The organism is Clostridium sp. BSD2780061688st1 H5 (assembly GCF_005845155.1).
GTDB lineage: Bacteria > Bacillota > Clostridia > Lachnospirales > Lachnospiraceae > Claveliimonas > Claveliimonas intestinigallinarum.
The window spans coordinates 1-57671 of record NZ_SPGT01000009.1; the positions used below are offsets into that span (position 1 = coordinate 1).

Annotated in this window: 52 protein-coding genes (1 of these 52 running past the window's edge); 16 read left to right on the forward strand and 36 right to left on the reverse strand. The window is 49.5% G+C overall.

Going from position 1 to position 57671, the window contains the following annotated elements; translation table 11 throughout:
* Nucleotides 1-85 precede the first annotated feature (85 nt).
* The 24 genes from FGQ86_RS07245 to FGQ86_RS07355 form a co-directional block, all read right to left on the reverse strand.
* Nucleotides 86-1291, reverse strand: a complete 1206-nt coding sequence (locus FGQ86_RS07245; protein ID WP_138303326.1) for a glycosyltransferase — start codon at nucleotides 1289-1291, stop codon at nucleotides 86-88.
* A 12-nt stretch (nucleotides 1292-1303) separates the two neighbouring features.
* Nucleotides 1304-2584: a glycosyltransferase gene (locus tag FGQ86_RS07250; RefSeq protein ID WP_138303327.1), complete on the reverse strand. Its 1281-nt coding sequence runs from the start codon at nucleotides 2582-2584 to the stop codon at nucleotides 1304-1306.
* 13 nt (nucleotides 2585-2597) lie between these two features.
* Nucleotides 2598-3827, reverse strand: coding sequence for a glycosyltransferase (locus FGQ86_RS07255; RefSeq protein WP_138303328.1), 1230 nt, complete (start codon nucleotides 3825-3827; stop codon nucleotides 2598-2600).
* Nucleotides 3814-4437, reverse strand: a complete 624-nt coding sequence (locus FGQ86_RS07260) for a DUF1919 domain-containing protein (RefSeq protein WP_138303329.1) — start codon at nucleotides 4435-4437, stop codon at nucleotides 3814-3816. The genes FGQ86_RS07255 and FGQ86_RS07260 overlap by 14 nt, the downstream gene beginning before the upstream one ends.
* Before the next feature lie 629 nt (nucleotides 4438-5066).
* Nucleotides 5067-5432: an acyltransferase family protein gene (locus FGQ86_RS07265; RefSeq protein WP_138303330.1), complete on the reverse strand. Its 366-nt coding sequence runs from the start codon at nucleotides 5430-5432 to the stop codon at nucleotides 5067-5069.
* Nucleotides 5433-6332 carry an NAD(P)-dependent oxidoreductase gene (locus FGQ86_RS07270; protein ID WP_138303331.1) on the reverse strand — a complete coding sequence of 300 codons (900 nt, stop codon included), beginning with the start codon at nucleotides 6330-6332 and terminating at the stop codon, nucleotides 5433-5435.
* Nucleotides 6329-7162 carry an aldolase/citrate lyase family protein gene (locus FGQ86_RS07275; RefSeq protein WP_138303332.1) on the reverse strand — a complete coding sequence of 278 codons (834 nt, stop codon included), beginning with the start codon at nucleotides 7160-7162 and terminating at the stop codon, nucleotides 6329-6331. Before FGQ86_RS07275 ends, FGQ86_RS07270 begins: the two co-directional genes overlap by 4 nt.
* 21 nt (nucleotides 7163-7183) lie before the next feature.
* On the reverse strand, nucleotides 7184-7798 hold the full coding sequence (locus FGQ86_RS07280) for a sugar transferase (protein ID WP_243127188.1): 615 nt from the start codon (nucleotides 7796-7798) through the stop codon (nucleotides 7184-7186).
* Between the two features lie 101 nt (nucleotides 7799-7899).
* A complete protein-coding gene (gene loaP, locus FGQ86_RS07285; protein ID WP_138303333.1) occupies nucleotides 7900-8406 on the reverse strand; it encodes an antiterminator LoaP in 507 nt (168 codons plus the stop codon).
* 201 nt (nucleotides 8407-8607) lie between these two features.
* Entirely contained in the window at nucleotides 8608-10521 is a 1914-nt protein-coding gene (locus FGQ86_RS07290; RefSeq protein WP_138303334.1) for a nucleoside-diphosphate sugar epimerase/dehydratase, read from the reverse strand.
* 88 nt (nucleotides 10522-10609) lie between these two features.
* Nucleotides 10610-10804, reverse strand: a complete 195-nt coding sequence (locus FGQ86_RS07295; protein ID WP_033126238.1) for a hypothetical protein — start codon at nucleotides 10802-10804, stop codon at nucleotides 10610-10612.
* 267 nt (nucleotides 10805-11071) lie between these two features.
* Nucleotides 11072-11209: a tyrosine-type recombinase/integrase gene (locus FGQ86_RS16675; RefSeq protein ID WP_347562489.1), complete on the reverse strand. Its 138-nt coding sequence runs from the start codon at nucleotides 11207-11209 to the stop codon at nucleotides 11072-11074.
* A gap of 137 nt (nucleotides 11210-11346) precedes the next feature.
* Nucleotides 11347-11598 carry a site-specific integrase gene (locus tag FGQ86_RS16680; RefSeq protein WP_347562490.1) on the reverse strand — a complete coding sequence of 84 codons (252 nt, stop codon included), beginning with the start codon at nucleotides 11596-11598 and terminating at the stop codon, nucleotides 11347-11349.
* A gap of 552 nt (nucleotides 11599-12150) precedes the next feature.
* Complete coding sequence (locus FGQ86_RS16220) at nucleotides 12151-12981, reverse strand: hypothetical protein (protein WP_171031523.1); 831 nt, start codon at nucleotides 12979-12981, stop codon at nucleotides 12151-12153.
* A gap of 464 nt (nucleotides 12982-13445) precedes the next feature.
* Nucleotides 13446-14294, reverse strand: a complete 849-nt coding sequence (locus tag FGQ86_RS07310; protein ID WP_138303335.1) for a KilA-N domain-containing protein — start codon at nucleotides 14292-14294, stop codon at nucleotides 13446-13448.
* Between the two features lie 68 nt (nucleotides 14295-14362).
* Nucleotides 14363-14674 (reverse strand): hypothetical protein, encoded by a 312-nt coding sequence (locus tag FGQ86_RS07315; RefSeq protein ID WP_242842848.1) that lies wholly within the window; start codon nucleotides 14672-14674, stop codon nucleotides 14363-14365.
* Nucleotides 14675-14814: 140 nt separating this feature from the next.
* Nucleotides 14815-15834 carry a virulence RhuM family protein gene (locus tag FGQ86_RS07320; RefSeq protein WP_138303336.1) on the reverse strand — a complete coding sequence of 340 codons (1020 nt, stop codon included), beginning with the start codon at nucleotides 15832-15834 and terminating at the stop codon, nucleotides 14815-14817.
* 277 nt (nucleotides 15835-16111) lie between these two features.
* Nucleotides 16112-17833, reverse strand: a complete 1722-nt coding sequence (locus FGQ86_RS07325; protein ID WP_138303337.1) for a recombinase family protein — start codon at nucleotides 17831-17833, stop codon at nucleotides 16112-16114.
* A complete protein-coding gene (locus FGQ86_RS07330; protein ID WP_347562491.1) occupies nucleotides 17820-18170 on the reverse strand; it encodes an XRE family transcriptional regulator in 351 nt (116 codons plus the stop codon). The genes FGQ86_RS07325 and FGQ86_RS07330 overlap by 14 nt, the downstream gene beginning before the upstream one ends.
* Nucleotides 18154-18351, reverse strand: coding sequence for a hypothetical protein (locus tag FGQ86_RS07335; protein ID WP_138303338.1), 198 nt, complete (start codon nucleotides 18349-18351; stop codon nucleotides 18154-18156). Before FGQ86_RS07335 ends, FGQ86_RS07330 begins: the two co-directional genes overlap by 17 nt.
* Nucleotides 18335-19321: a MobV family relaxase gene (gene mobV / locus FGQ86_RS07340; protein ID WP_087151979.1), complete on the reverse strand. Its 987-nt coding sequence runs from the start codon at nucleotides 19319-19321 to the stop codon at nucleotides 18335-18337. Before mobV ends, FGQ86_RS07335 begins: the two co-directional genes overlap by 17 nt.
* Nucleotides 19322-19323: 2 nt before the next feature.
* Entirely contained in the window at nucleotides 19324-19542 is a 219-nt protein-coding gene (locus FGQ86_RS07345) for a hypothetical protein (RefSeq protein ID WP_015534241.1), read from the reverse strand.
* A gap of 587 nt (nucleotides 19543-20129) precedes the next feature.
* Nucleotides 20130-21503, reverse strand: coding sequence for a phage/plasmid primase, P4 family (locus FGQ86_RS07350; RefSeq protein ID WP_138303339.1), 1374 nt, complete (start codon nucleotides 21501-21503; stop codon nucleotides 20130-20132).
* Nucleotides 21478-22098 carry a CHC2 zinc finger domain-containing protein gene (locus tag FGQ86_RS07355; protein ID WP_138303340.1) on the reverse strand — a complete coding sequence of 207 codons (621 nt, stop codon included), beginning with the start codon at nucleotides 22096-22098 and terminating at the stop codon, nucleotides 21478-21480. Before FGQ86_RS07355 ends, FGQ86_RS07350 begins: the two co-directional genes overlap by 26 nt.
* A 233-nt stretch (nucleotides 22099-22331) precedes the next feature.
* Here FGQ86_RS07355 and FGQ86_RS07360 point away from each other — a divergent pair, with 233 nt between their 5' ends.
* The 7 genes from FGQ86_RS07360 (at nucleotide 22332) to FGQ86_RS07390 (ending at nucleotide 31658) form a co-directional block, all read left to right on the forward strand.
* Nucleotides 22332-23171, forward strand: coding sequence for a helix-turn-helix transcriptional regulator (locus FGQ86_RS07360; protein ID WP_015534243.1), 840 nt, complete (start codon nucleotides 22332-22334; stop codon nucleotides 23169-23171).
* Nucleotides 23152-23814, forward strand: coding sequence for a sigma-70 family RNA polymerase sigma factor (locus tag FGQ86_RS07365; protein ID WP_138303341.1), 663 nt, complete (start codon nucleotides 23152-23154; stop codon nucleotides 23812-23814). Before FGQ86_RS07360 ends, FGQ86_RS07365 begins: the two co-directional genes overlap by 20 nt.
* A 577-nt stretch (nucleotides 23815-24391) precedes the next feature.
* Nucleotides 24392-24601 carry a helix-turn-helix transcriptional regulator gene (locus FGQ86_RS07370; RefSeq protein ID WP_138303342.1) on the forward strand — a complete coding sequence of 70 codons (210 nt, stop codon included), beginning with the start codon at nucleotides 24392-24394 and terminating at the stop codon, nucleotides 24599-24601.
* A 24-nt stretch (nucleotides 24602-24625) separates the two neighbouring features.
* Nucleotides 24626-25174: a DUF6680 family protein gene (locus FGQ86_RS07375; protein ID WP_138303343.1), complete on the forward strand. Its 549-nt coding sequence runs from the start codon at nucleotides 24626-24628 to the stop codon at nucleotides 25172-25174.
* Complete coding sequence (locus tag FGQ86_RS07380; RefSeq protein ID WP_138303344.1) at nucleotides 25161-26918, forward strand: site-specific DNA-methyltransferase; 1758 nt, start codon at nucleotides 25161-25163, stop codon at nucleotides 26916-26918. Before FGQ86_RS07375 ends, FGQ86_RS07380 begins: the two co-directional genes overlap by 14 nt.
* Nucleotides 26919-26932: 14 nt before the next feature.
* On the forward strand, nucleotides 26933-29557 hold the full coding sequence (locus FGQ86_RS07385) for a DEAD/DEAH box helicase family protein (RefSeq protein WP_138303345.1): 2625 nt from the start codon (nucleotides 26933-26935) through the stop codon (nucleotides 29555-29557).
* Nucleotides 29558-29588: 31 nt separating this feature from the next.
* Nucleotides 29589-31658: an AAA-like domain-containing protein gene (locus tag FGQ86_RS07390; RefSeq protein ID WP_138303346.1), complete on the forward strand. Its 2070-nt coding sequence runs from the start codon at nucleotides 29589-29591 to the stop codon at nucleotides 31656-31658.
* A gap of 73 nt (nucleotides 31659-31731) precedes the next feature.
* Here the strand turns inward: FGQ86_RS07390 and rlmD are convergent, their stop codons facing one another.
* From rlmD to FGQ86_RS07405, 3 genes are all read right to left on the reverse strand, one after another.
* The gene (rlmD, locus tag FGQ86_RS07395) at nucleotides 31732-33384 is read right to left on the reverse strand and encodes a 23S rRNA (uracil(1939)-C(5))-methyltransferase RlmD (RefSeq protein WP_138303347.1); all 1653 of its coding nucleotides are present in this window, start codon (nucleotides 33382-33384) and stop codon (nucleotides 31732-31734) included.
* 98 nt (nucleotides 33385-33482) lie between these two features.
* A complete protein-coding gene (locus FGQ86_RS07400; RefSeq protein ID WP_138303348.1) occupies nucleotides 33483-34427 on the reverse strand; it encodes an HD domain-containing protein in 945 nt (314 codons plus the stop codon).
* A 70-nt stretch (nucleotides 34428-34497) separates the two neighbouring features.
* Nucleotides 34498-35784, reverse strand: a complete 1287-nt coding sequence (locus FGQ86_RS07405; RefSeq protein ID WP_171031526.1) for a S1C family serine protease — start codon at nucleotides 35782-35784, stop codon at nucleotides 34498-34500.
* A 224-nt stretch (nucleotides 35785-36008) separates the two neighbouring features.
* Here FGQ86_RS07405 and FGQ86_RS07410 point away from each other — a divergent pair, with 224 nt between their 5' ends.
* From FGQ86_RS07410 to FGQ86_RS07420, 3 genes are read left to right on the forward strand one after another with little or no spacing between them, the layout of a single operon-like run.
* Nucleotides 36009-38387 carry an endonuclease MutS2 gene (locus FGQ86_RS07410; RefSeq protein WP_033126232.1) on the forward strand — a complete coding sequence of 793 codons (2379 nt, stop codon included), beginning with the start codon at nucleotides 36009-36011 and terminating at the stop codon, nucleotides 38385-38387.
* Between the two features lie 32 nt (nucleotides 38388-38419).
* Nucleotides 38420-39121 (forward strand): response regulator transcription factor, encoded by a 702-nt coding sequence (locus FGQ86_RS07415; protein ID WP_033126231.1) that lies wholly within the window; start codon nucleotides 38420-38422, stop codon nucleotides 39119-39121.
* Nucleotides 39122-39137: 16 nt separating this feature from the next.
* Complete coding sequence (locus FGQ86_RS07420) at nucleotides 39138-40592, forward strand: HAMP domain-containing sensor histidine kinase (RefSeq protein WP_347562492.1); 1455 nt, start codon at nucleotides 39138-39140, stop codon at nucleotides 40590-40592.
* Between the two features lie 80 nt (nucleotides 40593-40672).
* On the opposite strand, the gene FGQ86_RS07425 is transcribed toward FGQ86_RS07420, so the two are convergent.
* Nucleotides 40673-41878 (reverse strand): substrate-binding domain-containing protein, encoded by a 1206-nt coding sequence (locus FGQ86_RS07425; RefSeq protein WP_138303350.1) that lies wholly within the window; start codon nucleotides 41876-41878, stop codon nucleotides 40673-40675.
* Nucleotides 41879-42140: 262 nt separating this feature from the next.
* On the opposite strand from FGQ86_RS07425, the gene pflB reads away from it, so the two are divergent.
* The 5 genes from pflB (at nucleotide 42141) to FGQ86_RS07450 (ending at nucleotide 46107) form a co-directional block, all read left to right on the forward strand.
* Nucleotides 42141-44243: a formate C-acetyltransferase gene (gene pflB / locus FGQ86_RS07430; RefSeq protein WP_347562493.1), complete on the forward strand. Its 2103-nt coding sequence runs from the start codon at nucleotides 42141-42143 to the stop codon at nucleotides 44241-44243.
* A 56-nt stretch (nucleotides 44244-44299) separates the two neighbouring features.
* Nucleotides 44300-44542: an autonomous glycyl radical cofactor GrcA3 gene (gene grcA3 / locus FGQ86_RS07435; protein WP_033126228.1), complete on the forward strand. Its 243-nt coding sequence runs from the start codon at nucleotides 44300-44302 to the stop codon at nucleotides 44540-44542.
* A complete protein-coding gene (pflA, locus tag FGQ86_RS07440) occupies nucleotides 44508-45284 on the forward strand; it encodes a pyruvate formate-lyase-activating protein (protein ID WP_033126227.1) in 777 nt (258 codons plus the stop codon). The genes grcA3 and pflA overlap by 35 nt, the downstream gene beginning before the upstream one ends.
* A 115-nt stretch (nucleotides 45285-45399) precedes the next feature.
* Nucleotides 45400-45570, forward strand: a complete 171-nt coding sequence (locus tag FGQ86_RS07445) for a 4Fe-4S binding protein (RefSeq protein ID WP_081958046.1) — start codon at nucleotides 45400-45402, stop codon at nucleotides 45568-45570.
* A 177-nt stretch (nucleotides 45571-45747) separates the two neighbouring features.
* Nucleotides 45748-46107, forward strand: a complete 360-nt coding sequence (locus tag FGQ86_RS07450) for a hypothetical protein (RefSeq protein ID WP_033126226.1) — start codon at nucleotides 45748-45750, stop codon at nucleotides 46105-46107.
* Here the strand turns inward: FGQ86_RS07450 and dnaB are convergent.
* The 5 genes from dnaB to FGQ86_RS07475 all read right to left on the reverse strand — a co-directional run bounded on the left by dnaB (nucleotide 46090) and on the right by FGQ86_RS07475 (nucleotide 52173).
* Nucleotides 46090-47430 (reverse strand): replicative DNA helicase, encoded by a 1341-nt coding sequence (gene dnaB / locus FGQ86_RS07455; protein WP_033126264.1) that lies wholly within the window; start codon nucleotides 47428-47430, stop codon nucleotides 46090-46092. The two genes, FGQ86_RS07450 and dnaB, sit on opposite strands and share 18 nt — an antisense overlap.
* A gap of 13 nt (nucleotides 47431-47443) precedes the next feature.
* On the reverse strand, nucleotides 47444-47893 hold the full coding sequence (gene rplI, locus FGQ86_RS07460) for a 50S ribosomal protein L9 (protein WP_033126225.1): 450 nt from the start codon (nucleotides 47891-47893) through the stop codon (nucleotides 47444-47446).
* Complete coding sequence (locus FGQ86_RS07465; protein ID WP_033126224.1) at nucleotides 47894-49954, reverse strand: DHH family phosphoesterase; 2061 nt, start codon at nucleotides 49952-49954, stop codon at nucleotides 47894-47896.
* Between the two features lie 150 nt (nucleotides 49955-50104).
* A complete protein-coding gene (galE, locus tag FGQ86_RS07470) occupies nucleotides 50105-51121 on the reverse strand; it encodes a UDP-glucose 4-epimerase GalE (protein WP_033126223.1) in 1017 nt (338 codons plus the stop codon).
* Nucleotides 51122-51246: 125 nt separating this feature from the next.
* A complete protein-coding gene (locus tag FGQ86_RS07475) occupies nucleotides 51247-52173 on the reverse strand; it encodes a sugar phosphate nucleotidyltransferase (RefSeq protein ID WP_138303351.1) in 927 nt (308 codons plus the stop codon).
* 187 nt (nucleotides 52174-52360) lie between these two features.
* Here FGQ86_RS07475 and FGQ86_RS07480 point away from each other — a divergent pair, with 187 nt between their 5' ends.
* A complete protein-coding gene (locus FGQ86_RS07480) occupies nucleotides 52361-53281 on the forward strand; it encodes a helix-turn-helix domain-containing protein (RefSeq protein ID WP_033126263.1) in 921 nt (306 codons plus the stop codon).
* A gap of 35 nt (nucleotides 53282-53316) precedes the next feature.
* On the opposite strand, the gene murD is transcribed toward FGQ86_RS07480, so the two are convergent.
* From murD to FGQ86_RS07495, 3 genes are all read right to left on the reverse strand, one after another.
* Complete coding sequence (gene murD / locus FGQ86_RS07485; RefSeq protein ID WP_138303352.1) at nucleotides 53317-54741, reverse strand: UDP-N-acetylmuramoyl-L-alanine--D-glutamate ligase; 1425 nt, start codon at nucleotides 54739-54741, stop codon at nucleotides 53317-53319.
* A 16-nt stretch (nucleotides 54742-54757) separates the two neighbouring features.
* On the reverse strand, nucleotides 54758-56128 hold the full coding sequence (locus FGQ86_RS07490) for a hypothetical protein (RefSeq protein ID WP_138303353.1): 1371 nt from the start codon (nucleotides 56126-56128) through the stop codon (nucleotides 54758-54760).
* A gap of 106 nt (nucleotides 56129-56234) precedes the next feature.
* On the reverse strand, nucleotides 56235-57671 hold the 3' portion of the coding sequence (locus FGQ86_RS07495) for a sulfatase-like hydrolase/transferase (protein ID WP_076780247.1). It continues 42 nt past the right edge of the window; the window shows 1437 of its 1479 coding nt (coding positions 43-1479); its start codon lies beyond the right edge, outside the window; its stop codon occupies nucleotides 56235-56237.

A 57671-nucleotide genomic window follows, 5' to 3' on the forward strand; every position in this document is an offset into this window, starting at 1 on the left:
CCTATTTGTTGTACCCTTTTTTATCTGTTTTCATTGAAATCTTTTTTTATCACCTCTTGACATATCACCAAATTGCTAATTCCAACTATTGTAGACAATATAAATCAAAATACTTTTTACACATAACATTTTTATCATATTTATTTGCTGCGATTTGAGAAATATCATCTGAAATATCTGTTTCTAGCCACTTAAGCAATGTATTTTTCAACATCTTCACATCTCCATATTCCACAAATTCTGTATACTGTGATATAGCAATCTGTTCTGGTGCTCCTGCCTTAAATCCAATTACTGGCGTTCCACAACATAAACTTTCTGCTGTAACCATTGAAAAGGTTTCCCTTTTACTGGTTAAAAGTGTGACATCCGCCATAGAATACATCCGTGCAAGTTTACTCTGGTCTTTAATTTCTCCAAGAAATATTATATTATCTTCTGCTCGAAGTTCTTTCTCATATTTGCCTATAACAACAAATTTAATAGGATACTTTCTTAAGTCTTCTGCTAACTTCAGTACATAACTCCCGCCTTTAATATGTTCTTTATCATTTGAAAAAAAAGAAGTCACATGTAAGACTATTTTTTCTCTTCTCAAACCATATTTTCTCTTTAATATATCAGCATCATAATGTTTAAATATATTCCGAGTATCTAGTCCATTTAATATAACATAATGCCTTTTATCAGAAAGCATCGGCGATTGTTTTGCACGCTTCTCAAGCCACGGAGAAACAGACACTATCGCCAATTGCTCAAATCCCTCATACGCTTCTTTTAAATTTGTCCATGATTCATGTGTTCTATCTAAAAATATACTTTTAGTTGCCTGTCTTAAACGCTCACAATTTCCACATCCAGTTTTCCATTTGTCACACCCTAATGCATATCCGCAATTGGCAGTGTACATAAATTCCGCATGTAGAGTAATAACCGTTGGTATTTTGCTTATATTTAACCAATGCATAATCTTGTATATATTAATAAAATTTCCGTTTATGCACTGTATATGAACTATGTCTGGTTTTTCATTCTCAATTATTTGTATTGCTCTCTCTGTTGAAAGGTGACACCCTCCATACATATACCCAGAAATTCTTGAAAAAACAGCATTAACTTTTCCATATAAATTATTGCATATCCTTATAGCATTTTCATTTCCTTGAGATATCCCGCGCCCAAATAAGACTTTAGATTTCTCGCCATGTTCTATTAAGTACGTATGAATATCTGCTGCGATTTTTCCTGTACTACCTTCATTATAAACACTATTTATTTGAATTACTTTCATCACATATACTCCCTACGTAGTTCTCTGAATAGCTTCTTCCAAATACTGACGCAAAATTTGTCTATTTTTTTCAGCGTTATGATTCTTAGCAGCCACTTCTCTTGCATTTTCTATAATTTGTTGCTGCAATAAGTCATTCCGAATAATATATGATAATTTTTCAGCCAACCTTCCTCTTTCTGTAATGACATAGGCTGCCTTATTTTTTTTCAAATAAGAAATGGATGCGACACTGTCGGGGCCATATGCAATTAAACAAGGACCATATGTCAATATCTCAGAAATTTTAGTCGAAATGGAATATCTGACTCGATCACAAAATTTACGATCAAATGACTCTGTATGAATAGTTAAAATACTGCGTTCATATACAGTCAGCACTGCCTTCGCAGATAGCCCACCATGAAACCGTATTCCATTTTCTTTTATCATTAACTTTGTAATTTCCGGTCTGTTTTCATTAGAGTAAACATCTATATAATGCGGGATACCATCTTCTTTATTTGCCAAAAGGGCTCTGCCTATCTCACATAATTGTTCAGCTCTCCCTAACGCTATATTACCCACATAAGTTATCTGATCTTTCTCTTTTGTATAATTCATTTTTTTATCACTGGTCGAAGAATATAGTGTAAAACACGGAATTTGAAACAATTCGCCATAGCTTTCGCTCATACTTTCACATATTGTCTGAATAAAAGCAACTCTTTTCATTGTTTGAAATACCATTTTCATAAAATGCTTTTTCCATAGTTGCCCCATTATATTTCCCCCAAAGGCTTCCTGTACAAAAAAGTCATCCATACACGATACAACTATAGGAATATCCATCTCTTTAGATATTTTATAAGCCACATCATACAAAAAACCATAATCCCCAGGAACAAGGTAAATTACATCAGGATCTGTATCTTGTAACCATGAAATTAATTTCTTGTTATGCCAATGAGCTAGTTTCCAAACACATTCTCTGATAATATATGTATAAAGCCTTCTTTTCCGTGCGTACGTATACACATTAGAAAGTACATAAGATTCTTTTGCTTCTTGTACTTCGCCAATTTGTTCTTGTTGGTAGACAGTGCCATATTGCTTAAACAATAAAATAGACCTCAAGGCATCAACATCTGAGAATGAATAATAACTTGTGCATATCTTAAATTGTGGTACTCCAGAATGAATATATAATTGAAATAGTTCATCAGATTTCCAATCTGAAAACTGCCCTAACAATGTTCTCCCCATATTAGTGTTAACATTGATTACCGAATGACTTATAATTAAAATTTTCACAAAAAATCCCCTCTTATCTTGTACACAATCGGTCTAATGCATCTACAATAATAGGATACGTGGACTGTCTATTAAACTTCTCATTTGCTAGTATCTGTTCACCCTTTTTCATTTTATCCCTTAAGTGAGCATTCTCATATAATTTTTCAATTGCCTCGGAAACTTCATTAATATTCCCTGCCCTACAATTAATACCTGCATTATATCGATCCAGTAACATTTTATATTCTTCACATTTTTGTGTATTAATGACTGGTATTTGTGCCACAGCATAGTCTGATACTTTGTTAATAATGGATGCAACTGACTTTCCCACAATAGGATTTATGGCAATATCTGATTTTGAAAGCATCGCCATCATCAACCCATACTCTACTTGTCCATGAAAAATCGCATTTATATCCAAATCCGCTGCCTTTTTTTTAAATTTCTCCATCAAAACCCCGGTTCCCATAATGTGAAATACTATATTCTTAATCCCTCTTTCTTTAAGCCGCGCAATTGCCTTGATAATTAAATTAATATCATAGCTGTGTCCTAGAGCCCCAACATAGGTAATCCAGAATTCTTTCTGTGGCTTTTCTATCTTATATTCTCCCATTTTCCGCTTTGCAAACTCAATATCTGTTCCTATGTAAACTCCTATTCCCTGTTGACACTTCGAGTTAACTGACATAGCTCTTTTTACATATGTATCAGAAACAGCAATAATTTGGTCTGCTCTACAATATATTCTATTTGCTTGTTTCTTCATTGGATAAAACAAAATATTAGATATAACCGGAATGTCAATAGCCATTTTAAACGCCTCCGGCCATAAATCTTGAATATCTATTGCCAATGGAATGCTGGACGATACAGCAAACCTGGACACGTAATCAGCAACATCCAACGAAGGAACTACCTGATATATTAAATCTGGCTGTCTCCTTTTTTTTAAATATTCAACAACATTCTTAGCAAAAATTTTCGCACTATATAACCTCTTAAGCGAAATATTTTTTTTGTAATCCGGTTCTTCTATAAGAGTAACTTTGAACGGTTCTTCACATATGCAGTCCTCTTTCTCTCTTTGTTGCTTAGTACGATGATAAAATGATGACGTAACTAACTCAAGAGAAAATCGTTGATCGTTTGCAATCATTTCTGCCAATGTACGATATCTACTGCTTTCTTTTTCACTAGGAAAATGATAGTAATGTGTTATTAAGACAATATCTTTCTTCTTATTATTTTTTTTCATTGTTTAGCCATCCCACACAATCAAAATATTTTTCAAACATTCTTGTTCCCCAGATATTTTTATATCTTAAAATATCTCCAACTTCTGTTTCACCTTCAAAATCTGGTATATACACAAATTCTTCATATGGGATATCAGATTTACTTGTAAAACATACTTTACGAAACGGTAACTGATGAAATTTGTCAATATCTTTCATCTTTACTTGCGCATCAGTTGCCATCAATACAATTTCTTCAGTGCTTGAAAAAAAGCGACGACATCGGCGCTCCCATTGTTCTTTCAATTCTCCAAAGTTTTTATAATGCATGCCATGTATAATATAATCGTCAATCTTTGCTATAGGATATTCATTTTTACTGTCATAACATAAAAATTCTATGGGTTTTAATAATGTCTCCTCTAATTCCTCACAAAAATCCACAAACTTTGGAATTATCATATTAATGGTAGGTGATAAAAATTGTAGGCCTAAATCGTGATATAAAATACCCCCAACACACATTGACGAAATAATTCTCGCATTTTTAATCCGTAATTTTTTTCTCATGGAATATGTAAATGGTTTTCGCCATATTTCTTTAACTAACTCTTTCCCTCTTTTTGTCATTGTAAAACCTTCCTGTTTAAAATTATAAATTTGGCAATGTACCAATACTTATTGTTTTATAGTCTTTTCTTCAGGCATATAAATTTACATATATAATGTAGGCTATATCCAACTAGTAAAATCGCCGCAGTCAATAACAACCAATTCACAGGGAAGAATCCAAACGGTCTAATCATATCAATCAAAACATATTGAACTAAATATATTTCCAAAGTAACTAAAGATAAAAAATTAATAATTTTCTTTATACATACTGGCATTCTCTCCAACTTCTCATCAATTCCTGCAAAAAACCTGAATATAAATAACAGAAGTATATATATAGTAATCTGATTGAGTATCTGGAAAGGTGCCATACCAGGAATACGGGAAAATATCAATTTAGTAGCAAAATATACTATAAATGAAATGACCATTCCACTTATATAGCGTATTCTAAAAACATTTCTTATTTTTAAATCATTTTGTCTAAACCATGCCCTCAACAGCATACTCTCCATAAACAGAAATCTGATCATCGGTTCACGCACTATATCAATATGGTAATAAGAATAATCATATACTGTTAGATATATAATCATATAAACAACTGCAATTCCAAACATTATGTTGATAAGATTATTTTTCAGCTATTTAACCTTCATGCAAAAATAAAATGGAATATAAAGCATAATAATAGATGCAGCAAAATGATAATATGTGGAATATACAAACCACCATATAATTGAATGGTCTGATAAACTGTAAGCACCAATCAACCTATAAATTGCAGTTATTATGATCACTGCTGGATATATACGGGTCAATCGCCTTATATACCACTGAGGAAAAGTTGTTTTCACATTATATAGATAGTATCCAGAAACAGCAAAAAACAAAACGTCACCTATTAGCCCTCCGTTTGCGATTAGTTCTATTGGATAAATACCTGTATAATGAGCATTTGTAATTAAGCATGCAACTAATGCTCTTAAAACCGCAATAAAGGAAATCATTTACTCACCTAAATTTTTTAAAATTACTCTTTGCATTCTCTCTCTGTTATTTTCTCCGACAAAGCTGTTATGAGGTGTAATAAGTACATTCTCCATACTCCATAGCGGACTTCCTTGATCAAGCGGTTCCTCTTCAAATACATCCAGTACCGCACCTCCCAACTTTGGCATAGCATCAACAAGAGCACCCGTATCAACAAGAGCACCTCTTGCGATATTTACTAAAATCGATCCAGGCTTCATCCTCGCCAATCTATCCTTATTAATCAAATACTTCGTATCTTTTGTTAGAGGCAACGTCAGCACTACAATATCACTTTTTTGCAAAGCAAAATCCACTTGCTCTAATCCTAATATTTGTTGATAATGTCTACTTTCCTCACTAAATTTATCAACACCTATAATATGGCATCCAAAGCCTTCAAAACGTTTTGCACACTCTGTCCCGACACTTCCGCAACCTATGATACACACAGTTTTTTCTAATAATTCCATAAGATCTCGATGTTTTTCCCATCTGTGATTTTTTTGATTTTCATAGAAGAATCTACTATGTTTATAGAAAAAAAGCACAGCCGAAATAGTAAATTCTGCCATTGGTATGCTGTAAACTCCCCGTGCATTATGTATTTCAATCTTTTGTTTTTTCACATATTCCATAGGTACTCTATCAAATCCGGCGCTTGTTAATTGGATGTACCTCAAATTTTTGAAATCGAAAATATCATTATATAAAAACAATCCATTACAGATTGTTCCCTCTATCATCTCTGGTAAAATATTCTGTTCGCGCAGAGGTACTCTTTCATCTTTCACATAAATCAAGTCATGTCCCATTTCCTGCAGTTCTCTTTTTTGTTTTTCATCCCAGGAAATCGCTCCCGTAATTAATAATCTCATAACGTGTCTCCCAAAATCGCTTGGACTCCTCGTTGTACTTGCATAGTATTTTTCTTAAAAAAATCACTGTGAATGGCCACAGCATTTTCGTATTCCCTAATTTCCCGTACACCTTTCAAAAAGGTTTCACTGATTTTCCCCATATGCTTAACCTTACTTGTATTGCAGAAGCTCCTGGATAAAATGACACTGGTAGAGCCAAGTCGATAATGCTCTGCTATGATATTTTCAGCAGGGAGCATTCCTTTTCCGAGCGCTGCTATTCCGCCAAACCCATATGGTATCCCTTTTTCTCTGAATTTATTGCATAGCTTTTCTACTGTTCCATCTGCCAGCAATTCAAACATAAATTTTTTTCCATATCCAAGGCTCAGATCATTTAATCCGATAAATATCTCATCTATATTTAGTTCTATAATTTTATCTATAACTTCTACCGCTTCCGGTGTCTCTACTAGAGGCATTGTTTTCACTCTTCCATTTACCAGCTCTACGAACTTTTTAACTTCATCTAATGTCTTAAAATACGGAAGCATTAGGATCTGAGCTCCATTTTCAATTGCTGCGTCGATCTCTTCTTCTGACGAAATATACTCATCTGTCGCTTCATGAATTGGATTTATACGTACCAGCAATTCTGCTGTTTCTATGGCTTCGGCAATAGTTTTCACATCCTCCAGTGTATGATGGGACTGCACAGTATCCATCCCGCCTTGCCTCTTACTTTTCCCTATATACTCCATATCCACGAAAATCCTGTCTACACCAGCCGTTTCCGCAATCTGTGCAATCTCAGGCTGATTTGTTATGTACATTAATTTTAAAGGCATATCTTTTTCTTCCTTTGCTTTTTATTTCTGTATGGTCTCTCCGACATTCTCATTGTCTGCATTTGTAAGTACCTTAAATATCGTCATAAAAAATATTTTCATATCCAACAGAAAAGAAATATGCTCCGCATACCAGACGTTTAGCTCAATCCTCTTATGCCACTCCACTGTTTTTCTCCCGTGTACCTGCGCCCAGCCAGTAATGCCAGGGCGGACATTAAACATTTTTTTCTGCTCTTCTGTGTACTCATCCCATGTCCATGGATGGTACGTCAAAGGGCTTCGGAAGCCGATAAGCGACATGTCTCCTTTTAAGATATTCACCAGCTGAGGAAGCTCATCAATACTTGTTGCCCGTATCAATTTTCCCACCTTGGTTACACGCGGGTCTTTATTATCCGAATATACGCCGCTTTTCTCAGCTCCCACACGCATACTGCGGAATTTATACATCTTGTAAACCTTCCCTTTATATCCGATTCTGTCCTGCTTAAAAATGACTGGCCCTTTTGACTCGATCTTGATAGCAATTGCAACCACTCCCATTGGAATCGCTGCAACGATCAATCCCAGTAAAGCAAGAGTAAAATCTATTCCTCTTTTAACTACATTTGAGTAAAACATCTTTTTCCCCACAAAAATAAGAGCCCTTAAAGGCTCTCATTTCTCTTTCCTTTTCCTGTTTCTTTTATATCTAGTTATCTTCCTTTTACACTCGCCGGCATTTCGGCTCTGCCCTACGTCTTCGCCACAATCTCCAGCCCCACCTGCACCTTCTGCAGCCTGCCGAACATCTCAATCTCCAGCCAGGCCTTGCGCTTGTGCCGGTCGATCCTCCGGATGTAGCCCTCCTTGCCCTTGAGGGGGCCGGAGTAGACGTGCACCTTGGAATTCTCTATGATCCCCTCGGACATGGCGACCATCTGCTCCTCGCCGCCGAACTCCAGGAGGAAGTGCTTCTCCTGGTCTGTCAGGGGAACAATCTCCCGGCCGGTGCCGATCAGCTTTGTGAGGCCGATGACAGTTCGCAAAGACTCATAGAGCTGATCCAGTTTGTCTGTAACCACAAAAACATACCCGGGAAACAGGACCTTCTTCTGTGTGATCCATGTACCCCGGATATGTTTTCTCTCTTCATAGTAAGGGACGAAGCATCTCTCCAGCACGCCGGCGGGTATATTGCTCTGGCACTGGATGCGGATACTCTCTTCGGTGCCTGTGCGCACCTGCATGACGTACCACATAGTCTGGTATTTCTCCTTGTTTAATTATCCCTTGCCTTATGATCATTTATGATATTTCCTGTTCAACAGGTAAAAAAGAGTAGGCTCCGCCATTTCTGCCCCGAAAAAAGGCAGAAGCTGCGGAGACACTATATCATCCAACGAAGCCAGACGCGGCAAGGCGACGATCTGACTTCCTTTGGAATCCTGAAAATATCTAAACTATGAAGCCTGCTGTGGTTCCTGTTCTCCCAGGTCGGAGGGCTTTGGGTGATAGGTTGGCACGATCTCTGCCACCAGCTCTTTGATATGGCCGTTTTCTATCTTGCTCTCCCGGTCCAGCCTCTTGAGCTGTACCTCAAACCACTCATCATCCATCTCTATGGGCTTTCCAATGTGGATCAGCTCATTTTCTGTATCCTGCAGCCCTTCCTCGTCCATGAGCAGCTCCTCAAAGAGCTTCTCACCGGGACGCAGGCCGGTGTACTCGATCATGATGTCCACATCCGGCTCGTAGCCTGACAGGCGGATCAGATTTCGCGCCATGTCGTCAATCCGGACAGGAGCCCCCATGTCCAGTACAAATATCTCACCGCCCTTTGCGTAGTAGGACGCCTGGAGCACCAGTGAGACCGCCTCAGGAATGGTCATAAAGTAGCGGATGATATTTTTATCAGTAACGGTAACCGGTCCGCCCGCCGCGATCTGTTTCTTAAAGAGCGGGATGACGCTTCCGTTGCTTCCCAGTACGTTTCCGAACCGGACTGCCACGAAATCTGTGCCCGGGCATTTCCGATTCATCATCTGCACCACCATCTCACAGAGGCGCTTGGACGCTCCCATGATGTTGGTGGGGTTGACAGCCTTGTCAGTAGAGATGAGGACAAATTTTCTTACCCCCGCCCTGGCTGCTGCCTTTGCTGTCTTATAGGTGCCAAGGACATTGTTCTTGATGGCCTCGTTGGGGCTGTCCTCCATCAACGGTACATGCTTGTGTGCCGCCGCGTGGAACACCACATCGGGTTTATATTTATCCATCACCCAGCCGATCCGGTTGGTATTTCTGACAGAGCCGATGAGCACTACCAGATCCAGCTTGTCCCCGTATTTCCGGATCAGCTCCTGCTGTATCTCATAGGCATTATTTTCATATATATCAAAGATGATCAGCCTCCTGGGCTGTGCCTGCGCAATCTGCCGGCAAAGTTCTGACCCAATAGAGCCTCCACCACCTGTTACTAGTACGTTCAAACCTTTAATAGCGGCAAAGATCTCTTCGTTATTGACCCGAACCTGGGCGCGGCCCAGCAGATCTGTGATCTCTACATTGCGCAGCGTGCTGACGCTGACCTCGCCGTTGATCAGCTGATAGACGCCAGGCACTGTCTGCATCCGGCATTTTGTCTCCTTGCAGATGTTCAGGATATCCTTGCGGTTTTTGCCTGTTGTTGCGGGAATGGCGTAGATAATGCGGTTGATGTTATATTTTTCCGCCATCTCCACAATATCGTACCGGTTTCCCACGATGGGAATCCCCTCCAGCGACCGGCCCAGCTTGTTGGGGTTATCGTCAATGACACAGCACACCTGCACATGGGTCTTCTCAGAGCTCAGCAGCTCCTTGATCAGAACCTGACCTGCGCTTCCGGCTCCGATGATCATAACCCGGTCATGAATCTTGTCCGCGTTTGCCGCATTGTCCTCCCGGATCGCGTACATCCGCAGAATCCGGTAGGAGAAGCGCACCCCTGTCGTCAGACAGAAGCTGATGATATATCCCATGAAATAGTAGGATCTGGGCATGCGAAGCCCCATAAAGATCATGCCCGCCACATAGACCACCAGCAATATGACATAGGCTGCCAGTATCCTTCTGAACTCTGCCACACTGGCCAGGCTCCAGATACTGTGGTACAGTCGGCAGCCGTAAAACACGACCAGCGTTGCGGCGACCCAGAAGGGCATGGACCACAGATAGCCCTGGATATACTCCGGCGGGATGCTGGAGAGCACAAAATCAAACCGCAGCAAAAGCGCTCCCAGATAGGACGCCAGTATGATCGCCACATCCGCGGCGGCCAGGATCAGCGCTTTATGTATCCATTTTAATTGTTTTCCCTGTTTTTCTTCACTCATTTCCCTGTTCCTTTTATTCTGTATCAGACACGCCGTGCTACGTGAAAAAAACTGATCTGTCTCATCCTGCAGCCAGTCAGTTCTCATTCTAGTTCACAATGTGTCGTTTGAAAAAAATAATCAATCCGGCTGCCAGAGCAATCACCGCGGCGATCACCGCCCGGAGCGGATCTACTGTCTCTGTCACAACAGTCCCTGCCCCAATATACATGACAATGCCTGCGCTGCACAGCACTAAACAGCAGAGCACCAGCATTTTCAAAGCAGTTCCAGCATGTTTCATAATCGTCTTCTCCTTTTTTACCCTTTAGAGACTGTTTCTATTATAATGGGTTACCTCATTTTTTTCAATCCCCCGCCAAAACATCCCATTTTTTTGTACAATTTCATTGTTTTTCCAACTGTAGGAGACGATTTTTTTATGCGATTGTGCAGGCGGCATTATGTTATTGATATTTTTTATCTGTTTCCAAATGATGAGACTTCACCTGAGTTTTACGGTTATTTTACCGTACTGCCAGTGTCTCCACTTATCAGAGATAAACCGTACTCAGCGGATACTCATTTTATTTCTCGGATGCCTCTCCTTCAAAAGCTCCGCCTGCTTTTTGGACGCCACGTGAATATAGATCTGCGTCGTCTTAATGGAGCTGTGTCCCAGCAGCTTTTGGATATAGGCAATATCCACATTCTCCTCCAGCAGATAGGTAGCCACTGAATGTCAGAACATGTGCGGCATGATATTTCCCGGCAAATGGGCCTTTTCCTGATAGCTGTGAAGCATATTTCTTATAGACTGCTCGGACATGGCCCTGCCCCTCCGGTTCACAAAGAAATGGCTGCTGCTGGCAATCGCACTTTGATCTTCTCAAAGGGATTTCTTTCAATCCGCTCTTCCTCTTCAAGGTAACTGAAGAAGGCCTTCATACTGGCTATTTTCCGCTTAACGGTCTTTTTCCCGAACTGCTTGTGAAGGTGCGTTACGTATTTCTCCAGGTTCTGCCGGGTACATTCACGCCCGTCCAGATACTCTGCCATCTGCCGCAGGTCGATCCGGTACGCTTTCAGCGTCTTCACATCCAACTCCTTCCGGTATCTGCAAAATTCAAGGTAATCTCTGAGTGCCGTCGTAAGATTCAGCTCTTTTCCTCCTTGTTGTTTGGTATAAGGGTAGTGTAACACAAGGAGGGGGAGAGGGGCGGGATGGGAGGATAATATATCATTTAATCCCACACCACAATCTTACATTTTTGTGGATGTGAAACCAAGAAAGCACATTCTGTATAAAGTATTTTTGTATATTTTATTCGTAATGTACCTTCTCTTACAAACTATCCATAAGCTAAATTTTTACCAACACTCAATCAGCTCACCATCAATTTTTCTTCCACGTAAACTATTTTCAAAATAAAAAGCAAGGAAAAAACTGCCAGAAATATAATGCTTTATATATACTAGCACACATCCCAAGCAGTTTCCATAAACATTTTGTCATTGATTGAATTTTGTTCTCCGGGAACCGGCGGTCTTTGTGGTCCTCATCTCTTCCTCACCTCATACTGCTGCCTCACCCTCTTATCCACAATGTGAAAGAGAAACAGGCCCAAATTATATTCGCCGAGAGCTCGCTTAACTTCTTTTGCGATAGATTTCCTCTATTTTTATCCTCTTCCTCCTCCAAAACTCGTCTGCCAGGTTCATGTACCTTATGACATCTCTACATCCTGCTATTGGCAGGGCTCCTTGCCTTATTATTTCATCAACAAATTCTTTACTGTCAATAAAATATATTTTTTCGCAATAGTCATATATATCGCGAAAACCATGCAAATACTTTTCTAAGAATTCCCGGTTTCTGCCCGCCGAGCAAACTACCTCATCTGGACTCCCCTCAAAATACTGGTTCAGCTTATGAATAAACACATCAGGCCGATCAAAAGGGGCTTTGCCCTTGACCTTCTGCATATTTCCCAATGCCTGCATCAGCGAAAAATTAATGAGGGTATGATGCTTTGCCCTGCACTTTTCTAGTCTGTCCAGTGCATACGCGTCACCGCCTATGATTTCTTTAAACAGTTTATACTTCTTTTCATTAAAATTGAAGTCACATTCTCCCCCGTATCTATAGGCCGGCTCTATGTAGGTCACACCTTCTTTTTCAATCCTTACTGTGTCATCTTTTAAAGCAAACAAACGATTGTAATCCCTGCTGTCAGGCGATGGCAGATCAATATAATTAAGCCAAATGTTTCTTTCGCCACAAAAGCATCTATTTAAATCACCGAATTCACTGTATCTGATATAAAAGGACAGATGGCTAAAATCATATCCTTCGATTCTGCCTTCATAAATTGTGCGATAATGTGTCCACACCAATGGAGAACTGTCCGGATCAAACCTTATGATTTCGTTCCTCCAAACGCACATTTCTCCTACTGTAATATTTTTGAAACAACTCATGTTTGACGTCCTCCGATTTTTCCCTTTGTCCGTTTTCGAAAACAGGTCAAAGACCAGCGTTCGTAAATACTTAATGAAGAACACCGCTGTCGTTCTGGTGTTGCCCTCGCCAAACACATGGATCTGCCACAGTCTGGATACGAATCCAGCAAGATGGCGGATGATTTCATCCTCTGTAGGTGCCGTTTTCTCCTTGTCCGTCTCTTTTATATTCGTCGCTTTTATTCCGGCTCTCAATAACAGGACTGCATACTGGGTTATGTAGATCAATCACCGCGCAAGGAATAGATTTATTCTCTCCGAAATCCACGAACTCTTCAGTTTCCGGATCATAGTACCAATTGGTCGGATTCTGCCAGCTTTATGATCATAAGCTACTCTTTATACTTTTCTGGGAGTACAATCTCATGACCTTTCACCTCTCCACTATCTTTACTAATACACAAATAGCCAAAACTTTCTTCTTACATTTCAACTTCCAAATTCGGTAAATTATTCAAGCTCATCGTTTCCAACGTCTGTAACTGCTGTACTGCCAACTGCCGCAACAATTCCATCCACTCTTTCTGGTTCTTTTCTTGACTAATTAAAACCGCATTATAGCTTTCCAGATTTGAAAGTACCAGTAATTGATTCAGCGTTGCTACATCCCGCATATTCCCCTTAACATTCGGATTTTCTTCTTTCCATTGCTTTGCGGTCTTTCCAAACAAAACAACATTCAACAGATCCGCTTCATTAGCATAGGTATACGCTACCTGTGCGGGTGTTAATTCTGGCGGTAGCAAATTATCCTTAATCGCGTCAGTATGTATCTTGTAATTCAACTTAGAAATCTCTCTGTTCAAATTCCAATTCAGAGATAGCCGACTATTCTCATCAGTCTTTAATCTCCTGTAATCTTTCATGATATATAACTGGAATTCAGGCGAAATCCAGGTTGCAAAAGACATAGCAATATCGCTATGGGCATATGTTCCGCCATAACGTCCTGCTTTTGAGACAATACCGATAGCATTCATCTGCGTAATCCACTTTGTCGGTGTCATAACAAAACGGTTTAATCCAGCCTCATTTTTAACCGCCTCGAATTGCACACGGTTAAAATCTGGATTATGCAATTCTTCCCAAACGCCTAAAAACTCAATCGTATTTCTATTTCGCATCCAGTTTTGAATCACAAATCGCGGGTCGTCCTCATTTCGATATTTTGCAATATCCGTTAATGAAATAAATTCATTTTCAAAATTTGTAGTATAGATTCCTATGTCAATACCTTTTGCATGGATAGTCTCCTTAACAATTTTCGCCATAAGCATCCTCCTCTCCCCAGCATAAACTGAGGCAACATATCTTTTAGAACATACATCCTCCGCCTAATTCATAAATCGTTTTCCAATTCACCTTCATCTTCCCACATTTCCCAATATGCTTCAATATAATCCCTAATACAACTGGGATATACATCCAAATACTTTCTACATACCCTTTTGTACAATCTCAACATTTTTTCATCACACGCAAAGTCCAGTAAATAATCTAACAAATGTGACAATTCATCTTCTGACACGGTTCTGCTGCACACATCTTCAACCAACGGCAAATAAACCTCATAGGCTTTCTGATGTAATGGGACTATCTGCTCTGTAATCGCATCTGACGATATCTTATCATCACCTTCTCCAAATTCCACCTTTACATTACACTGTCTGGGGATTTGCAGGATAAAAGCGACGCCGTCTCCACATGTTCTTCGTTGTCCAAACTAATATTTACACTATTTTCCCAAAAACCTCTTCAACTCTGCTATTTACATGGAAGTATCCTGTTCTATTAATTATTATCTTTTTTCTTCACTATGCTTTGAATATTTTTAATGCTTTCCAAATATTCCTCTTCAACTGGCGACAAATTCTGTGTCTGATATTTTCTATACTCTTCTGTCGCCTTCTCAATTGCCTGCGCATGGCTGATTGTACCTGCACCCTGCAGCACCTTTTCCCCTGTAGTCTTCAAAACATTATCAAGATGCTCCACATAATCTGACATATACATAGGATGATGACGCATAGCCTGTATTTCCGCAAAATCAAAATATCCTGATACAATATTATTCAATATTTTTAATTCTTCATCATTAAGGTAATTCTTTGCAATGCCTATATCCTTTAAAGCAGGAAAGTCACCAGGAAAACTCTTTAATCCCATGAAAGGCTGACTCGCATCCGCACGCTCGTATATAACCTCTGCTGCTGTATGTCCGTGTGCTGCATAATGCAATTTGTTCTGCACCATTTTAAAAAAGGCAATAGATTCACTGCTCTTGGGATCATAGTCAACACTCGTTGCATAAAGGTCAAGAACCTGCCGGTACATAACCTTTTCAGACGAACGTATATCCCGTATGCGGTCTAACAGCTCTTTCCAGTAGTTACCTCCGCCCAGATTTTTCAACCGCTCATCATCCATTGTAAAGCCTTTGATCATGTACTCTTTTAATCGTTCGGTAGCCCACCGGCGGAAATTTGTAGCAATCTTGGATCTCACTCTATATCCAAGAGAAATAATCATATCAAGATTATAATGTGTTGTATTATATTTTTTCCCATCAGTAGCAGTTGTTCGGAGTTTCCGAACAACTGAATTTTCTTCCAGTTCTCCCTCTTCAAAAATGTGTTTGATATGCTCGCTGATATTGGATTTACTGGTTTTGTATAGTTCGCATAATTGTGCCTGTGTAAGCCAAACGGTCTCATCTTCAAACTTAACGTCAATTTTTGTGTGTCCATCTTCCGTCTGATATATGATAATTTCGCTCTCAACGTTTTTAGAAATATCTCTTTTATTCTCCACCTTTCACCTCTCCTAGTATCTTCTCTTTTATATACAATCAGCCCCCTATAAATCATAATATCGTTCTTCAATTTTTCACCAATATTAACTTCCGATTTATCGCTTCCTTCAAACATATCCCACGAATGATTGAATGCTATACTTACACCTTACCCTGCTTATCCAAACCTATTTCCGTATCATGTTCAATAGTAAAATGTTAGAATTCAATGAACTTTAGGTGCTGACCCAGCTAATAATTTGTTTTTCTTAACACCTATCTATGGTTAAGTATAGACTATATCATTAATTCATCCATCTCTAATTTCACATCAATATGTTTATAAGTTTTAAGTTTGGAAAGCAAACACACAACTTCGACCATTGTTTCATTTTCCAAGGGCAATTCTTTCACTTCTGTTCCATTCACCGGGACAGGGAAGTTGAAGATAATCTTCCTGATCCAGTTGCCATCCGGCTGCTTTTCCGGGAATAACTCAATCCGCTCAATAAACGCCCGCATGAACTCCTTCCGCTCCACTTCGGAGGCTGCTTCATAGACCTGATCGAATGCCAGCAACAGGCGGTAGATATTATCACCGGAAATTTTCTCCTGTCGGATACTCCGTATCTGGCTTTGCACATCGTCAATCTGGACTTCGATCTCATCTATTCTACCATATTGCTCGTCATAGCGGCGCTGCAAATCGGAAATTTTCCGGTCATAATACGGGTCATTCACATCCAAACCGTCCATCTGCCGTTCCAGTCGGGTCTTTGTGCCTAACGTCTGCCGAAGCTGCGCTTGCAACGCTTCCAGCTGTTTCTCTAAGTCGTTCGTATCGACAGCGGAGCCAATTTTCGCCTTGATTGCATCCGCAAACCGTGGGTCGCTGACCATAGCGGAGATAATTGACGCTACCATGCGGTTCATCTCTGTCTGTTCAATGTTCAGCCGGAAAGTGCACTCGTGGCCTGTTGGCGTTACCGTATTCTTGCAGTAATAGTAATAGCGGGTCTTTTTGTCCTTGCTGTGGGCTTTTGCAATATTCCCATATAGGCTTTTACCACAGCAGGGGCATTTCAGAATGCCGGACAGAATATGCGCATGGGTAGGATCGTTGACCTTCTCGCGCCGATAAGCATTGACTTTCCGTTTCTCCTGCGCGAGATTCCAATCTTCTTCAGAAATGATAGCCTCATGCTTTCCCTCGTACACGGGAAACTCCGACTGTTCAACCACGTGCATCTCATTCCGGGTACCAATCTTCTTCTCTGTCCGGCGTCTGCCATAGGCAATTTTCCCCATATATACCGGATTGTCAATGATACTTTTCACAAAGCTGGCGGAAAAACCGGGAATGGTGCCGTTCTGCCGCAGCTTCTTCACAAAGCCCTGCCGGTTCAGATATTTCGCCACACCGCTGACACCATCGTTGGTGTGAATATAGCGGCCAAAGATGGTGCGGATCACGTCCACTTCATCCTCAGCAATCAACAGTTCGCCCTTTTCAAGACGGTATCCATAAGGGGCAAAGCCGCCGTTCCATTTTCCTTCACGGGCTTTCTGCTCCCGTCCAGCCATCGTCTGTGTCCGAATATTCTCACGCTCTATCTCTGCCACCGCAGAAAGGACAGAAATCATCAGCTTGCCGGAATCCTTGGAACTGTCAATGCCATCTTCCACACAAATCAAATTGACACCGAAATCCTGCATCAGCTGCAAAGAATTCAGTACATCGGCAGCATTTCTTCCGAATCGAGACAGTTTGAACACCAGCACATATTCCACGCCATCTTTGCAGTCCTGAATGTCTTGCAGCATCCGCTGAAATTCGTGTCTGCCCTGAATATTCTTGCCGGAAAAGCCTTCGTCAGAATATTCGCCAGCCACTACCATATCTTCGTATTCAGCGTATTTTCGCAGCTTATCACGCTGAGCATCCAGACTGTATCCGTCTACCTGCATGGAAGTAGATACCCGTGTATAAAGATAGCATTTTGTTTTAGTTTTCTTCATACGGGTCGCCCCTTTCTTCCATCTCTGAACATTCATCCGTTACTTTCTTCTTCGCCAGACCTTCATTCTGAATGTAGTACTCCAACAAACGGAGCACATATTCCGGTGCATGGCGGTTATCCAGTTCCCACTCTGTCACAGTCCGATAGGGAATCTGAAAATATTTACAAAATTCCTTGCGGTTCATGCCTGTACTTTCCCGCAATTCTTTTATTTTGGTTTTGCAGTCCATTTCTTTTACCCCATAAAGCAAAAATACACGTTGCGTATTTATTATAGCATACGCCAAACAAATACGCAACGTGTAAATCAAATTTATATCAAGCGGCTTTGTCAAATTCCTGATACACCGAAACGGGTTGCTTTCCCGATATCACAGAACGTGTGCAGCCAGCATTCGCAGTCTCCTGCATCTGCCCCAATAGCTGCGGACCATACTTCTGCAACAGCCGCGACATCACATCAACACAGCGGTCAAACGCCGCATTATATTTCGGATCATCATAAACTTTGCTCAATAGGCCGCTCCTTTCCTCTATGGCTGCTCTGCGCATAGATGTTCAAAACTTCTGCCGGTATCTGTTCCAAAATCGCCACGGCACTGTCATAGTCGCGCCGCAGCTTGAGGTCTTCGATCTGCTTTAGGGTGCTGACTTTCTGCGCCGATGCAAGAGATTCTTCCAGTTCGGCATTTTTCGTTTTCAACCTTTTGTTTTCGGATGCTGTTTTCGTGAAGGCTACGCCATATTTCCGCAGCAGCGTGTCCATCTTCTCCACGCTGGGAATATAGGTATCCAGAATCTTACAGATTTCCTCCGCCCGGCTTTTTGCATTAAATGGAGTAATGCCAGTGAGCAGTTGCCCCAGTTTTTCCTTCTGTTTGGTCAGTCGGGTCATCTCCTTGAACACGCGGGGCGGAATGTGGTCGCGCCCGGTCAGGCTGGCGCTTTCGCCGCGCTCCAAATCCGGGAATTTCTTGACCATGTGTTTCCAGAACTCATCCTGCCACCAGGTCAGCTTCTTTTTGTTACCCATAATGTCTTTGGCGCTGAGCCTGCCATCTTCCGTAAGCGGGACAAAACAAAGGTGCATATGGGGCGTTTTCTCGTCCATATGCACCACGGCAGATATAATTGTCTCTTTGGATTGATGCTGTTCCAGAAAGTGCAGAGCTTCCTCGAAAAATGTCCGAATCTCAGCCCGCTTCTTCCCCTTGAAGAACTCCGGGCTGGCAGTAAACAGCGTCTCGATCATACGGATACTGTCCTTCCGGGTACGGCATCCGGCGGCAGAAATCTGCCGTTCCGATTCCGTCCGGTACTTGCCGGGCGGTTTGACAAGATGGAAGTTGTACTTGCTTCGGCTGGTATCCACATCGGGATTGCTGGCGTACTTTTCCTTTGTGCGCTCGTTATGGGCCTCGATATTGCCGATTTCAGGCCCCTTGTATTTTGCAAATCGCATAATCGCATATTGTGCTTTTTCCATGCTCAATCCCTCCGTTTCTGCCAGACAATGTCATAGCCCAGCACATCAGCCAGCTCCACGGCCTCCCGATACCGCAGTGATTCCCGCTGCAATTTCCCGGAAAGATTGGATACGCTGTCGCTCCAACCATATTCATCGTGCAGCTGGTCAACGACTTCCTGCATGGTGTAACCGGCGCGGATGATCTGCGCCTTGATTTCGTTTCGAATACTTGATTTCATGGTAATCCTCCAATTTTGCAAGTGACGCCCTTTGTCACTTGATAACTAAAACATGATTTTCTGTTGCGTCATAAAAAGAACCGGCTACGCTGGGGAGCACACTGGCTTTGGTCAATGGTGAAATTTGTGCAAATGCTGTTTTGCGATAGAAATGGCTTCCTGCGTATCGTTGGTCAACGGCGGAATATTCAACTTCGCGAAAATGTGGGGTTTTTCATCGTTCGGGCTGTATCTGCGCGAGATAGTGCAGCGTGTGCACAGTTCCACGAGTCGCTATTTGATGAACTGTGTGCAGATAACAGAGAAACATTTCGCCGTTTTGAGATTGCTTCAAAAGATACCTGCAAAATCACCTCTTTTGCTGACCGCTTTAGGTGTGGTCAAAATGACCACACCTACTTCGTCCTGCTAAAGTGGTCGGGTTCAAAATGACACCAACCACTTCACATCACAAAACCGAGAATATTTACATGGTTCTGGTCGTACCCAAAATGGGCACGACCACTTTATCCGCATGAAGCGCCTCTAATATATGAGGTAACAGGGTGAATCGCTGCGTACATACGTACCGGCGACCAGAGCGAAAATCAATCCCGCCAGTCTTCCGGTACGTACGTACACTGTGAAGCGTCCGTAAACTCGTTTATATGTGGCCTTGCCACCGCCTCAATGCCCATAAAGCCCCACACCCGGCGTCCTGCCGAATTGGTGATCGTGTTGCAGTGTTCCAGATTGTACTTGCCGCAGGCTGCCACCAGCGCATCGCTGAAGCTGCGGCGTTTAAGAGCAGTCAGACTATTTTCCTCACACCACATCCGATAAATGTCGTAGCAATCCTTTGAGCTGATGGACGCATCCGCTTTCAGCCGGATGTAGCCCTCGGATTCCAGAAAGTCAAACACATTGTTGTTGTCCCGCTTAACGGCCTCCCGGTTCTCTTTGGTGCGCTGGCTTTCGGTGAACTTGAAGTTGTTTGCCACCAGCCGCTGCAGTCCCGCAAAGGCCCAGAGGAATATGCCCTCGATTTCTGCCTTCATCTTTTCGGAAAGGTCGGGATCATCCACGCGGTCAACAGGTTTCTCTTTGGTGGTCAAAATCAACTGCCGCCGATAGAAGCCGTCGCTTCGGTCAAAAAGGGCTTGCAAGTCGCCGTTGCTGAACGCCAGAAGGCGGGCGCACATCCAGCCCTGATAACTCTGCTTGCCTTTATGCTCCAAATCCATCTTGCCCTGCGCGGTGACGATGGATTTGACGTAGTTAGTCTGGCGCAGTGCCTCCATCCGCATATCGTCGTCCACACACAGCAGAATGTGTTCCAGATCAGCGCGGGCGAAGCGATTCTCTGAGATTTTGCCGATGCTGCCATCTTTCATATTGCTGCCGAACAAGGCGGACAGCACCGCGCCGATCTGGCTCTTGCCCTCGCCGCCGCTGCCTTTGATAACCATCATCCGCTGGCCTTTGTTGCTGGGGATCAGGCAGTAGCCGATATATTCCTGCAAAGTCGGAATGTCCTCCGGGTAAAGCAGCCCATCCAAAAACGCCAGCCAGCGGGCTGGTGTGGGAGCACCGGGATTGTAGGCCACCGGCAGACGACAGCGAACAATCTCCGGCTTGCCCTCCGTAAAGGAGCCATCCAGCATTAGCGTCCCATTTGCCAGATGAATCCGGTCTGCCTCCGGCGGGAAGTCCTCCACCAGTGCGGCCAGCTTCATCAGCTCCACGATATTGCTGATTTTGCGGGGGATATTGCTGACCGCACAGCATTTCAGTTCCTCAAAAATTTCTCCACGCAGTGGCAGCTCATCGGTCACGCGGCCATCGGGCGTGAAAAAAGCCCCGTTTGTGTAGATGATTTTGTGTCTGCCGAGAAAATCATCACAAAACAGGGCTTCATTGATACTCTTGCCATCAAACCAGACAGACTGGTTGACCTCACGCGATTTCTCGTTCTTCGCCACAGTGCTGCACCTCCTTTTCCAGACGTTGGAGCCGCTGCTCCAGCGCGGCGATAGTGCCGTCCTTCAGCAGCATATCTACCGCTTTCACACGCTGCTCCAGTTCCGCAAACATGAGAACGTCCAACAAATCATTTACATACTCGATCATATGACAGGCTTCCACAAAGCGGTCATCCAGTTCATCCTCCGGCGATCGCGGGTCGTACTCGACCTTCCAGCGTTCCAGCAGATGCAGGTAGTCGCACAGCACCCGCTGGCAGTACATCTCATCGTTACGGAAGGCCCGCGCCAGCGGATAGGGCTTTTTCAAAGCCATCGCTGCCGGGGGCTTGTCCGGGTCGATGCCAAAGTCATAGGCCAGCTTCTTTGCGGCCTCGTAGCTGCTCAGGCCGAACAGCCGCGCCACAAAATCGATCACATCCCCGGTAGCCCCGCAGCCAAAGCAATAGAAATAATCCCTGTTCAGCTTCATGCTGGGATGCCGGTCATCGTGGAAGGGGCAGCAGATCATATCGCCCCGGTTGACCTTACAGCCGTAGTATTCGGCGGCCTGCTTCACGGTGACAGCGGATTTTACAGTTTCAAATAAATTCATAGGCTTTGTCCTCCATTATTTATTGACGGTATCTGCCCGTCTGCCTGAATATACGGGGAAAAAGCCTATAAACCGAAAAATCCGCTAAAAGTGCAAGAAATGAAAAAACGCCGCCCTGAAATCTTGCAAAAATGCAAGACCTCAGAGCGGCGAAGCCAGCGGAAAGCATTTGCCCGCGCTGGTTTTATCAGGTATAATGGATAAAGAGAGTTTTCAGAAGAGAGGTGCGTCACATGGAGGGAGCCTATCTGCCCGGCAATATCCGGCAGCGGATGCAGGAGCTTATGAAGGAACATAAAATTACCCAGGCACAGCTGGCGACCCGCATCGGCAGCACCGAGAGCGCCATCAGCCGGTTTGTCAGCGGTAAGACTGATAAGATCAGCACAGAACATTTGCTCCGCATTGCGAAAGTGTTTGAAGTCTCCACAGATTTCCTGCTGGGGGAAGTCAACACGCCCGACCGGACAAATTTTGATATTGAAGAACTGGGCCTGTCGGTGCAGGCGGCGCGGAATCTGTACACCGGAAAAGCCAATGCAGAGATCGTCAACCGCCTTTTGGAAAGCCCTCGCTTTGCAGAAGTCACCTATATGATTGAGCAATATTTTGACGATACGCTGGCCGCCGGTTTCGCCGGACAGAACCAGATGCTTACTACTCTCAGCGCCATGCTGCGCCGAAACAATAAAACAGACGCTGCGGTGCAGGCGGCCAGAACTGTCAACCGGCAGAAAGTTCCCGTATATCAGGCAGACCTGACGATGATACAGAACACATTTATGGCGGCGCTGCGGGAAGTGAAGAAAGAGATCGGCAACGATTTCACAGCAGCGCAGTCCTTGACCAAGGGCATCACTCAGCAGATGTTTACCGAACTCACCAAAGGGGCGGATGTTCATACTCCGACCATCACGCCCGAAATGATTTCCGCCGCCGTCACCCAGAGCGCAGCGGGGATGGACGGTGTGCAAAAGGAAGCATTAGACAAGTTCGGTCAGGCGCTGACGGAATTTCTCCAATCCACCTTAGACCACGCGCAGGAGAAGCAAAATGCCGACCCGGAGCAATGAGCAGCTGTGCAGACTGGCACAGAAAGGGGATACGGCTGCCCGTGACATTCTGCTGGAAAAGAATCTGGGATTCATCCGAAAAATTGCGCTGGAGCAATACCGAAACATGGGGCTGGATGAAAATGATATTGGAATTGATTTGGATGATTTGATGCAGGAGGGAAGTATCGGCCTGCTGAATGCGATCCCTTTATTTGACGCCGGACGGGGCATGAAATTTCTGACCTATTCGGCACCAGCAATCCGCAATGCCATGACAGACTGCATCCGCGCAGCTCTCGCCCAATTTGAACAACGGATGGTGGATAAGAAAGACGGCCCCGGATTCCAGAGAGTATATCTGGATGACGTTCTCTCAGATGATGAACAGATGCTGCGGATTGAAGCCATAGCCGACCCTCACACCCAAACGCCAGAGCAAATCTATATTCAAAAAGAGCAGCTGACAGAGTTGTATGCGGCGCTGGACAAGCTGACTGCCAGAGAGCAGACCTATCTGCTGTACCGCTATGGGTTTACCGATGGAATCAAACACCCGCTGATCGGCGCGGCGCTCTATTTCCACCTCAGCGAGAGCCGGACAAAGAAGGTGGAGGGCGAGGCGATGGACAGTCTGCGAGGGAAACTGCCGTGGTGGTTTTGATACGATGGTAAGCACGGCTGACGAGGGCTTTGATATACCTTTGTTCCGCTAATGACACGGCTGACAGACAGTGCTTGCCGCACCGCCTGCCAGCCTTTTTCTGTCGCTTATGCTGCCCCGCAAGGGGCAACCTTTCCCGCCAGAACGCCGCAACTGTAGCCACACTTTCCGAGGTGTGCTACATTTCCGGCTGCCATCTGCTTTACAAAGGTATAACACACTAGACTTTCCGAGGGAAAGTCGTGTGCCAACAGGGATGCTGCTCGCCCCTATTGGAAACCCAGAGCCAAAGGGACACGTCCCTCTAGGCACCCCGACTGTCCGTGCAGTGGCTTTCCGTCCTGCTCCCGCACGCTGGATATGCTCCTGCCCGAACAGGTAAACAGACACAGAGTTTTGCCCAGGTGGTGGGCAGATTTCTGTGCCTGTTTTTGCTCAGCGGCGGCTGGGAAAATCACACGTGGAACTCTCGGCCTTAATTGGAAATTTTCGTATTGGAGTGCGAAAACCGATTGTCCTAAGTTCCTATATCTGGTATAATAAAATAATAGTTGAATTCTCTGACGGAGGTACCCATATGGCCATCTCTTACAATAAGCTCTGGAAACTGCTCATTGATCGAAAAATGAGCAAAGCAGACTTACGCCGAGCAGCGGGAATCGCCCCTAACACCATGACAAAGCTGAACCGAGATGAAGAAGTGACCCTAGAAACACTCGGGAAAATTTGTGGTGTGTTAAAAGTCAATGTCGGAGATATTGTGGATATTTTTCCTGATGCTCCATAACAAGATAGAAAGAGAGGGAGATCTATGACTCCATTTGAAATTGTAACTGCCATTTTGAACTTGCTTGCACTTATCCTGATTCCCATAATAGCCGTGATAATTGGTCAGCATTTGCAAAATGTTTCAGCAAAACGAAAAGATAAAATGGACGTGTTTAAGACGATGATGATGAACAGAATCGGCTGGTCCGTTGAAGGTACACGAGCCATGAACATTATTGATATTGTTTTTTCGGATGATAAAAATGTTCGACAGGCTTGGAGTGAATATTATCATGCTCTTTGTGTCAAGGACCCAGATGAAATACAGTTAAAGCAAATGCAGCAAGCACAAGATAAATTACTTGAGAAAATGGCTATTTCTCTTGGATATAAGGATAAAATCACATGGGAAACCATTCAGAATCCTTATGTTCCGAAAGGGATGATGGAGGCAATGGATCAGCAACAGATCATCCAAAAAGGACAGACAGAGCTTGCAAAGGTAGCTGGTGCGTTTGCTCAAATGATCAATACTAACGCAGCCAATCAAGCGCCAAACCGACAGGAGGATAATCCCCATGCCAACACTTGAATGGATTGGAAAAGATAAAGTGGTAAACCACCACCAGGAGGTGCCTTATCGGGTGCTGGAGCGCCAGTACAGCTATGATGGAGCTGGGCAGCACGCCGAGGACAACGGCAGCGAAAACATGATTATCCATGGCGACAATCTGGAGGCGCTAAAAGCCCTGCTGCCCCAGTACGAGGGCAAGGTGAAGTGCATCTACATCGATCCTCCCTATAACACCGGCAACGAGGGCTGGGTGTACAACGATAACGTCAATGACCCCAAGATCAAAAAGTGGCTGGGCGAAGTGGTTGGCAAAGAGGGCGAGGACCTTTCCCGGCATGACAAGTGGCTGTGTATGATGTATCCCCGCTTGAAGTTGTTGCAGCGACTGTTAGCGGATGACGGAGTTATTTTTATCAGTATTGATGATACTGAGTATGCCAATTTGAATCTAATTTGTGACGAGATTTTTGGAAGCAGCTGCTTTGTGTCAAACATTTCATGGCAGCGGACATACTCTACCCGAAACGACTCCAAAGGGATTGTGAACGAAGTGGAGCACCTGATTGTTTACAGTAAACAGCCAGGCTGGAATCCAAATAAATTACCTCGTACAGAGGAAATGAATGCTCGATATAAGAACCCTGATAATGACGATATGCCGTGGAAAAGCAGTGATGCTTTTGCCCCAGGAGCCTCCACACATCCAGGCATGGTATATGCTGTTCAGCACCCCTTTACTGGAAGTTTGATCTATCCTACGAATGGGCGGCATTGGGCATTTGGGCAGGAGCAAGTGCTTGAAATTATGCTTGGATGGGGCAATTATGAGTTACGTCAAATTGGCGATGATGAGCGGCGGGCAGAAATATGTGGTGTCAGTGTGGATGATGTACGCCATGATGTGATGGCCATAATGCTTACAGATACAATAGATGTAGCTCGTAAAAAAGCTTTGCAGATTTACGATAGAGGTAAATGGCCACTCTTGTGTTTTTCAAATCGAGGGAAAAGCGGTATTCGCAGAAAAACATATCTTGACGGAGTTGGAGGAAGGTTACCAACAAACTATTGGTCTTTTGAGGAAGTAGGGCACACAGATGAAGCCGCAAAAACTCTAAAATCTATTTTCAACAATAAGTCTCCTTTCGACACTCCAAAACCCTCCCGTTTAATCGAGCGTATACTCACAATTGCGGGGAATCGAAAGGCCCTAATTCTCGATTCGTTTGCTGGTTCCGGCACCACCGCCCATGCTGTACTCAACATGAACAAGGCCGACGGCGGCAACCGTAAATTCATCCTTGTGGAAATGATGGACTACGCCGACAGTATCACAGCTGAGCGTGTCAAGCGAGTAATTGACGGCTACGGCGAGGGCAAAAAAGCCGTGGAAGGCACCGGCGGCAATTTCAGCTACTATGAGCTAGGGCCTGTGCTTCTGCTGCCGGACGGCAACCTCAACGAAGAAGTAGGCCCGCAAAAAATCCAGGAATATGTCTACTACATGGAGACCAAAGAGCCCATGACTGCCGAACAGCCCACGGACGAGCCTTACTTCATGGGCCTGTGCCGCAACACCGCCTATTACTTCTATTATGAGCGAGAAAGAGTCACCACGCTGAATTACGCCTTTTTGGCTACCATCCAGACCAAAGCCGAGGGTTACACCATCTATGCCGACCTGTGCGCTATCCCGCAGGAGACACTGCGCAAGCATAACATCACTTTTAAGAAAATTCCTCGGGACATTGCCCGTCTGTAAAGGAGCGTGAAGAAATGGAACTGAAATCTTATCAGAAAGAAGTTATTGCCGATCTTGCGCGCTACCTGGAGCTGGTGGTGGAACTGCAAAGCCCAGCAAAGGCGTATCAGACCCTCTGGAACGAAAAAAATGTTCTGGTAGGATTCGGCGGTATGCCGAATTATGTGAATGTGCTCCCCGGCGTACCCCATGTGTGTGCCAAGGTGCCTACCGGCGGTGGCAAGACCTATATTGCCGCCAGTTCTCTGCGGACAATTTTTGACGCCATGCCACAGCGCCGGGCCAAGGCCGTCGTGTGGCTGGTGCCCTCTGAGGCTATTCTGACCCAAACCCGCAAGGCACTGGAAAATCCCGATCACCCCTACCGCCAGCGGCTGGATGTGGATTTTGGCGGGCGGGTACAGGTGTACTCCAAAGAACAGGCCCTCATGGGGCAGAACTTCACCCCCTCTGCTGTGACAGAACAGCTCTCTTTGTTTGTCCTCAGCTATGATTCTTTCCGCACAAGCAAAAAGGAAGGCCGCAAAGCCTATCAGGAGAATGGTTACCTGGCCGAGTTTGCAAAGTGGATGGATGATCCGGCTGTTCTGTTGGCCGATACCGATGAGACGGCGTTGATCCAGGTAATCCGCTATCTGAATCCGGTGGTCATCGTGGACGAAAGCCACCATGCCACTTCGGATTTGAGCGTGGAAATGCTGCAAAACTTCAATCCCAGCTTTGTGTTTGACCTGACCGCAACTCCCAAGCAGAAAAGCAACATCATCTCTTTTGTGGACGCTGCACGGCTGAAAAAGGCCAACATGGTCAAGCTGCCAGTCATCGTGTATAACCGGAAATCCCAGGCCGATGTGTATGGAGATGCTATCGCCATTCGTGCCAAGCTGGAGGCACAGGCTAAGCGGGAACAGGAAACCAGCGGGCGCTACATTCGTCCCATCGTTCTGTTCCAGGCCCAGCCCCGCAACAATGCGGACAGCACCACATACGGAAAAATCAAGAAAACGCTGGTGGACGGCGGTATCCCAGAAAATGAAATCGCCATCAAAACCGGCGATAAGGACGAGCTGAAAAATGTGGACTTACTGTCCCCAGACTGCCCCATCCGGTACATTATCACCGTGAATGCCCTGAAAGAAGGCTGGGACTGCCCCTTTGCCTACGTGCTGGCCACGGTGGCAAACCGCACTTCTACTGTGGATGTGGAGCAGATTTTGGGCCGTGTACTTCGGCTGCCCTACACGCAGAAAAACAGCAGCGAAGTGCTGAATCTCTCCTATGTCATCACATCTTCCGCAGACTTCCACCAGACACTGGAAAAGGTCGTGGTCGGGCTGAACAGCGCCGGTTTCAGCAACCGTGACTACCGGGCACAAGATGTGGACATCCCCGTTATGGCACCTCCCACCCCGGAGCCGGAGCAGCTTCCTATTGTCCCGTCTCCCGCTGATGAACCGGATCTGCCAGAAGTAGACGGCTCAGATTTGAAGGCACGTTTTGAAGCGGCCGCACAGGAAGCGGAACAATCTGTGCAGGATGGAGCGGTGCAGTCTGATCCCATGCTGGTGCAGGCCCTGCAACAGAACAAAAGCTATGAGGACGAGATCAACCAGGCTGACAACACCGCTTTGAGCCAGGCTCCATCGGAGGTGCGCGACAAAATGAATCAGTTCCGAATGAATGAGGAATTTGCAGATGAAGCCGCTGCCTTGCGCTTCCCCCAGTTTATGCTGGAGACTGGTCCCAGCCTGTTTTCGGAAGCCCACGAAACCTTGGAACTAGAGCATTTGGAGGGTGGCTTCTCTCTGCGAGACAAAGACGCTCATGTGGATTTCACCACAATCAACGCTGAGATGGCGCGGGTCGATGTAGACGATAGCAAAGACAGCACCGCAAAGGCGTGGCGGCTGTCCGGCGGTGACAGCGCCTTTTTCCGGGAGTGGTTCAACACCCAGCCCTCGGGAAAGCGGCTCTCGCTGTGTAAGGGCATTATTAAGCAAAAGCTGTCCAAAATGAATTGTGTCAACGACCGGGAGCTGGATGAGTACATCGACCGGGTGATCGGCACCATGAGCGAAGATCAGCTCTCCGAGCTGGAGCAATCGCCGTATCCTTATGTCGTGAAGATTCAGGGAAAGGTAAAGGAATTGATTGCCCAGCATCGCTCCGGCGTCTTTGACACCTGGCTGGAGCAGGACAAGATTTCCTGCCTACCCAACTATGCGCTGCCTGCGGTAATCTCTCCAACGGCATTTACTTCGATGGTGCCGAAATCGCTCTATACCGCCGAAGAAGATATGAACGAGTACGAGTTCAAGGTGGTGTGGGCACTATCAGAACTGGGCAAAGTCAAGTGGTGGCATCGTAATATCTCCAGACTGGGTTTCCAGATTAACGGCCCCGTTCACGCTTACCCTGATATCATCGTGATGCTCCACAGTGGAAAGATACTGATGGTGGAGACCAAGGGCGACCATCTGGATAACGATGAATCCAAGGAAAAGGCTAAAATTGGCGACCAGTGGGCGAAGCTAGCCGGAAAACAGTACAAGTATTACATGGTGTTTGAGACCAAGCAGCCGGACTATCCGGGAGCATATTCCTTGGAGCGGTTTATGGAGATTGTGAAGGGATTGTAACACCCCAAAATATATGTTGGAGGTTTAAATAATGGGAACCATTAAATCAGAAATAAAGAATCTCTTTCTGGCCGAACATCCCGAGCAAGAAAGTATCCTGAAGCCTTTTCTAAACGGTTTCGACATAAATTATGCGGAAGTGAAGTCCATTAATAACACTGCAATCTTTTCATATATGATAAAGCCAGAAGACTTTATGAAAGAAGCCTTTGGCCTGGAGAAAGAAATATTATTGGTATATTCGCCTTTTGATACTTTAGAGCCACGAGCTCTACAAGCTGCAAATATGTTGTTTAAAATGTTCCCATACATGAACCGAATAGATACACTTAACTTTTTTATGGTTTCCAAAGATCCTGCAATACAAAATTATGCAGGAATAATGTCTTTTTCTGAGGAAGAATCTCGTTCGCTAGTTCCCTTTTTATATTCTGATTTAATTTCAAGTACTAGCGATAACTGGTATGTTAGAAAAATCTTAAAGAAAAACTTTTATGACGTAGATTTGTTTGGTTATACTCTTCCGATTAGAGATGAGTCCTCCTTTTTTGGGCGGCACCAAATTGCTGCACGATACATTGATGCGATTCGCCGATGCGAAAACCGAGGTATCTTTGGACTACGCAAAACAGGTAAAACATCCTTTTTGTTTAAGATTGATCGAATTATTCGAGAACAGCATCTTGGGTTTGTATTTTTTTATGATTGTAAGTCTCCATCATACAGAAAACTTCACTGGAACGAGCTCCTTGGAGAAATATGTAGCAATATAGCCAATCGATTAAAAATACGCATTAGAAAAGAATATGATGAACAAAACATCATTAAGAGTTTTCGATATGTTGTGAAATCGGCATCAGATAAGAACATAAAGATTATTATTATGTTTGACGAAATCGAATATATTTCGTTCAAATCTCCGCTTGATGAACACTGGAAGACGGAATTTATAGACTTTTGGCAAACAATTTGGTCTGTTCAAAGCCTTCATCGGAATCTTGTGTTCATATTATCTGGTGTTAACCCAAGTGTTACAGAAATCGATACAGTTAATGGCGTTCAAAATCCACTATTTAGTATCGTGCAATCAGAGTATTTACATGGATTATCTGAAGATGAAGCGAGAACTATGATTCGGACTTTAGGGCGCAGAATGGGTATCAGATTTGAATATGATTCTGTGAAACTTTTATATGATCAATTTAATGGGCATCCTATGCTCCTGCGCCTAGCGTGTAGCTACATTAATCGTCAATATAATGATCCAGATAAACGGCCCATTACAGTTACGGCAGATAACTTAAAAAAGCTACAAGATGATATTGATGTAGAATTAGCTTACTATTTCCGTCATATTGTCTCAGAAATCCAAAAATTCTACCCCGAAGAGTATGAGATGTTTGAGTTGCTAGCTTCTGGACAAACATCGGATTTTGTGGAGTTATCTGCAATTACAGAGTATACAAAACATCTGTACAGTTATGGCTTAGTTGGTCGTGAGAATGGAAAGTTGCCATATGTTAAAATGCCTGTAGCTGGAAGATACGTAGCTATGGAATTAGCCAAGAGGGAAAAGAGAACAACCCTATATCGAATTGTTCCTCTTGAAAAACGAAATCAATGGGTCGCGCAGCGTGTGAAGTCAATTATACGTGATTTGCGTCAACTAGAAACAGCAATATCTAATGCAGGAACGTGCAAACTTTTTGGCGAAAACTCTTTCCCCGAGGCAGATAGATTTGTAAATGTAGGATCAGTGTCTAACGAGCCAGAATTTGAAAATTTCTTCAATATCTGTAATCGTTGCTTCGTTGAGTCAATCGAAAAATACGGCAAATCATTGGGGAAAAAGAAATATTTCTGGAATGAAATCAAGTCAACTTATCCGGCTTTGTTTGACGTACTACATCGAATAAAGGTTTATCGCCATTCTAGCGACCACCTAGAACTAAACCCCGATGTCGCCAAGAAGTATAAAGAATTTTGGAATGAGGATACGGCTGGTGTTACCGACTTTGAAGAACAACGGTTTGTGATTCAACAAAAGCTATTAGAAGCCTTTTTATCTGCAATTCAAACAGAAATAGATTCTATATCCTAAACAATACTCCGCCCAAAGTGTGCTTTGGGCGGAGTATTGTTTATTTTGCACTGAAGTTATTATTTAGTATCTGCTAAATTATTTGAAAATGCTTTAGTGCATCTATAATTACCTCTTCCTTTTCCAGTGGGCACTGCGGCACTTTGGCATCCTCTTTCTTCGACAGATTATAATTTTGACCAATTTCCAGCCCACATTTCCGCTTGACTTGAGAAATATACAGGCTGGATACCTTCAAACCGTGTTTTTCCAGTACATACGCCTTAATCTGCTCATAGGTCGCACCTTTCTGGAACCCGGACATATCCACATCCTCCAGCGAGAACTCCACACGAACTTTCTTGGAGTCGATTTCTCCCTTGGAAAGCAAGACAACCGTCTCCACATGCACCGTATGCGGGAACATATCCACCGCCTTCACCCTGTCCAGCTCATACCCGTTCCCCCGCAGGTACTTCACGTCCCGGGCCAGGGTGGCGGGGTCGCAGCTGACGTACACGATCCGATCCGGCTGCATCTTCACCATGGTCTCCAGCACAATCTGCTCGCAGCCCTTCCGGGGCGGGTCCACCACGATCACATCCGCCTGCACCCCCTCTTTTTCGTACATGCTAGGCAGCACCTCCTCCGCCTTTCCCACATAAAACCGGGCGTTGGAAATGTCGTTGATAGCGGCGTTGTTTTTGGCATCCCGGATGGCCTGGGGGACGATCTCCACCCCGCAGACGCATCCTGCCCTCCGGGCGAGGAAGAGGGAGATGGTGCCGATGCCGCAGTACAGATCCCACACCGTCTCCTTTCCCGTCAGGCCGGCGAACTCCAGGGCCGTGCCGTAGAGCCGCTCCGTCTGCACCGGGTTCACCTGATAAAAGGAGAGGGGAGAAATGTGGAATTTCACATCGCCGATGTAGTCTGTGATATAGTCCTGCCCCCAGATGGTTTTTATGTCCTTTCCCATGATCACATTTGTCTTCTCCCTGTTGACGCTGCAGGTGATGCTCGTCATGCCCTGGATGGAGGACAGCCGCTCTGCCAGCACATCGCTGTGGGGAAGGGCGTCTCCGTTGATGACTAGACAGACCATCAGCTCTCCGGTGGCAAAGCCCTTGCGGATCAGCACATGGCGCACCAGCCCGGCGTGGGACTCCTCGTCGTAGGGCTGCACGTGGTATTCCCCCATAAAGGCCAGAATCTCCTGCAGGATAGGCTGATTTTCCTCTGCCCCCAGAGCGCAGTCCATGTCCGGCAGGGGGATGATCTTATGGGTCCGTCCGGCATAGAAGCCTGCCGTCAGATGGCCTTCTCTGTCTCTGCCAATGGGATACTGGGCTTTATTGCGGTAACGGAAGGGCTCGTCCATTCCGATGATCCCCTCCATGGCGGCGTCCAGCACCTCTTTTGGCACTGCGCCGAGCCGCAGAAGGTTGTTCTCCACCTTGCCCTTTTTAAAGGCAAGCTGCTGCCTGTAATCCATCTCCTGGATCTGGCAGCCGCCGCATCTTCTGGCCTCCTTGCACCTTGCATTTTGACGGGCGGGTGAGGGCGCAAGAATATTCATTAATCTTGCATACCCATAGTTTTTCTTCATCTTCATGATCTTTGCTTCCACCAGGTCCCCGATGATCGCATCCTTAATAAAAAGAGCGCATCCGTCTACCTTTCCGATGCCCTCTCCACCAGTGCCCATGTCCTCTATCCGCACTGTCACCAAATCATTTTTCTGCATAAATATTCCCCTTTGTGTCACTTTTACGCACCAGTTATATGAATTTGGGACGTAACACTTTTAAACTTTGTTACGTCCCCAAATACATTTAATACTATTTACATCTCCGTCCGGCGCAGGTTTGTCTCGAAGAGCCGGTTATATCCCAGCCATTCCCTGCTGCCCTGCTTATCCTTGAAGATCTCGGTCAGCGTCTGCATCTTGGCGTCTGTGCAGTCCGCGAAGTTGAGGGCCATGGCCTCGGCCAGGGCCGGCTTCTTCGGGGAGCCGTACTCCAGCTCGCCGTGGTGGGCGATGACGCAGTGCTTCAGCTCGCTCGCCAGCACCTCCGGGAAATCCGGGATGGTGCGGATGGCGTCGCTGATCATCTCCACGCCGATGACGATGTGGCCCAGAAGCTGGCCGTCGTCTGTGTAGTCGTTTGCCGGGAAGGGAGACAGCTCCTTGATCTTCCCGATGTCATGGCACATGGCCGCGGTGTAGAGAAGATCCCGGTTCAGGATGGGGTAGGCTCCCACCATGTACTCGCAGAACTTCACCACGCTGAGGGTGTGCTCCAGAAGGCCGCCGGCAAAGCCGTGGTGGACCGTCTTGGCCGCAGAGTGGTTCTTGAATTTCTTGATGAAATCCGGGTCATTTTCAAAGTAGTACTCTATGATCTTCCGGAGGTACGGATTTTTCACCTGGCGGCCGTAGGATAAGAGCTCCTGGTACATGGCCTCCGGATCCTTCTCCGTGGAAGGCATATAGTCCGCCGGGTTGTACTCGTCCTCGTAGGCCCTGCGGATCTGCTTGATATTCAGCTGCAGCGCGTTGTTGTAGCTGATGACCTCACCGTACACCTCGATGAAATCCATCTCCTCATAGTCCGCGATGCCGCTGGAGTTGGGATCCCACACCTTTCCGTCCAGTGTTCCTGTCTTGTCCTGGAGGATCAGGTTGTCGTATGGTTTGCCGTTTCTTGTCTCAGCGGAACGTTTGCCCTTGCACAGGTAAATGTTCCTGATGGTCTCTCCCTCGCAGAGAGTGTTGATATATCTCATATAAAATGCCTCTTTCTGATAATTTTCTAATTGTCTTGCGTCTTTTAAGGTTTGCGTCTTTTGCGTTTTCTTACTCTTTACTTCCCACAGTCACCCGGAAAGTGATGTCCACATAGCCGCCGGTTCCCTGGCGCTGCCCCCGAACCCGTATCTCATTGCCTGTCTCCTGCTGCATCAGGGCGTTGTTGTAGCCGGACAGAGTGGTCACTGAAGTGCCGTCCACCTCGGTGATCACATCGCCGCTCTGGATGCCCGCCGCCATGGCCGGCGAGTCGGCGCTGACCTCCTGCACGTAAACGCCGGCAGGAATGCCCTGGCTGTCTGTCAGCTCCTCTGTCACTGTGACCCCCTGTATGCCGATGTAGGGCACCGCCTGCCCGTTGGACAGAAATTCCAGGGCGTCCTTCAGGTCAGAGATGCCGTAGGCCGCCACAGGCCCGGACTCCCCGTCCCCATAGAAGCGCTCCTGGTCGATCAGGCCGATGATCTGACCGTCCGTGTTGAGCAGGATCCCGGTGCCGCTTGTGCTGCCGCCAATGTCCGTGCACAGCAGGCTGTAGTCTCCGTCCGCCCGGCTGACCGTCTCCCTGGTGGAGGAGACAACGCCAATGCCCATGCCTCCATAATACCCGAAGGGGCTGCCGATGGCAATGACAGGATCTCCCTTTGAGACGCTCCCGGAGCTGCCCAGAGCCACTGTCTGGATCTGGTTCCAGGCATTTTCCGACAGGGTGTTTTTCGCAATGGCGTAGACCGCAATGCCAAGGTTGGTATCCTGCCTCTTCACACTGACGCTGTAGGAATTGCCGTCCACAAGCCGGGCCTGCAGAGAGCCTCCCTCAGGCACGGCCAGACCTTTGGCCGCCACCAGGAGCTCCACGCCGTTGTCCTCAAAGATGACGCCCGCCACGCTGTCCTCGTCCACAAGCGCCTGGTCCTGCCCTTCCGGCTGGGAAACCTGGACAGATATCTCCGCCATGCTCCTGTTTACCGTGTTGGCCACAGTCACAAGAGCCTGGTTCAGTTCCTCGTAATCATCCACTGTGAGAACAGGGGAGGGCTCTTCTGTCTGTCCTTCCTCTCCTTCCTGGGTCTCCTCCTCTTCCTCCTCCGGGATGGTGATTTTCCTGGGATTGCTGGAAAACCGGTCCTCCGCCCATGGCCTGAGGGCATAAAATCCCAGGCAGGCCGCAAGTCCGAATATCAGACCAAGGCCCGCATATCTCAAGACCATGTTTCGGATCTTCCTGTATCCTACGTTCTCATCCTTGATGGTTTCCTGCATAAAGGAAAATTCTTCTTTCTTTTCTTCTTCGTTTTCCTCTCTGCTCTCCTCAGGATTTTCATGATATTCCATGACCATCTTCTCCTTGTGCAATCCTTGTTTTAGTATACAATATCCCCCCGCAATGTTCAATAATTATCCTTTCCTTTCCCCTGTAAATGCGGTATAATGATTGCGCAAAAGCGCAATCTGAAGCGAGGAACTCGCTTCACCCTGCTGCGCAGGGATATACCGACAGGACACGGCAAAGTGCGACAAAATCTGACAAAAAAACATGGAATACAGGTGAACCTATCATGAATCATAAGACACTGACAAAACTGGAATTTGACAAAGTGGTGGACCTTCTCACCGCCCAGGCGACCTGCCCGGGAGGCGTGCGGTCCTGCCGCTCCCTGAAGCCATACACGGACATCAATAAGATCGAGACCGCCCAGGAGCAGACCCAGGCCGCCTTCACAAGGATTGTAAAAAAAGGCCGCCTGTCCTTCTCCGGCTGCGATCCGGTGAGCGACTCCCTGAAGCGCCTGGAGATCGGCGGAACCCTGGGGGCCGGAGAACTCCTTCGCATCTGCAAGGTCCTGAAAGCAGCCGGCAGGGCAAAGTCCTACGGCCGCCACGAGACAGTGGACGAGGCCGCCGACTGCCTGGACGTCTATTTTGACCAGATCGAACCCCTCACCAATCTGGCGGGCGAGATTGACCGCTGCATCATCAGCGAGGAGGAGATCAGCGACGAGGCCAGCCCGGGGCTGAAGCACATTCGCCGCCAGATCAGTCTGGCCGGTGATAAGATACACTCCACCCTGACCTCCCTTGTGAACGGCCCTCTGCGCAGTTACCTCCAGGACGCCCTCATCACCATGAGGGGGGACCGGTACTGCATCCCTGTGAAGGCCGAGTACAGAAGCCAGGTGCCGGGCATGATCCACGACCAGTCCTCCACCGGCTCCACCCTGTTCATCGAGCCCATGTCCATCGTCAAGCTGAACAATGACCTGAAGGAGCTCTACGGAAAAGAGCAGGAGGAGATCCAGGTCATCCTGGCAGACTTAAGCAATGAGACTGCTCAGCACGTGGACGCTATCCGGGCGGACTACAAGGCCATGACAGAGCTGGACTTCATCTTCGCGCGGGGAGCCCTGGCCCTCTCCATGAACGCCAGCCGCCCCCTCTTTAACAGCGAGCGGAGGATCCGGATCCGCCAGGGACGCCATCCCCTTCTGGACCCGAAGTCCGTGGTTCCCATCTCCCTCACGCTGGGGGAGGATTTTGACCTGCTCATCATCACAGGCCCCAACACAGGAGGAAAGACAGTCTCCCTGAAAACCGTGGGGCTTTTCACCCTGATGGGCCAGGCAGGCCTCCACATCCCGGCCCTGGACCGCTCCGAGCTGGGCGTATTTACCAATGTGTTCGCGGACATCGGGGACGAGCAGAGCATTGAGCAGAGCCTCAGCACCTTCTCCTCCCACATGACAAACATCGTGTCCTTTTTGAAGCATATCACCCCGGACAGCCTGGTGCTCTTCGACGAGCTGGGGGCCGGCACAGACCCCACCGAGGGAGCCGCCCTGGCCATCGCCATCCTGGAGCATCTCCACAGGCAGGGCATCCGCACCATGGCCACCACCCACTACAGCGAGCTGAAGGTGTTTGCCCTCTCCACAGAGGGAGTGGAAAATGCCTGCTGCGAGTTCGACGTGGCCACCCTGCGGCCCACCTACCGGCTCCTCATCGGCATCCCCGGCAAGAGCAACGCCTTTGCCATCTCCAGCAGGCTGGGGCTGCCGGACTACATCATCGACGAGGCGAAAAAGCAGCTCTCCGAGCAGGAGGAGTCCTTTGAGGACCTGCTGACGAACCTGGAGCAGAGCCGCCGCACCATCGACAGGGAGAAGGAGGAGATCAGCGCCTACCGCCGGGAGCTGGAGAAGCTGAAGAACGAGACTGCCGCCCGCCAGGAGAAGCTGGACGCCCAGAGGGACCGCATCCTGGAGGAGGCAAACGACAAGGCCCGGGCCATCCTGGAGGAGGCCAAGGAGATGGCCGACGAGACCATGAAAAATTTCCGCAAATTCGGCAAGGAGAACATCTCCGCTGCGGAGATGGAGAAGGAAAGGGAGCGTCTCCGCAAGAAGATCGCCTCCACCGGCTCCGGCAAAAAGCTGGCGGCCGCAAAGCCCAGGAAGCAGCATAAGCCCGGCGATTTCAAGCTGGGCGAGTCTGTCCGTGTGCTGAGCCTGAACCTGAACGGCACCGTCACCTCCCTGCCTGACGCGAAGGGAAATGTGAACGTGCAGATGGGGATCCTCAACTCCCAGGTCAACATCTCCGACCTGGAGATCATTGAGGAGCAGCCCGTGTACTCAGCGGCGAAAAACCTGCGGCGCACCTCACAGGGCAAGATGAAGATGGGCAAATCCCTGTCCGTCAGCCCGGAGATCAACCTCCTCGGGAAGACTGTGGACGAGGCCGTGGCGGAGCTGGACAAATATCTGGACGATGCCTACCTGGCCCACATAAACCAGGTGCGCATCGTACACGGCAAGGGCACCGGCGCCCTGCGCAGCGGCATCCACAAATATCTGCGCAGGCAGAAGCACGTGAAGGATTTCCACCTGGCCGCCTTCGGCGAGGGCGATGCGGGCGTCACCATCGTGGAATTCAAATAGAGACCGACATCATCTTAAGAGGGAGGATATTTATGGTAAACAAACAGAAAATACTGATCGTAGATGACGATGAAAATATTGCGGAGCTGATCTCCCTGTACCTGACAAAGGAGTGCTTTGACACCATGATCGTCCACGACGGGGAGGAGGCTCTGAAGGCATTTGACCTGTACCATCCCAGCCTGATCCTCCTGGATCTGATGCTGCCCGGCATCGACGGGTACCAGGTGTGCCGGGAGATCCGCAGCCGCTCCCAGACCCCCATCATCATGCTCTCCGCCAAGGGGGAGGTGTTTGACAAGGTGCTGGGACTGGAGCTGGGGGCGGACGACTACATCATGAAGCCCTTTGACTCCAAGGAGATGGTGGCCAGAGTGAGGGCCGTCCTTCGGCGCTACCAGCCGGCCCGCCAGGAGACTCCGAAGGAGGAGCGGGGAAAATGTGTGGAGTATCCGGGCATTGTCATCAATCTCACCAACTACTCTGTCCTCCTGGACGGAAAAAATGTGGATATGCCTCCAAAGGAGCTGGAGCTCCTCTATTTCCTGGCCTCCTCCCCGAACCAGGTCTTCACAAGGGAACAGCTTCTGGACCAGATCTGGGGCTATGAGTACATCGGCGACACCCGGACTGTGGACGTGCACATCAAACGACTCCGGGAGAAGATCAAGGACCATCCGTCCTGGTCTCTTGCCACCGTGTGGGGCATCGGCTATAAATTCGAGGTAAAATAGTGTTCGAGGTAAACGAATGTTTTTCAGACGAAAAAAAGCAAAAAAGAATAATCTTCCTCTGAACAGCACGCTGTATCTGAAATTTATCATCGTCTACATCATTCTCGGGTTCCTGAGCCTTTTCACCGCCGCCACCCTGGCCTCGGGGCTGACCTACAGCGGCCTCAAGTCCTCGGAGGCGGACCGGCTCTACGCCCAGGCCACTGCCATGGCCAACGACTACCTGCCGGGGTACTTCAGCGATCTGCTCACAGGCTCTGACGTAAAGATGCAGCTGAACGGCATTTCCGCCTACGCAAAGGCCGCCGTCTGGCTGGTGGACCGGGAGGGCAATGTGCTGGTCTCCTCCCGCCCTGACAGCTACCCCACCGCCCCGGCCCAGATCCGGGGCTTTGATCCCGCCGCCAGCGGCAGCGCCACATATCAGGAGGGAAACTACCACGGCTATTTTGAGGAGGATGTACTCACAGTCAGCGCCCCGGTGGTCCAGGGCTTTTCCACAAAGGGCTACCTGCTGATCCACAAGGAGGTCTCTGACCTGACGGATTTCAGGGACACCCTGATGCGCTCTGTCTACGCCACGGTGATCATCATTTATCTTCTCTCCTTCATCGTGCTGCTGGCCTTCCAGTTTCTCGTGTACCGGCCTCTGCGCAAAATAACGGAGGCTGCCACCCAGTACGCCTCCGGCAACCTGGAGTACGAGATCCCGGTGACCACCCAGGACGAGATGGGGTATCTGTCCGCCTCCCTGAACTATATGTCCGCGCAGCTGCGGGACATGGAGGACTACCAGAAAAAGTTCGTGGCAAATGTATCCCACGATTTCCGTTCCCCTCTCACCTCCATCAAGGGCTATGTGGAGGCCATGGCAGACGGGACCATCCCTCCGGAAATGCAGCAGAAATACCTGAACATCATCCTCTTTGAGACAGAGCGGCTGACGGATCTGACCCAGGATCTGCTGACGCTGAACGAGTTTGACACAAAGGACATTCTCCTGAACAAGGAGGTTTTCGACATACACGAGGTCATCAAGAACACGGCCGCCACCTTTGAGGGCATCTGCACAAAGAGGAAGATTTCCATTGAGCTCATTCTGGCCGCCCGCCACCTGAACGTGTACGCGGACCGGAAAAAGATCCAGCAGGTCCTCTACAACCTGATCGACAATGCCATCAAGTTCAGCGATTCCGACTCCAGCATCACGGTGGAGACCACGGACCGGGGCGACAAGGTCTACATCTCTGTCAAGGACTACGGCATCGGCATCCCCAGGGACTCCCTGAACAAGATCTGGGAGCGCTTCTACAAGACAGACGCCTCCAGGGGGAAGGACAAGAAGGGCACCGGCCTGGGCCTGTCCATCGTGAAGGAGGCCATCCAGGCCCACGGGGAGAACATCAACGTCATCAGCACCGAGGGGGTGGGGACGGAGTTCATCTTCTCCCTGCCCAAACGAGGGAATTAATCACAGCCAGATCCGCCTCCTGCTATATATCATTCTCAGATTTATTTCCTCCTGACTGCCGGAAAAAGCTCTCAATCCCACTAGTACAGCATGGCCGCCACTTCCGGGTCCTCCATGTTGTCCGCGGTGATCCAGGTGTAGCCGGAGTCCACCTCCGCCTCATTTCCCAGCTCCAGGATGGCCCTTGAGCAGGCCACCACTGTGGCATAGCCCATGCCGTAGGGGTTCTGGGCCACAAGGCCGTCCACCAGCCCCTCCTCCAGGGCCTGAGCCTCCTCCTTTGTGGCGTCAAAGCCCACAATGCTCACGTCCTCCTTCTCCAGCCGCTGGGTGTTCTCCACAGCATCCATAACAGCCTCCCCGCTTGTGCCGTAGATGGCCGTGACATCGGGGTTTTTCTCAAAGATATAATCCATAGCCTCCTCGTCGGAAATATCCTCCGCGGTGAGCTGGCTCTCCTCGTCCTCTATGGGAGCGGCCTCCTGCCCCTCCTTCGCGTAGGTTCCCGCGTTGATCTCGTCCGCGATGGTCTTCTTCAGATCCTCCAGCTCATCCAGATAGTAGGTAGTTCCCACTTTGATCTCCGGGTGGTCCGCCGCCAGCTTCTGGGTAAAGCCATCCACTCTCTGCTGGGTGGTCACGGAGCGGGAGTCGTGTGCAAATATAAGGATCTCCCCGCTCTCTCCCAGGATTTCCGCCAGGTGATCCGCCGCCTCTGCCGCCGCGGCGGTGTTGTCCGTGCTGATCTTGGCCATCACGTTCTGATAGTTGCTAAGAGAGTCGTAGGTCACCACAGATATGCCGTTCTCCGCCGCCAGGTCAAACTGCACGTCCCCGGACTGGGAGTCTATGATGGCGATACCAACCGCCTGGGGATATCTGGCCAGCTCCTCGTCCAGAATGTTCACCTGCTCATCCACATCCCCCGACTCGGAGGGGCCGCTGTACACCATGCGCACCCGGTCCTCCCCCTTGTAGCCCAGCGCGTCGTTGATATCGGAGATCGCCTTCTGGGCCCCCTCCTTCACATCGTCCCAGAAATCTCCGCCGGAGGCCTTTCCGATAATGGATAGATACGTGCCTGCCTCCAGATTCAGCCCCTCCACATTGCCGTAGGCGGAAGGGTCCAGAGCATCAAGGCGGACCTTCTCCTCGTCCACCTTCTCCTCGGTTCTGTTGACGGTAGTGGTCTGCTCCTCCCCGTCATTGATCCTTGTCTGACTACACCCTGCCAGCGCGATGGCCGCGCCGGCCAGGAGCGCCGAAGCTCTCCATAACCTTTTCATTTTCTCTACACTCCACATCATTGAAATTTTGACTACAAACACTATACACCAAAATATCAAAAAAATGTTGAAAAATTTCTTAAATTTGCAAGATGTATAATTTTTATCATATTTGTATACTGTATACAAATAAATACAATCTATCTATTGACTAAATGATAGTCATTCTCATATAATAGTGCCACAACAGCTGTTCAACTATTTATTTTATGATCTTATATTCACATATTTCAGAGGAGGAACCTATATGGAAAAACATTGGATCGCGGAGAGCTGGGACGGCTTCCGCCCGGGCAGATGGAACCGCACCTCCGTAAATGTGCGGGACTTTATTCAGAACAACTACGCACCCTACGAGGGAGACGAGTCCTTCCTGGCGGGCCCCACGGACGCCACGAAAAAGCTCTGGGACCAGGTCTTGGATCTGTCCGCGAAGGAGCGGGAGGCAGGCGGCGTCCTTGACATGGACACCAGGATCGTCTCCGGCATCACCTCCCACGGACCGGGCTACCTGGACAAGAACCTGGAGCAGATCGTGGGCTTTCAGACGGACAAACCCTTCAAGCGCTCCCTGCAGCCCTTCGGCGGCATCCGCATGGCCCAGAACGCCTGCCGCGAGAACGGCTACGAGGTGGATCCGGAGGTGGTGGAGATCTTTACCAAATACAGAAAGACACACAACCAGGGCGTCTTTGACGTGTATACACCGGAAATGCGCCTTGCCAGAAAATCCGCCATTATCACCGGTCTTCCGGACGCCTACGGCAGAGGCCGCATCATCGGAGACTACCGCCGGGTGGCCCTCTACGGGACAGACTGGCTCATCGAGGACAAAAAGCAGCAGCTGGCCACATCCCTTGTCCGCATGACCGGCGACAACATCCGTCTGCGGGAGGAGCTGGCCGAGCAGATCCGGGCTCTGGGCGAGTTAAAGGAGCTGGGAGACATTTACGGCTTTGACATCAGCAGGCCGGCCAGAAACGCGAAGGAGGCCATCCAGTGGCTCTACTTCGGCTATCTTGCGGCCGTCAAGGAGCAGAACGGTGCCGCTATGAGCCTTGGCCGCACCTCCACCTTCCTGGACATCTACATCCAGAGGGATCTGGACAGAGGCCTCATCACAGAGGAGCAGGCCCAGGAGTACATTGACCACTTTATCATGAAGCTGCGGCTTGTAAAATTCGCCCGCACGCCGGAGTACAATTCCCTCTTCTCCGGGGATCCAACCTGGGTGACAGAATCCATCGGAGGCGTGGGCATAGACGGACGCCCGCTTGTGACAAGGACATCCTTCCGCTACCTCCACACCCTGGACAACTTAGGGACAGCGCCGGAGCCCAACCTGACTGTCCTGTGGTCCACAAGACTTCCCAGGGCCTTCAAGGAGTACTGCGCGAAAATGTCCATCAAGACCTCCTCCATCCAGTACGAGAACGACGACCTGATGAGGGCTACACATGGCGACGACTACGCCATCGCCTGCTGCGTGTCCTCCATGCGGGTGGGAAAGGAGATGCAGTTCTTCGGCGCCCGGGCCAATCTGGCCAAGTGCCTGCTCTACGCCATCAACGGCGGCATGGATGAGCGCATGAAGGTGCAGGTGGGACCGAGGTATCGCCCGGTGGACACGGAGTACCTGGAGTACGATGATGTGATGCAGAAATTTGACGATATGATGGAGTGGCTGGCGGAGCTCTATGTCAATACCCTCAATGTTATCCACTACATGCACGACAAGTACTGCTACGAGAAGCTCCAGATGGCCCTCCACGACAGGGAGGTGAAGCGCTACTTTGCCACCGGCATCGCCGGCCTTTCTGTTGTAGCCGACTCCCTGTCCGCAATCAGGTACGCGAAGGTGAAGCCTGTCAGGGATGAGGACGGCCTCGTGGTGGACTACCAGGTGGAGGGAGATTTCCCCAAATACGGAAACAACGATGACAGGGTGGATGAGATCGCCGTGGAGATCGTCCGGACCTTTATGGACAAGATCCGCAAGCACCATACCTACCGCCACTCCATCCCCACCATGTCCATCCTGACTATCACCTCCAACGTGGTGTACGGCAAGAAGACCGGAAACACACCGGACGGAAGGAAACAGGGCGAGCCTCTGGCTCCTGGAGCCAACCCCATGCACAGGCGGGATACCCACGGCGCCCTGGCGTCCCTGGCCTCTGTGGCGAAGATCCCCTTCCGCCACGCCCAGGACGGCATCTCCAACACCTTCTCCATCATTCCGGGGGCTCTTGGCAAGGATGACCGCATCTTCGCAGGCGACCTGGATGTGGACAGGCTGGAGGACGAGTGCGCCAACATGGCGTGCAGCATCCCCAATATCGAGGAGAGCATCGACAGAGAATAGTGACAGAGAATAAACAGCAGAGCATTAATAGTGAGACGCGAAAGGAGAATATCATTATGGCAGTAAATCAGCAGCAGGTAGACAATCTTGTAGCAATGTTGGACGGATATGTGGAGCAGGGGGGACACCACCTGAACGTGAACGTATTCACCCGGGAGACCCTTCTGGACGCCCAGAAGCACCCGGAGAAATACCCCCAGCTCACGGTCCGCGTGTCCGGATACGCGGTCAACTTCAACAAACTGACAAAGGAACAGCAGGACGATGTCATCTCCCGTACCTTCCACGAGGGAATGTAAGGGCTGGATCCACTCCATCGAGAGCTGCGGCACCGTAGACGGGCCGGGCATACGGTACGTGGTCTTCCTCCAGGGCTGTCCCATGCGGTGTCAGTACTGCCACAATCCGGACACCTGGGAGTACGGGAAGGGGGAACTCATGAGCGTCCATGAGGTGCTGGAAGGATTTTATTCCAACCTCCCCTTCTACCGGAACGGGGGCGTCACTGTGACAGGCGGGGAGCCCATGATGCAGATGGCTTTCCTCACGGAGCTGTTCCGGGATCTGAAGCGCAGCGGCATCCACACCTGTGTGGACACCTCCGGGATCATGTTCAACCCCCACAGCGAGCGCTTTATGGCACAGCTGGGGGAGCTCCTTCCCCTGACCGACCTGGTGCTGCTGGACATCAAGCACATGTCCGACGAGAGGCACCGGAAGCTGACAGGCCACACCAACCGGCAGATCCTCTCCTTTGCCAGGTATCTGGATGAGCAGGGTGTCCCTGTGTGGATCCGCCACGTGGTGGTGCCGGGCATCACCCTCTATCGTGAATACCTGGAGGAGCTGGGCACCTTCATGGCCTCCCTCCACAACGTGCGGGCCCTGGACGTCCTCCCCTACCATACGATGGGAAGGGCAAAATATGACAGTTTAGGCCTCCCCTATCCCCTGGAGGGGACCCGGGAGGCCACAAAGGAAGAGGCAGCAGCGGCCCGGCAGATTATCCTTAAAGCCTACAAAAGGGCCAGAGAAAATTGAGGATGATACTCAATCTCTTGTGCTAAATTTAGAACATCACTAAGTCTTGTATATTTGAAGCTTTTGTATTATTATATGTATAAACAACTGACAACAGTCAAAGGAGGAAGATATCATGGCACATGTAATTAGTGATGAATGTGTAAGCTGCGGCGCTTGCGAAGCTGAATGTCCAGTAGGAGCTATCTCTCAGGGAGCTGATCACTACGAGATCGATCCGGACGCTTGTGTAGACTGCGGTGCTTGCGCAGCTCAGTGTCCTACAGGAGCTATCTCTCAGGGCTAATCCTGATTGGGATTTTTCCACATACGGCATATGAACATAGCAAAAAGGCGGACTGTCTGCAAAAAGTGCAGGTGGTCCGTTTTTTTGCCGTATTTTCGTACACGATGCCGACCTGTTTTGACAGTCTTGCCCACTTGGTACATGCTATACTCTCTTATGTGTAAAGGGGGTATGAATATGGGAAATGCACTGAACACTTTAAGCAGCGCAACAAAAGAAGACACAAAGCTGTATAACTGCATCAAAGAACTGTACGAGCAGGGTGTTCCCTTTGACGAGCTGAAGGCTCTCATTCCCGATATGAAGCGGACAAGGGAGCAGCTCCGCATCAAACGCATGCTGGAGAACAACAACGAAGTGCTTGCGGCCATGATCACGAAAGAAATGTCCTTCCTCCTGGACGCAAAGGAGCGGCAGGAGGAGGAACAGTTTAAAAAGCTGGACCAGCTCATCCGGCAGCAGCAGTCCTTCCGAAAAGAGACTGCCAGCCACCAGGGAGCGGCCCAGCGGTTAAAACGCCTATTCCTTCCAGGTTAGGTTCGCAAACTTTGTGTAGTCCGGCAGCCATGCCAGGTGAACGGTCCCTATGGGGCCGTTTCTTTGTTTTGCGATAATGATCTCCGCCTGGTTGGGGGTCTCTGTATCTTTGTTGTAATAATCGTCCCGGTAAATGAACATGACCACGTCCGCATCCTGCTCGATGGCTCCGGACTCACGCAGATCCGAGAGCATGGGCCTGTGGTCGGGGCGCTGCTCCACCGCACGGCTCAGCTGCGACAGGGAGATGACAGGGACATTCAGCTCCCTTGCCACGCCTTTCAGGGATCGGGAAATGTCCGAGATCTCCTGCTGTCTCGACTCAGAGCGTCCTCCTACCCGGCCGCTCATGAGCTGCAGGTAGTCGATGATGATGAGGTCCAGTCCCTGCTCCAGCTTGAACTTGCGGCACTTGGACCGGAGCTCCGAGATGGAGATACCCGGCGTATCGTCTATGATCAGGTGGGATTTTCCGATGATCCCGGCGCTCTCTATGAGCTTCTCCCAGTCGTCATCCTTCAGATTTCCTGTACGCAGGGACTGGGAGTCCACCTGGGACTCCAGGGAGAAGAGACGGTTCACAAGCTGCTCCTTTGACATCTCCAGACTGAAGATGGCCACCGTCTTGCCGCTCTTGAAGGCGGCGTGCTGGGCGATGTTCAGGACAAAGGCCGTCTTTCCCATGGAGGGCCTGGCCGCCACAAGGATGAAGTCCGAGGGCTGCAGGCCGGACAGCTTGTAATCCAGATCCAGGAACCCGGTGGGGATACCGGTCACAGTCCCCTTTGTCTTGGACGCCTTCTCGATCTTCTCCAGGGCGTTCAGCACCACTTCCTTGATGGGCACATAGTCTCCGGTGCCCCGCTTCTGGGCCAGCTCGAAAATATTTTTCTCCGCCGTCTCAAGGACGGCCTCCATAGGCTCGCTGCCCGCGTAGCAGGCATTAGAAATCTCATCGTTCACCTTGATGAGCTTTCTGAGCATGGATTTCTCAAACACGATCTCCGCGTAGTATTTCACATTGGCGGATGTGGGCACAGCGGCTACCAGCTCGCGGACAAACTCCAGGCTGGAGATCTCCTCCGGCACATTTTTCTCCTTCAGCCGCTCCTGCAGGGTAATCAGATCCACCGGCTTGCCTTCGTTGAAAAGCTCTGTCATGGAGTCAAAGATGACTCCGTATGAGGTCTGGTAAAAATCACTGCCGCTGATGATCTCGGAAGCGGTCATGATGGCATCCTTGTCCATCAGCATGGCGCCGACTACCGACTGCTCCGCCTCTATACTGTGGGGCGGGACACGCTTGATGAGGGCTTCCTCCATATCCGGCATCTTCCTATGCCTCCTCCACAACGATTACTGTAAGCTCTGCAGTTACCTTCGGGTGAAGCTTTACGGGCACATGGAAGGTCCCCAGGGATTTCAGCTGCTCCTTTAGCTGAACCTTCTTCTTGTCAATGTCCAGCCCCAGCTGCTCCTGGGCGGCCGCCGCGATCTCCTTGGAAGACACGGAACCGAAGGCCCTGCCGCCCTCTCCTGTCTTGATGGAGACAGTCACCTTGCTCTCTCCCAGCTTCTTTCCCAGCTCCTTTGCAGCCTCCAGCTGCTCCTGGGCGATCTTGTCCTGGTTGGCCTTGTGAAGCTTCAGGTCGTTCATATTTTTATTGTTTGCCTCCACTCCCTTCTTTGTCTTCAGAAGAAAGTTTCTTGCGTATCCGTCGTTGACTTCCACGATGTCTCCCTTTTTTCCAAGGGATTTTACGTCCTGCAGTAAAATAACTTTCATTTATAAATCTCCTTTTTCTATCATCTGGTCAATGACCCTCTTGAGGGATGTCACCGCCTCGTCCATGTTGGTGTGGTCAAACTGGGCTCCGGACGCGTTCATATGTCCGCCTCCTCCCAGCTTCTCCATGATCACCTGCACATTGACCTCATCAATGGACCTGGCGCTGACGTAGATCCTTCCGTTGTAGACCGTCAGCACAAAGGTGGCCTTGATGCCGTCGATGTCCAGAAGCTCGTTGGCCGCCTGGGCGCCGATGATGGTGGGGCTCTCTATATGGAGATTCTCTCCCCTGGCGATGGCAAATCTGTCTCTGTAGACCTCCGCGCTGCTGATAATGCCGGCCTTGGCCTGGTAGGACTTCATGTCGTCCCGCAGCATCTTCCGGACAAAGGGAATGTCCGCTCCGCAGCGGCGCAGGAAGGCGGCCGCCTCAAAGGTGCGCACGCCGGTCTTGTTCATAAAGTTGTTTGTATCGATGACAATGCCCGCGTACAGGCTGTTGGCCTCCACGGCGGGGATCTTCACATCGTCCGTAATATACTGGAGCACCTCGGACACCATCTCGCAGGCCGAGGAGGCGTAGGGCTCGATATAGGACAGCAGGGCATTGTCAATATTGTCGCTGCTCTGCCTGTGGTGGTCGAAGACCACGATGGTGCGGGTCATGCCCAGAAGCTCGGGACACTCTGTCATGCCCGGCCGGTTGGTATCCACCACAATGACCATGGAGGTGTCATCGATCATCTCCTTGGCCTCCCCGGAGGTGACAAACATATCCTCCGGGTAGGAGGGATGCTCCACAAACTCCTCATACAGGGGCCGGATGGTGGCCGACACGTCGTTGATGACAATGTGTGCCTTTTTCTCCAGCGCCGCGGCAGCCCGGTAGATGCCGATGGCCGCCCCGAAGGAGTCCATGTCCGTCATCCTGTGCCCCATGACAAGGATCGTGTCGTTCACGGTGATGAACTCCCGGAGAGCCTCCGCCTTCACCCTTGCCTTCACCCGGGTGTTCTTGGAGGTCTGCTCCCTCTTGCCGCCGTAGTAGGTAATGCCGTTGCAGTCCTTGATGACCGCCTGGTCGCCGCCCCTGGCAAGGGCCAGGTCGATAGCCGCCCGGGCGTAGGTGTAGCTCTGCACGTAGGCGTTCTTGCTCAGTCCCAGGCCGATGCTCAGGGTGGCCGGGATACTGTTGCCGATGTTGATGGCCTTCACGTCCTCGAGGAGGGAGAAGCGGTCCGCCTCCAGCTCCTTGAAACAGGATTTTTTCATGACGATAAAATATTTATCTGTCTCCATCTTCTTGACAATACCGTCCAGACGCGCGATATACTGGTTGATCTTCCTGTCGATGAGAGCCACCAGAAGACTCTGGCGCACCTCCTCCACGCTGTCGATCATCTCGTCGTAGTTGTCGATGTAGATGAGCCCCGCCACGAGGCGCTGCTCCTCATTCTGCCGCAGCGCGGTGTTCAGCTCGGTCACGTCGGACAGATAGACGGCGATAAAATACTCCTTCTCCTCCGGCATGTCCAGCAGCCGCTCGGAGTCGCTGAACCCCTCCACGGACACCTTGCGCAGCTCCGCCCGGTACTCCTTATCGTGGTAGTAGACCTCCATCTCCACGATCTGATCCTCTTCCTTGGGGAAAATGCTCCGGTTCAGCTCAGGTATATACCTGCTCAGCACCGCCTCCCCCTTCAGCTTGCTGCCCAGTATCTCCCGGAACTGGTCGTTCATCCACATGAGACGGCCATCCTCCAGCAGGAGAGCGTAGGGCACTGCCAGCTTTTTCAGAAGCGTATTCTGTATGATGCCGTACTGCGCCGCAAAGTCCACCAGATCCTTCATGACAAGGGACTTGTTGTAGAAATACATAACCCCCACGATCACAATGTAAATCAGGACAAAGATCAGCATGAGAAGCCCCGCCTTCCTGTCCAGGCGGTAGATCCACACATTCATGGCGATCAGCAGGATCGTCATGAACGCCGGCCACTGCATATAGAGCTTCAGCTGTCCCTTCAGGCGCACATTTTGTTTTGCTTTCTTCTTCATATTCGTTCCCTCGAAAAAACTAAAAAGCTGCTCACCGTATTATAGCACTTTTCCGCGGAAAAGAAAAGAGAAAAGGCAGGGAGGAGCCTTCTGACGGCCCGCGTCCCTGCCTGTGTGTCCTGCTGTGTCTTATGTCCTGTCCTTTTCAGCTTATTTCTCGTATCCGTTGGGGTTCTGTGACTGCCATCTCCATGTGTCCTCGCACATCTCGTCCAGCCCTCTCTCGGCCTTCCAGCCGAGCACTCTGGCCGCCTTGGATGGATCTGCGTAGCACATAGCGATATCTCCCGCCCGGCGGGGCTTGATCTCATAGGGGATCTCCTTGCCGCAGGCCTTGGAGAAGGCCTTCACCATATCCAGGACGGAGTAGCCCTGTCCGGTTCCCAGATTGATGACATCCAGTCCCGGGTTGGTGAAGATGTAGTTGATGGCCTTCACGTGTCCGATGGCCAGATCCACTACGTGGATGTAGTCTCTCACTCCGGTTCCGTCCGGCGTATCGTAGTCGTCTCCGAACACGCCCAGCTTCTCCAGCTTGCCCACTGCCACCTGTGAGATGTAGGGCATCAGGTTGTTGGGGATGCCCTTCGGATCCTCACCGATGCGGCCGCTCTTGTGAGCTCCCACCGGGTTGAAGTAGCGCAGGAGGATCACGTTCCAGGAGGGATCCGCCTTCTGTACATCCGACATGATCTGCTCCATCATGGATTTTGTCCAGCCGTAAGGATTGGTGCACTGTCCCTTGGGGCACTCCTCCGTGATGGGCATCTCCTCCGGACTTCCGTATACCGTAGCGGAAGAGCTGAACACAATGTTCTTCACGCCAACCTCACGCATCACCTTCAGGAGTGTCAGCGTGCCAGCGATATTGTTCTGGTAGTACTCCAGAGGCTTCTGCACGGACTCGCCCACAGCCTTCAGGGCCGCGCAGTGAATGACCGCGTCGATCTTCTGTATCTTGAACATCTCAAGGAGCGCTTCCTCGTCCTGCACATCCCCCTCGTAAAAACGGATCTTCTTGCCCGTCAGCTCCTCCACTCTCTTGATGGACTCCTTGGAAGAATTGCACAGATTGTCGTATACAACCACGTCATATCCCTCGTTCAGCAGCTCCAGAGCCGTGTGGCTTCCGATGTAGCCGGCTCCTCCTGTGATTAAAATCGTCATGATGGTCTCCTCCTTTTTGGATCTGTTTTCCTGTGTCTACTGTAATTATAGTTTGGACAGCCCGCAATTTCTATAATAATAGTGGCTGAAACTATAAAAATATTGCGGATTTTCTTGTGTACTTTTTACCTCTGCTCCCACAGATGCTGGGGGTACACGCCCTCGTCCTTCAGCTTCTGGATGGCGGCCATGACTACCGGCTTGTCCTCCTTATAGGTGACGCCGTACCATTTGTCAGCGGAGTGGAGCACAGCCACGGTGGCCTTGTCCTGTCCGATCAGGTCACTGACCACAGAGGGAAGGAAGTACTCGCACTTCATGGGGTTGCTCTTCAGCCCCTCCTCCAGGAAGGCCGGAAAGCCCTTGCGGATCTCCTCCAGGATACTCCTTGTAAATCCCCACATATTCATGGAGACGGTTGTGTCCGCGGGCACGGATACCCATGTCTCCCCGTCATCCTCAGAGTAGGCGATGCCGCCGTCCCGCTTCTCGATGCGTGTCCTCTCGTGGATGCCTGTCAGCTCTCCCGCCGCGTTCATGTCGCACAGTCCCCTGGCCACATGGCCGTTGTCCGTCACTGTGTTGCCGAGCTGGTATCCCACCATGGTGTAGCGGTATTTCTCATCGTCCTCGTGGGTGGCCAGGTAGTCGTAGATCACCTGGAAGGCCTCTTTTCCATAGTAGTCGTCCGCGTTGATGACGGCGAAGGGCCCGTCGATCAGGTCAATGGCGGAGAGGACAGCGTGAGCGGTTCCCCACGGCTTCACTCTCCCCTCCGGCACCTCAAAGCCCTCCGGGATATTGTGGAGATCCTGGTAGGCGTACTCCACCTCCATGATCTGGCTCATGCGGTTGCCCACAGACTCCTTGAAGTCCTTCTCGATCTCCTTCTTTATAATGAAGATCACCTTCTCAAATCCGGCTCTCTTCGCGTCGTACATGGAGAAATCCATGATAATGTGTCCCTCATTGTCCACCGGGTCAATCTGCTTGAGTCCGCCGTAGCGGCTTCCCATTCCTGCCGCCATGATCACTAATACTGGTTTTTTCATCTCTTTCATATCCTTTCTGAATATTTCTGATGTTCTCAATTTCTACGCTTATTGTAGTATAAATGTGCCAAAAAATCTTTATCCTATTTTGTGATTGATTTGTACAATCTGCATTTTCTTTTTGCTTTTTCTGCAAAATTGGGCTATGATAAGCATAAGGTTAAAAACAGGAAAGGGGGAGTGTGCCGTGCCCTATATTGGGATCGACCTGAAAGACTCCATCACCGTGGGAAAGCTGTACAGCATCCACTATTTTGAATACATGAGCGACTTTAAATTTCCTGGGGAGTCCCACGACTTCTGGGAGTTTATCTGCGTGGACAAGGGGGACGTGGCCGTCACCGGGGGAGACAGGCAGATGATCCTGAACCGGGGCGAGGTGGCCTTCCACCAGCCCGGGGAGTTCCACACCGTCCAGGCCACGGGCCACAGCGCCCCCAACCTGGTGGTCATCTCCTTCCAGTGCGACAGCCCGGCCATGGACTTTTTCCGCGAGAAGGTCCTCCAGGTGGACGAGACGGAGCGCAACCTCCTGGCGGATATCGTCATCGAGGCCCGGCACTGCTTTGACTGCCGGCTGGACGACCCCTATCTCCAGAACATGCCCCAGAAGGAGGCAGAGCAGTTCGGGGCGGAGCAGCTCATCCGCCTCTACCTGGAGCACTTCCTGATCCATCTGCTGCGCCGCTGCTCCCAGCCCATCCCCCTGGTGAAATCAGCCCTCCGGCCCCAGCCCCAGAAGGCCACCAAGAAAAAGAGCGACATCGAGCTCTTCAACCGGGTGGTGGACTACCTGGAGGCCCACCTGGGGGGCCACGTCACCATCGAGCAGGTGTGCCGTGAAAATCTCATCGGCCGCTCCCAGCTCCAGAAGATTTTCCGGGAGCAGAGCGGTCTTGGCATCATCGAGTACTTTTCTCTCATGAAGGTCAACGCGGCCAAGCAGCTCATCCGGACAAACAAGATGAATTTCACCCAGATCTCCGAGCAGCTGGGCTACACCTCCATCCACTACTTCTCCCGGCAGTTCAAGAAAGTCACAGGCATGACTCCCTCGGAGTATGCCTCCTCCATAAAGGCAATGGCGGACGGGGATTTCAAACCGTAAGGTCCGGAATCCCCGTCCGTCTTTTTCCGATCCGGTCAGCGGGCCGCCTGCCGGCCCTCCTGCCCGAAAATATATTGTCTGAAATACTCTCCGCGCTCTTCAAAATTTTTGAATATCCCGTAGCTGGCGGCCGCCGGCGACAGCACGCAGGCGCCGCCCTCCTCCCCCAGCTCCCTGGCCAGGTCCACAGCCTCCTCCAGGTGCTCTGTCAGCGCCAGCCTTCCGCTGGCAAACAGGGTGGGATACTTTTCTTTGATCTCCCTGTAAATCCTCTTTCCCGTGGCCTCCATGAGGATGATGTGGCGCACGCTGCTGCCCGTCAGATACTCCTCCAGCTGGCTGTAATCCACGCCCCGGTCCATCCCGCCGATCAGGATGCTGTCCACATTCTTCACGCTCTCCAGAGCCTGGATGGTGGTCTCCCCGATGGTGGAGATGGAGTCGTCGTAGAAGCGCAGTCCCTCCTTCACGCCAAGGTACTGGAGCCTGTGGGGGAGGGTCTGGAAAGTGCGCAGCGCCTTCAGGAATTTCTCGTCTGTCACCGAAAACTCTTTGCAGATCCCGTACACCACGCCAATGTCAAAGTAGTTGTGTCTTCCGAACAGGGACAATCCTTCCTCCGGAAGGCGCAGGCCGCTTCCTCTGTACCGCACGGCGTTGTCTGCCACCTCGATGTCCCCTCTGCCCTGGGCCTTCTCTCCCTCCGGCACCATGACAGCGGAGATGATCTCGCCCCGGCAGGGCACGCAGGCACTCTCCCTGCCCGCTCCTTCGATCTCCTTCCCTGGCAACACATCCACATTGCAGAAGAGGATGTCTCCCTCCTTCTGCCAGGCGTAGATGTTCTGCTTGGCCCGGACGTACTTCGCCATGGTTCCGTAGTGGTCCAGATGCTCCTCGTACAGATTGAGAAGGACGGCGATGCGGGGGGACACCCGGATATGCTCCAGCTGATGGCAGGAGAGCTCCAGCACGATGACCTCACCGGGCATGATATCCTCCGCAATGTCAAACACCGGAATACCGATATTTCCTGCCAGCACCGTGTCCTCCCCTGTCTCCTTCAGGATATGGTACAGAAGGGAGGACGTGGTGCTCTTTCCCTTGGTCCCTGTGATCCCCACGATCTGTTCCCGGAACCGCTCGATAAAGAGCTCTGTCTGGGAGACAAACCGGCACCGGTAGACCTGCGGATCTTCCGGCAGGACGATCCCCGGCGTCTTGAACACAATGTCAAAGGAATTAAGAAGCTCCTTGTCCATGTAGTGCTCCCCGGTGTAGAGGTCGATCCGGTTCCCCCCAGCCTCCTTTGACGGGTCCACCTCTCTTAAGTCCGACACGGCCAGGGTCTCCCAGCCGCCGGCTTTGCAGACCAGCCGCAGGCTGGATCTTCCCTCTCTTCCAAATCCCAGGATCAGCACTTTCTTACCTTCTATCGTCTGACGTATCTTCTTCAGCATCCTTTTGTCTCCCCCTTTATAAACACTTTTCCTTTATCAGAGCAAGACAGGACGGCGGCAGAAGATTTTCCCCGTCAAAGTAAGTAAAGAAACGTCTGTTTTCCGGGTCCTCTTTCCTGTAAAGGCCGGAATTTTTATAGTATGCAAAAAGCTCCGGCAGAGCCTGTCCTTCTTTTTCCAGTTTGTCAATGGTGAGGGATACGGCTGCGTTCACCTCATCCCTGCTGCCCACGCACTCAAAGGGCTTCTCCTTCTCCATCCCGGTGAGCTTGCGGAAATCCTCCAGCATATCCGGGTCATCCAGCATGTCCCGCCCGAAGATGGCGATGACCTCCTCCCGGGAGAGGAAGGGAGACAGGATCAGGCAGACAAAGAGACACTTGGGACAGTGTCCGCACCACTTGTCCTCCTTGCTGCCAGCGTTGCAGCTGCGGAAAATGTCGTGGAACTGGCGGCACCGGGCAAAATACCGGGCGATCTGAAATTCGCTTAAAGGACGCAGCATACTGAAATAGTAAGTCCCGCTTCCTATATGCGCCGCCTCATAGTCGTGGAAGGCCTTCTCAAAGCGGAAGCTCTTGGAGTACTGGTGGTTCACGGTGCTCCCCTCCACCGTACTCTCATTGGCACTGGACTCGTTGGACAGAGCAATGTACCTCAGCCCACTCATGTAGGCTGCTATTGTAGAAGAAAAAGCCACAATGGCGGAGTAGGGCGTATGCCCGTTTAAATAGCCCCGGCGGTTCAGCTCCAGCATGTTCTTGTCCAGGGTCCGCTTTACAGTCACCAGCTGGTCTTCACCATATCCGGCTCTCTCCACCGTCTTTAAGGTAGCGCCCCGGGGATTGATGATATAGCAGCAGTTCTTTTCCTTCTCCCCTTCCAGAAGAGACAGGGTCACAGCCGAGTCTTTGCCGCCTCCCACAGGGATCAGGAAGCCTTCCGCCTCCCGGCTCAGAGGCTGCTCAGCCCCCTCGACATCTCCGCCCAGAGACCGGATCTCCATAAAGTCCTCCTGGTTCTCCTGGATGCCGTTTGTATAGTAAAATTCTCCAAGCCCGTTAAAATACAGATCCTTCCACCATTCACACTGCTCCTCTGTCAGGCTTCCCGCCTCCACCTTGACCACAGGGGGGCAGGCTGTCTTCCAGTAGCTGATCAGCTCCACCATGCCCAGGGAGAAGACCAGCTTCTGAAATGTGCCGTTCTCCTTTAAGCACCTCTGCTCTCCCCGCTTCTTCGGGAACTCCCAGGTGGGGTGAAAGGAGGCAAGCCCGGGGATCTCAAAATCATAGACGATCCCCACCTTGTCTGCACTCTCTTCTATCTCATATCCGCGATAAATAAATTCCGGATGTTCTTTTCTCAGTTCTGTATATGAATACATACATGCACCTTCCTCGTCATTTTTTCTTTGTATATCTTATCTCATTTTGCCCCTTTTCTCAAGTCATTCCGGGCAGTTGACAGGAGGTTTTGCGCGCATCCGTTCTCTATTTTCTGCGAACCAGGCTGTCCGGCTCCAGGCCAGTGTTGTAGTCAAGCTGCGGCACTTCGTAGTCCAGCTCTTCCCTCTGCCTGGTAAAACCTGTGTAGTCCCAAGAAGGTGCGGCTGCGTGAGTGTACCAGGGCCGCTGCTCCCACCAGTATCCTCGGAAGGGATCTCGTATCTCATTCATGTGTTCCAGCAGTCTCTTCATCATGTCGTCGCGGATGCCGGCAGTCTCTTCGTCACAGATACCGTTGTGCATTTCACCCGGATCTTTCTCCAGGTCATAAAATTCATCTTCGGACAGCAGGTTGATCACCAGCTTGTACCGCCCGTCGAAAATGCACCGGAGCGGCTGCCAGCCCCCAAAGCCGTCATGGTCGATCTCATAGCGGCCGAATTCCACAAATACATCCCGGCGGTCCGGACATTTCCCGTTCCGCACAAGAGGAAGAAGACTCTCACCCTGGAGCATCATCGGCTTCTGGAAGCCGAAGAAATCCCACACAGTGGCAGCCACATCGATGTGGGACACCGGCGTGTCTATCTCCCCGGATCCCTGCCCCCACAGGATAAAGGGGATGTGGGCAATCTCCTCGTAGGCTGCAGGCCCTTTTGCGTAGAGACAGTGGGACTGGGCCATATCTCCGTGGTCGCTTGTATAGAGAAGCGTAAAGTCATCCCCCAGGATCTCCCTGGCAGCCCCGGCCACCCGGCCGATCTCACTGTCCACAAAACTGTTGCACCCGAAAAGCTCCTTCATGCGGATGGTGAGGGCGTCTCTGTCCTGGTGTCTGCGGGGTCCGCTCCAGGCCTGCTGGTGGGGCGGTTTCTCTTCCAGCGTATCCCACACGTTTTCTTTTTTGGGCAGGCAGAAATCCTCATACATACTGGCAAAAGGTTCCGGGCACAGGGACGGGTCATGGGGCTCATCGTAGCTGAGAACCAAGAAAAAGTCCTCGTCTTTGTGCTTCCTGATATAGTCGATGGCCCGCTGGGAACAGCGGTAGGCATAGGTCTTCTCAAGAGGCCATGACTCTCTGTACATCGTCTGGCTGTCCCTGGACTTTCTGCGATCCTCCTCCGACAGTTCATCCAGATAATTGCGCATGTCGTACCAGTAATCCGGGTCCCACCCCTCGGGACACACGCCAAGTCCAAAGTAATCGCCTCCGTCCAGATGCCATTTTCCCACATACCCTGTGGCAATCCCCTTGTCGGACAGGCGCTGGCCGATGGTCTTTACATTGTCCCCAAGTGCCAGGGAATTGGCGTAGGAACCATTGACACAGGGATACTGGCCGGTGAACAGGGCGCTCCTGGCCGGACCACACACAGGCTGCACGGTGTACGCCTTGTTAAACTTTACTCCCTCCCTGGCCAGCGCATCCAGACAGGGGGTTGAGATCCCCGCATTCTCATAGCAGCTGACCATATCCAG

Excerpts from the sequence above, each read along its gene's own strand:
- FGQ86_RS07245 (WP_138303326.1), bottom strand. The coding sequence starts at position 1,291 with ATGAAAGTAATTCAAATAAATAGTGTTTATAATGAAGGTAGTACAGGA.
- FGQ86_RS07255 (WP_138303328.1), bottom strand. The coding sequence starts at position 3,827 with ATGAAAAAAAATAATAAGAAGAAAGATATTGTCTTAATAACACATTAC.
- FGQ86_RS07260 (WP_138303329.1), bottom strand. The coding sequence starts at position 4,437 with ATGACAAAAAGAGGGAAAGAGTTAGTTAAAGAAATATGGCGAAAACCA.
- FGQ86_RS07265 (WP_138303330.1), bottom strand. The coding sequence starts at position 5,432 with ATGATTTCCTTTATTGCGGTTTTAAGAGCATTAGTTGCATGCTTAATT.
- FGQ86_RS07270 (WP_138303331.1), bottom strand. The coding sequence starts at position 6,332 with ATGAGATTATTAATTACGGGAGCGATTTCCTGGGATGAAAAACAAAAA.
- FGQ86_RS07275 (WP_138303332.1), bottom strand. The coding sequence starts at position 7,162 with ATGCCTTTAAAATTAATGTACATAACAAATCAGCCTGAGATTGCACAG.
- loaP (WP_138303333.1), bottom strand. The coding sequence starts at position 8,406 with ATGTGGTACGTCATGCAGGTGCGCACAGGCACCGAAGAGAGTATCCGC.
- FGQ86_RS07290 (WP_138303334.1), bottom strand. The coding sequence starts at position 10,521 with ATGAGTGAAGAAAAACAGGGAAAACAATTAAAATGGATACATAAAGCG.
- FGQ86_RS07295 (WP_033126238.1), bottom strand. The coding sequence starts at position 10,804 with ATGAAACATGCTGGAACTGCTTTGAAAATGCTGGTGCTCTGCTGTTTA.
- FGQ86_RS16220 (WP_171031523.1), bottom strand. The coding sequence starts at position 12,981 with ATGAGTTGTTTCAAAAATATTACAGTAGGAGAAATGTGCGTTTGGAGG.
- FGQ86_RS07310 (WP_138303335.1), bottom strand. The coding sequence starts at position 14,294 with ATGGCGAAAATTGTTAAGGAGACTATCCATGCAAAAGGTATTGACATA.
- FGQ86_RS07325 (WP_138303337.1), bottom strand. The coding sequence starts at position 17,833 with ATGAAGAAAACTAAAACAAAATGCTATCTTTATACACGGGTATCTACT.
- mobV (WP_087151979.1), bottom strand. The coding sequence starts at position 19,321 with ATGGAAAAAGCACAATATGCGATTATGCGATTTGCAAAATACAAGGGG.
- FGQ86_RS07345 (WP_015534241.1), bottom strand. The coding sequence starts at position 19,542 with ATGAAATCAAGTATTCGAAACGAAATCAAGGCGCAGATCATCCGCGCC.
- FGQ86_RS07355 (WP_138303340.1), bottom strand. The coding sequence starts at position 22,098 with ATGAATTTATTTGAAACTGTAAAATCCGCTGTCACCGTGAAGCAGGCC.
- FGQ86_RS07360 (WP_015534243.1), top strand. The coding sequence starts at position 22,332 with ATGGAGGGAGCCTATCTGCCCGGCAATATCCGGCAGCGGATGCAGGAG.
- FGQ86_RS07365 (WP_138303341.1), top strand. The coding sequence starts at position 23,152 with ATGCCGACCCGGAGCAATGAGCAGCTGTGCAGACTGGCACAGAAAGGG.
- FGQ86_RS07370 (WP_138303342.1), top strand. The coding sequence starts at position 24,392 with ATGGCCATCTCTTACAATAAGCTCTGGAAACTGCTCATTGATCGAAAA.
- FGQ86_RS07375 (WP_138303343.1), top strand. The coding sequence starts at position 24,626 with ATGACTCCATTTGAAATTGTAACTGCCATTTTGAACTTGCTTGCACTT.
- FGQ86_RS07380 (WP_138303344.1), top strand. The coding sequence starts at position 25,161 with ATGCCAACACTTGAATGGATTGGAAAAGATAAAGTGGTAAACCACCAC.
- FGQ86_RS07385 (WP_138303345.1), top strand. The coding sequence starts at position 26,933 with ATGGAACTGAAATCTTATCAGAAAGAAGTTATTGCCGATCTTGCGCGC.
- FGQ86_RS07390 (WP_138303346.1), top strand. The coding sequence starts at position 29,589 with ATGGGAACCATTAAATCAGAAATAAAGAATCTCTTTCTGGCCGAACAT.
- rlmD (WP_138303347.1), bottom strand. The coding sequence starts at position 33,384 with ATGCAGAAAAATGATTTGGTGACAGTGCGGATAGAGGACATGGGCACT.
- FGQ86_RS07400 (WP_138303348.1), bottom strand. The coding sequence starts at position 34,427 with ATGAGATATATCAACACTCTCTGCGAGGGAGAGACCATCAGGAACATT.
- FGQ86_RS07405 (WP_171031526.1), bottom strand. The coding sequence starts at position 35,784 with ATGGAATATCATGAAAATCCTGAGGAGAGCAGAGAGGAAAACGAAGAA.
- FGQ86_RS07410 (WP_033126232.1), top strand. The coding sequence starts at position 36,009 with ATGAATCATAAGACACTGACAAAACTGGAATTTGACAAAGTGGTGGAC.
- FGQ86_RS07415 (WP_033126231.1), top strand. The coding sequence starts at position 38,420 with ATGGTAAACAAACAGAAAATACTGATCGTAGATGACGATGAAAATATT.
- FGQ86_RS07420 (WP_347562492.1), top strand. The coding sequence starts at position 39,138 with ATGTTTTTCAGACGAAAAAAAGCAAAAAAGAATAATCTTCCTCTGAAC.
- FGQ86_RS07425 (WP_138303350.1), bottom strand. The coding sequence starts at position 41,878 with ATGAAAAGGTTATGGAGAGCTTCGGCGCTCCTGGCCGGCGCGGCCATC.
- grcA3 (WP_033126228.1), top strand. The coding sequence starts at position 44,300 with ATGGCAGTAAATCAGCAGCAGGTAGACAATCTTGTAGCAATGTTGGAC.
- pflA (WP_033126227.1), top strand. The coding sequence starts at position 44,508 with ATGTCATCTCCCGTACCTTCCACGAGGGAATGTAAGGGCTGGATCCAC.
- FGQ86_RS07445 (WP_081958046.1), top strand. The coding sequence starts at position 45,400 with ATGGCACATGTAATTAGTGATGAATGTGTAAGCTGCGGCGCTTGCGAA.
- FGQ86_RS07450 (WP_033126226.1), top strand. The coding sequence starts at position 45,748 with ATGGGAAATGCACTGAACACTTTAAGCAGCGCAACAAAAGAAGACACA.
- dnaB (WP_033126264.1), bottom strand. The coding sequence starts at position 47,430 with ATGGAGGAAGCCCTCATCAAGCGTGTCCCGCCCCACAGTATAGAGGCG.
- rplI (WP_033126225.1), bottom strand. The coding sequence starts at position 47,893 with ATGAAAGTTATTTTACTGCAGGACGTAAAATCCCTTGGAAAAAAGGGA.
- FGQ86_RS07465 (WP_033126224.1), bottom strand. The coding sequence starts at position 49,954 with ATGAAGAAGAAAGCAAAACAAAATGTGCGCCTGAAGGGACAGCTGAAG.
- galE (WP_033126223.1), bottom strand. The coding sequence starts at position 51,121 with ATGACGATTTTAATCACAGGAGGAGCCGGCTACATCGGAAGCCACACG.
- FGQ86_RS07475 (WP_138303351.1), bottom strand. The coding sequence starts at position 52,173 with ATGAAAAAACCAGTATTAGTGATCATGGCGGCAGGAATGGGAAGCCGC.
- murD (WP_138303352.1), bottom strand. The coding sequence starts at position 54,741 with ATGCTGAAGAAGATACGTCAGACGATAGAAGGTAAGAAAGTGCTGATC.
- FGQ86_RS07490 (WP_138303353.1), bottom strand. The coding sequence starts at position 56,128 with ATGTATTCATATACAGAACTGAGAAAAGAACATCCGGAATTTATTTAT.